Genomic DNA, 57671 nt, shown 5'->3' on the forward strand with positions numbered 1-57671 from the left:
CAACACTCCTTCATTCAGAACGCCCTGACTTAATTAAGAATATTCGTGGTGGTTGTGAAGAGACAACGACTGGAGTGATTAGAGATAAAGCATTAGAAAAATCAGGTGATCTTCCTTTCCCAATGATCGCCGTTAATGATGGATATTGTAAACATCTCTTCGATAACCGTTATGGAACTGGACAATCTGTTTGGGATAGCATTAACCGTACAACAAATTTAGTTGTAGCAGGAAAAACAGTCGTTGTCGTTGGTTATGGCTGGTGCGGACGTGGCGTTGCTATGCGTGCTAAAGGGCTAGGTGCCAAGGTAATCGTTACTGAAGTAGATAGCATTAAAGCGATTGAAGCTTATATGGATGGCTTTGAAGTTATGCCGTTAGTAGAAGCTGCAAAAGTTGGCGATTATTTTATTGCCGTTACAGGAAACCAATATGTTATACGTCGCGAGCATTTAGAAGTGATGAAAGATGGGGCAATTCTTGCTAATGCGGGGCATTTTGATGTAGAGGTTAACAAGCATGACCTTGCTGCATTATCCACTTCAAAGCGCGAGGTTCGTAAAAACATTGAAGAGTATGTAATGAAAGACGGACGTAAACTCTATTTACTTGCAGAGGGGCGTTTAGTCAACCTAGGTGCAGGAGATGGTCACCCTGCTGAGATTATGGATATGACCTTTGCTTTACAGGCGGTATCTTTAGCTTATGTTAATGAAAAGTACAAAGAGATTGGTAATCACATTATTACTGTTCCTTATGAACTAGACAAACAAGTCGCTAAATTAAAACTAGAAGCGTTAGGTATTGGCATTGACTCATTAACGGATGAACAAAAAGTATATCTCGAGAGTTGGAAAATAGATTAACTAACTTGAAGCCCCCTTCGTACAAGTGTTGACGAAGGGGGCTTTCAATTCTCTTTAAAATTGTTCGACCAAACGGTTCACTTCAAAAATAACCTTCTCTTCATCTATTGTTATGCATTCACCATTTTTCACAACTTGCTTCCCTTGAACAAACACATCTTTCACATCTCGTCCACTTCCTGAATATACAAGATGAGAAATCGGATTATGAGCAGGTTGGTAAAATGCTTGTTTTGTATTCATCACAATCAAGTCTGCTTCTTTCCCTACCTCAAGACTTCCTATTTGATCCTCTAGCCAAATGGCTTCCGCTCCATGTAGAGTAGCCATTTGTAATGCCTTTTCAGCTGGAATGAGCGTTGCATCATTATGAACACCTTTAAATAATAATGCTACCTGTTTTAATTCTTCAAATAAATCTAGATTGTTATTAGAAGCTGAGCTGTCTGTCCCAAGAGAAACCGTAATACCTTTGTTCAACATTTCTGGAACTGGTGCAATCCCGCTTGCTAATTTTAAATTACTAATAATGTTATTTGAAACTTTCACATCATACTTCGCTAAGATGTCCATTTCCCAATCTTCAACATGGACAGCATGAGCGACAAGACTTCTTTGTGAAAACACACCAAGCTTTTCTAAATGCTTAACTGGGCGTTCCCCATACTCTTTTTCATTTTGCTCCACTTCCGCCTTTGTTTCAGACATATGAATATGAATCGGAGCATCTAGCTCATGGGCTTTGGAGACAATTTGTTCGATAAATTGAGGGGTACACGTGTACGGTGAGTGCGGTGACATCATTGTTGTAATTCGACCATTCGCTTGATTGTTCCAATTTCTCACAAAGCTCGAGGCTTCTTTTAATTTACTCTGGCGCAACTCTTCTGTACCAAAGCCAATCATCCCTCTACATAGTCTAGCTCTTGCTCCTGAAGCCTCTACCGCCAATGCAACCTCATCCATATTGTCATACATATCAACAAACGTTGTAGTACCTGTACGCAGCATTTCGATCAACGATAGATACGTTCCCCATTTCGCGTGTTCCTTCGTATACTGAGCTTCAATAGGCCACATCTTCTCCTCTAGCCATTGTTGCAATGGCAGATCATCAGCGTATCCGCGAAGGAGTGACATGGACGCATGACCATGTGTATTCACTAAGCCAGGCAACACATAATCACCTTGAACATCAATGACTTCATCATACTCTGCCAGGTTATGCGGAACTTCTCCTACATATGTAATTTTTCCATTCTCAAAAGCAATAGCTCCCTTTATATATATCTGATTCGTTGCATTAACTGTAATAATCGTCCCGTTTATTAAAATTGTTTTTGACATAAAAAAATCCTTTCCTATTTTGTATATTGTAGGAGAGGCTGCCAAAACGACAGCCTCTTACCTCAAGTTAGTTTAGTTTGTTTTTCTCAACTGGCATCCAACCATGTCCATCAATCCATTCAATATAAACTTCATATTTTTCATGCGGATTTCCTTCAGGGGCGACTACGCTGCGTGCTCTAGTTGGGGCCCCTCCATTTTCTAAGCGCCAAAGAGTCATTTTATCATTAAACCCTGTAGCTTGTTGAACCGCCTTCACCATCTCATTCCAATTTGTACTACCTTCATCAAAATTAGGTGTAAACTCGCCAGTTTGTGATGTACCAACTGGTTGCCATTCACCTTCTGGAATTGGCTCAAGTTCCTGTTCTTCTTCATCCCATTCATTCTCTTCTTCCAGACCACTTTCCTCACGAATTTCTGGTTCTGACTCTTCCTCGCTTGTTTCAACAGGATCAGGGATTGATTCTGTTTCACTTTCCTCTATCTCATCTAACAAATCATTATCACTATTTACTTCTTCACTTTTGGTTGAACTGAAGAAGATTTGGACTGCAAATACAATAATAAGAATGGTTACTATTGCTATCGCCACATTCAAAATACGATTGACTCGCTTCTTTTTTCGTTGCTCATAACGATGTCCTTGCATATCTCCACTCCCTTAAAACTTTTTCTTTCTGAAGTTATTATACAAGATCTTCTTAAAAAGAGCGAGAACAGGTTCATACAAGGTTTCACACAATTAAAAGGGGTTATTCCAAGAAAGATCTTTTTTGACCTTATGGAATAACCCCTGCTATATTTTGTAAAATCCTCCAAAATCAGGATCCTCTTTTCAAGGCAACAAACGAACCCTACTTCCTTCTAGTTCCTGCCCCAATGAGACAGCCCCTATAAACGTTTATTAGCTAATATCAACAATCTTAATTTCCATTTCTCCACCAGGTGTATTTACGGAAACGGTATCATTAATGCTTCGTCCCAATAAACTTTGTGCCATTGGAGAATCATTAGAGATTTTGCCTGCAGCTGGGTCTGACTCCGCACTACCAACAATCGTGTACTCTTCCTCATCTCCGTCTGGAAGCTCGATGAATTTAACCGTTTTTCCGAGAGAAACAACATTTGCTGTCCCTTCTTCCTCCTCGATCATAACGGCATTACGGATCATTTTTTCAAGTTGAGCAATACGGCCCTCAACAAATGCTTGTTCTTCCTTCGCTGAATCATACTCTGAGTTCTCCGAAAGGTCACCAAAGCTACGAGCAATTTTTATACGTTCAACGACTTCTTTACGTCGCTCCGTCTTAAGATATTCTAACTCGTCTTCTAATTTTTTCTTTCCATCCATTGTCATATAATGCTTTTTCTCTTCTGCCATGTCTTTCACTCCTCATCTACTACGATCAATAAATAAATGCATGCAATATAGATAGTTCAAATACCTATGTAGACTAAAAACTCGGATGACCGAGTTTTTATAATCGTCTCATAAAATATAGACCTGCTCTTATGCTATTACAAAATCGCTTTCTCTTCAATAATTGTGCGAATTTTAGTTACCATTAGATCAATTGCGACACGATTCTGCCCACCTTCTGGCACAATCACATCAGCATAACGCTTCGTTGGTTCAATAAACTGCAGGTGCATTGGTCTAACAACTGATGTATATTGATCAATTACTGACTCAATTGATCGACCACGATCCTCAATATCTCTTACTAGTCGTCTAATGATTCGAATATCTGCATCAGCATCGACAAACAGTTTAATATCCATCATATCACGCAAACGTTCATCCTCGAGAATTAAAATTCCTTCCACAATAATAACATCCTTTGGTTCAATGACGATAACATCATTAGACCTAGTATGTGCTTTATAATCATAGACAGGTTTTTTTATTCCTTTACCTGCTGAAAGTAATTGTAAGTGCTCTAATAGTAGATCATTATCAAATGCTAATGGATGATCATAATTTGTTTCCAAACGTTCCTCAAAGCTTAGATGACTCTGATCTTTATAATAAGCATCTTGTTCAATTAATACAATTGATTGTTCATTGAATTGATAAAAGATTTCTTTCGCTACCGTTGTTTTACCAGACCCTGTACCCCCGGCAACGCCGATAACAATAGGTTTTTTTGACATTATCTTACCTCTTTACGCATCATGTTTTGTGGATACACACGCTTATCCACTTTAAAACGAACAATTTGTAATGGATGTCTTGCAGCATCAATTTCATTACCGTATTCATCCCAAATTGTTCCGACTTTTTGAATAAAATTCGAGATTTCCGGTCCAAAAAATTCAACCTCATTACCTGTCTTAAAGTGATTTCGCTGCTGCAATGTAACCATCGATGTTTGATCGTCATAATCAAGAACTAGCCCTGCAAAATCATACTTTGTTCGTTTTGGGTGCTTCCCATACATTTGTTCTTCAAATGTTGGTTCTCCTTCAAAGAATTGTGGAGCAAAGTCACGATTCGCACACTTTTCAAGCTCATCTAGCCATGCCTTATCAATTTGGAAGTTATCTGGATCTGCACAATATGCATCAATTACTTTACGGTATACACTTGTAACCGTCGCTACATAGTGAATTGATTTCATTCGTCCTTCAACCTTTAGACTGTCAATCCCTGCTTCAATCAACTTCGGAATCGCTTGAACGAGATTTAAATCTTTTGGACTCATTGTGTATTGAGGATCGCCTTCTTCAAATAAAGCTTTCTCTCCATTTTCATTCGTCTCATATAAATCGTATTCCCAGCGACATGATTGACAGCAACCGCCACGATTTGAGTCACGAGCTGTCATATGATTACTCAAAACACAGCGTCCTGAATAAGAGATACACATTGCCCCATGAATAAACGCTTCAATTTCAATGTCTACTTTTTTCTTCATCTCAAGCATCTCTTCTAGACCTACCTCACGCGCTAGAACGACACGATGAAGTCCCTCTTCTTTCCAGTACTTTACTGCAAGCCAGTTACTTAAAGATTGTTGTGTACTTAGATGAACCTCTACCTTAGGTGCCACTCGTTTACAAGTTTCAATAATAAGTGGATCAGCAACAATAATCCCAGTAACTCCTACCTCTTGAAGAGATTGTAAATATTCTTCAAGTCCGTCCATGTTTTCATTATGCGCAAAGATATTTGTTGTCACATAAATTTTTGCACCATATTTATTAGCAAACTCGACCCCTTCTTTCATTTCCTCAATAGAGAAGTTGTCAGCATTTGATCTTAGACCAAATTCACGTCCGCCAATAAATACAGCATCTGCACCATAATGGACCGCAACTTTGAGCTTTTCTAAGCTGCCAGCTGGAGCTAAAAGTTCCGGTTTCTTTGTAATAACGCGTTTTCCTTCTTTTGTCCGTTCTGCAATAGTTTCCATCTTAATTAGCCTCCCTTCTTAATATACCGTTTCTTTAAAGAAGAACCCTGTATCAAGTTTGCGGTTTTCAGGTTGAATTTCTTCTAATTTGTTTAAATATTCCTCTTTGCGCTCTTCGTATTCGTCACGATCTGTTGCGCATAAATCAATGGCCTCACGATAGAGAGCTGTTGTTGTTTCCATATAATCCGTAGACTTTAGCAGTCCATCTATTTTAAAGCTATCGACCTCTGCATCAATCATCTCTTCTAATTCGTCAATGATACAAATATCATTCGGACTCATAATATGAGTTCCATTTTCATCTTCAAAGATTGGATAACGCGCATTTCGTTCGGGATCAAATAAGTGTAAATTCCGCTCTTTATCACGTTTTTCGACAGATAAATTTTTCCCTTGGAACTGCATATAGTTTCCAATTAACGTTCTCTTTGATTGAAACATACTTGTCATTCCATGAACTTGAACCTCTATTTCAACTTCAGCATTTTCTTTTATTTCAACAATCGCATCCATATTGATCTCTCGAGCTAAAACAGTACGTTTTGCTCCTTTACGACCCCAATAATTAGCGGTAAACCAGTTGGTTGCTGTCTGTTCAGTATTCCAGTGTAATTTCATATCAGGTGCAACTTCCCTAACTGTCATTAAAACAGCCGGATCTCCAAAAGTAATTCCATCTACACCTATTTCATGTAAAAATCGAACATAATCAGCCAACTCGTCTACTTTTTCATTATGAAAAAGAGCATTCATCGCTACATAAACTTTTTTCCCTTGATTATGAGCAATAGTTGTTGCTTCTTTAACAGCATTTCTTGAAAATCCCCCTGCTAGACGAAGACCGTATCGTTCCTCTCCAATAACAATCGCATCTGCACCAGCTGCAAACAATCGGTTTACAGCTTCCATGTCCTTTGGTGTGACGAGTAGTTCAGGTTTCTTCTCCATCATTTCACCAGCTCCTTTTAGTTCTTAATGCTTACAGCCAATCCATCTCCCACAGGCAAAATTCTTGTCTCATAATGTGGGTGATTCATCAACCATTCATTATAGCTTTTTATCTTTGTCGCTATCTTTTGCAAACGTTTATTTTCTATGTCTTCTTCTGCAACTAACCCGCGGAAGAGCACATTATCTGAATAAATTACACCACCAGTTTTCACATATTTCCCATAAAGATCGAAAAAACGCTGGTATTGTCCTTTGGCGGCATCAATAAATAATACATCAAAAGGTGGTTCTGATTCAAGTGTATGAACTAAATCAAGAGCATCACCAAACTTAAGATGAATCCGGTTTGCAAGACCAAGAGACGCAATATTTTTTTCTGCTTCATTAAAGCGTTCTTCATCTCGTTCAATCGTAATGATTTCAGCAGCAGGTAATGCTTGAGCCATTCGAATGGCCGAGTAACCAATCGCTGTTCCAATCTCAAGAATCCTCTTAGGTTCATGCAGTTTCATTTGCTGCAACAGACTTTCCATCCCGACTAAATCCATTATAGGAACATGATTAATCCTTGCGTATTCTTCTATTTCTTCAACTTGCTCACCACGTGTGGGAATGATTGATTTCAAATAATTCTCTACTCGTTTATTAATCATTTTCGCACTCCATTCTTGTCATTAAACCATAAAAAAAGGGAGTGTTCTTGAATACTTGAACACATCCCCCCCCCTGAAAAAATCCATGATCATTCTATTCTTCTTCAGCCTCTTTGGACTGGCCTTCAACCCATTCATTACGGTATCTTTGATGAGTACGGTTATGGTCTTCATACGTCTCGTTATAAATGACTTCTCCATTAAAACGAGCATAGAAGAACAAGTAATCTGTCTCTTCAGGATTCAAAGCAGCTCTAATTGAATCCTTACCTGGGTTAGCAATAGGGCCTATAGGGATTCCTGTATAACGATACGTGTTATAAGGTGAATCAACCTCTAACGCAGCATAGCTCGTCATATATAGGTGCTCACCGAGTGCATAAGAAACAGTCGGGTCTACTTGAAGCATCATGTCTCTATCTAAACGATTGTACAACACTCCAGAAATCAGATAGCGATCCTCTGATTTCTGGGCTTCCCGTTCAATAATCGATGCAAGCGTTAAAATTTCATGAACACTGTATTCACTTTCTTCAAGCTCAGCAGAAAATTCTTCTAGCACACTCTGTGTCCCGCTAAGCATAGCTTCTACTATTGATTGAATAGAAGGGCTCTCATCCATAAAGTCATAACGTGCAGGGAACAAATAGCCTTCTAGTGCATAACGAATGTCCTCTTCTAAAATGTCTTCTGTTAACATTGAGTATTGATCAATTAGCGCTTCTATATACTCTTGATCGGTTAAAACTTCCATAACTTCTTCTTCGTTATGATCCGTTTCACGGGCGATGACCTCAGCTACATCTTCAAGCCATCTCCCTTCAGGTACTGTGAAAACCAACTCAGGTTCTTGTAGTACTCTTCCTTCCTTCAATTCCGCAATAATATCATCCATTGTCATTGAAGTTGAAAGGGCATAGTCTCCAGCTTGGAACCCTGATTCATTTTTATACCGAACATAATAGCGAAACATTGTTCCGTTTCTAACAAGTCCCTCTTCCTCTAATATGGTACCAATCTGATTAGCAGTTGATCCAATTGGAATAGTCACTTGAATTTCCTCTGGGTTATCTGAATCAACAGGCCCTAGCATATTTGTTACAAAGAAATAAGCAATAATTAATGTAATGATACCTATCAAAAATAAACCAATTAAACTAAAAAAGACGATTTTCCTCACAACTCGTGCCTGAGAAACTCGCTCTTCATACAATTCATTTCGTGGTTTTTCGTGTGAATCAGACATCATTCTCCTCCTTCCACCGTTATATTATACTACATTTCGACGAAAGTTAAAGAGAAAAAGCAGTACCCTGGTTTTGGGTACTGCTTTTTCTCGAAAAAATATCGAGTTTTATTCCTCATCTTCTGGCTGGAATGTATTTAACATCTCTTCAACCATTTCCCACTCTTCATCTGTTTCTACAGGGAATAAGGCAATGTCATCTTCTTCACCTTCACGATCTTCATAGCGGAAAGCAAAAACTTCCACTTCTTCTTCATCGTCTTCATCCGCTCCAACAGGCGTCACTAAAATGTATGACTTCTCCGTTGCATCAACATGAAATCTGAATAACTCATCAAAAAGATGCTCGTCCCCATTCTCATCAGGGATTACAATTCGTTCTTTTTCTTGTTCTGTCATTTTGTTTGCACCTCTTGTAATTAGTTAGCTCTAACCTTTATGGTCTAGATACCCTTGTAAGATCATGACTGCAGCCATTTTATCAATAACTTGCTTTCTTTTTTTACGACTCACATCTGCAGAGATGAGCATTTTTTCTGCAGCAACAGTCGTTAAACGCTCATCCCACATCTTTATCGTGCACGAAACATGATTACTTAATGTATCAGCAAACAATTGACTTCGTTCACCACTAGGGCCAATCGACCCGTTCATATTTTTGGGCAATCCTATTACTATCGTGTCGACGCCATGTTCTTTAACAAGGTTGGCAATGGCTTGAAAATCCTTGTCTTCTTCATTCTCTTCACGTCTAAGAGTCGTTAACCCTTGTGCAGTCCACCCAAGTTCATCACTTAAAGCGACTCCTATTGTTTTAGTTCCAACATCTAATCCGAGTGCTCTCATCCATTCTCCTTACGGTGCTGTGATAGATAGGATTTCACTAACTCTTCAATTAGTTCATCACGTTCTAGCTTACGAATGAGTGTCCGCGCATCCTTGTGACGCGGAATATACGCAGGATCTCCTGAAAGTAAATAGCCAACAATTTGGTTAATGGGGTTATAGCCTTTCTCCTCTAGTGACTCATATACAGAAAGGAGCACCTCTTGGACATCAACATCAACCGTGTCATCATGAAAATTAAATTGCATCGTTTTGTCCATAGAGCTCATCACAAACACCTCTTTCATTCATTGCTACCTCAAAAATCTTCGTAGATTTTTAAGGTAGCTTGTCTTTTTCCATTGTACACCATTAAAGTACAATTAGGAAATTGTATTTACATATTCTTCTACAAATGCTAAAGCCGCCTCTAGCTGTGCCGGGTTTTTCCCACCTGCTTGCGCCATATCAGGACGACCGCCGCCGCCGCCGCCGCAGCGGGTCGCCACTTCTTTTACTAATTTCCCAGCGTGGAATCCTTTATCTAGCAGATCCTTCGTTACGCCAGCTACAATGTTAACTTTTTCGCCAGATACTGCACCTAAGACAATGATACCAGAAGACAAATCTTGTTTTAACGTATCAACAATCCCACGTAACCCATCCATATCTGCTGCATCGACTTTCTTTGTTAAAACTGTAACTCCGTTAATTTCAACCGCTTCATTAACGAGATTCCCAGCTTCCATATTACCCAATTTTGCTGTTAATGATTCATTTTCTCGTTGTAAATCACGAATTTGTTGCTGTGTTGCTTCTACCCTAGCAGGTACATCTTGAACTCGTTTCACTTTCAAGTTCGCTGCAACATCCTTCAACAACTGAATCTGTCCATTCATATGCTCATAGGCACCCTTGCCGGTAACTGCCTCAATACGGCGTACCCCTGCACCAATCCCTGATTCTGAAACTAACTTAAACAACCCAATTTCAGCTGTGTTGCGAACATGACAACCACCACAAAGCTCTAAGCTATAATCTCCTACTTTTACAACACGGACCGTTTCTCCGTATTTTTCACCGAATAAAGCCATGGCTCCCATTTCTTTGGCTTCATCTAATTTCTTTAGAGAAATGTCCACAGAGAGCGCATTCCATATTTGCTCATTTACGATTTCCTCTACTTTTGTCATTTCTTCAGGTGTTACTTGACCAAAGTGAGAGAAATCAAAGCGCAAGCGGTCTTCAGAAACTAACGATCCAGCCTGATTGACATGTGCACCAAGAACATCTTTTAAAGCTTGGTGTAATAAGTGAGTAGCCGTATGGTTTTTCACAATGGAAATTCTCTCTGTTTCTTCAACAATACAAGTAACATTTGTTCCTTTTTCAAGCACCCCCTCCTTTACTTGAACCGTATGAAGGTGTTGGCCATTTGGTGCTTTTGTTACAGCCGTGACCTCTGCAAGAAGGTTTTCACCACAGATTGTTCCTGTATCTGCTACTTGTCCTCCACTTTCTGCATAAAATGGGGTTTTATTTAAAATGACTTGTGCTGTATTACCTGCTGAGACATTGTCCGTTAGTTCTTTTTCAAAAACAATCACTTCCACTTTCGACTCAGATTTCAACTGATCGTATCCAACAAATGTGCTTTCGGTCGTAATTTGTCCAAGCACTTCATCTTGAACTTGCATAGAACCAGATTCTTGACGTGCTGAACGAGCACGCTCACGTTGACCTTCCATTTCACGTTCAAAACCTTCACGATCAATTTCTAATCCTTTTTCTTGAACGTATTCTTCTGTTAAATCAACCGGGAAACCGTATGTATCATATAAACGGAACACATCTGCCCCATCAATGACTTTCTTCCCTGACTGAGCAGCATCATTAAGAACCTTTTCAAGGATTGACAACCCTTCATTTAACGTTTCATGAAAACGTTCCTCTTCATTTTTAATTACTTTTTGAACAAACTCTGTTTTCTCTTTTACTTCTGGGTAGAAATCTACCATAATTTCACCAACAACCGGTACAAGTTCATACATAAATGGTCTGTGGATCGAAATTAGCTTTGCATAACGAACCGCACGGCGTAATAACCTTCTAAGAACATAGCCACGACCTTCATTTGAAGGGAGTGCCCCATCCGTCACAGCAAATGTTACCGTACGTACATGATCAGCTATCACTTTAAATGCGACATCCGTTTCTTTATCTTTCCCGTATTTCAGCCCAGAAATTTCTTCTGTCGCTTGAATAATCGGGAGAAATAAATCTGTCTCAAAGTTTGTAGGTGTATCTTGAATAACAGAAACCATTCGCTCAAGACCCATACCAGTATCAATATTTTTCTTTGGAAGTGGTGTATAGCTTCCATCTGGATTGTGGTTAAATTGAGAGAAAACAAGGTTCCATACTTCTAAATAACGTTCATTTTCTCCTCCAGGGTAAAGTTCAGGATCTGTATCATCATTTCCATAACTTGGTCCACGATCGTAGAATATTTCCGTATTCGGGCCACTTGGTCCTTCGCCAATATCCCAGAAGTTTCCCTCTAGTCGAATGATACGTTCTTCTGGAATACCAATTTTTTCTTTCCAATAATCATAAGCTTCATTATCTTCAGGATGAACCGTTACAGATAATTTCTCTGGATCGAAGCCAACCCATTTTTCACTCGTTAAAAACTCCCACGCCCACTCAATTGCTTCTTCCTTAAAATAATCACCAATCGAAAAGTTACCAAGCATTTCAAAAAATGTGTGATGACGCGCTGTCTTCCCCACATTTTCAATGTCATTTGTACGGATTGATTTTTGCGCATTCGTAATTCGTGGATTTTCAGGAATGACTCGTCCATCAAAATATTTCTTTAATGTTGCTACACCACTATTAATCCAAAGCAAGGAAGGATCTTCATGCGGTACTAAAGATGCACTAGGTTCAATGTCATGCCCTTTTTCTTTGAAAAAGTCTAAATACATTTGTCTAACTTGAGCAGATGTTAGTTTTTTCATTTTGGTCTCTCCTTATTATGTAAATGGTTTTAAAACAAATAAAAAAACCCCAATCCCAAAAAGGGACGAGAGTTTATCACGCGGTACCACCCTAATTATAGACATTTATCATTGTCTATCACTTAAACACCTTAACGCGGCTTAACGTCAGAGATTATCTGCACTCAGGAGTAGCCTTCTGAAACCCTTCACACAGTGTACTTTCAGCCAAGGTACACCTCTCTTTAGAGTGGTCTGCTTCATACTCGTTCCTTCAACGTTTTATTGCTGTATGGCTATAACATTAGAATGTTGCCATCGTCATTATAAGCACTTTATGATGCCCTTCTATTATAGAAATCCAACATTCAAATGTCAATCTTTCATAAAATGAAAACGAATATGCAGCATTGTAACTTTTCCAATCGCTAAAATAGGTACGGCTACTAACATCCCGAGAAAGCCACCTACTTCGACCCCAACTAAGAGAGCAAGGATGATTAAAGCAGGATGAAGATGAAGTGTCTTCCCAACAATGACTGGAGAAAGGATATTTCCTTCAATTTGCTGAATGACAAAGATTAAGATTATGGTCGCAACCCCCAATTGCCAAGATTGCAAAAATGCAATAATAACAGCTGGGACCGCCCCAATAAAAGGTCCAAAGTAAGGAATTAAATCCATCGCTCCCATGAACAAACCTAGTAAAATTGGATAAGGAACCCCGAGCAACCATAAACCAATTGTAGAAATAATAAATACAGATAATGACACTAACAACTGTCCACGGATGTAACTTCCAAACGTGTGGTCAACGTCTTTAATATATTTCTTTAGTGCATCTCGCCATTTTCTAGGTGTTATATACCAAGATATCCTTCGAATTAAGTCGTGATCCTTTAGGAAAAAGAAAACAAGAAAAGGGATAACGATAAAAGAAAACATTGATTTAATAAGAAAAAGTGCTGCGTTCTCAATCTGATCAAACGCACTTTCTCCCATTTGAACAAGCTGTACTCTCCACTCCTGTGTTTGAGCTTGTAACGGTGCAGGAAGAGTATTAATGTATCTTTGGAGTCTCTCTGTTTCTCTTTCTATCTCACGAATTTGTGCTGGTATTGTTTCAAATGCATGATGAATCTGTTTGATAAATGACGGAAGTCCTATCGTTAAAAAGAATCCTAATATAAAAACAATTAAAAAGAAAATAATTAGTACAGCAAATGGTCGTGATAATCCAGAATCATGCAGCCGTTCTACTAAAGGGTGAAGTAAATAAGTAAGAAGCGCAGCAATCCCAACAGGTAGCGCAAGTGCTCTAAACATCGCTCCAATAGGAGATAACAATGGCGCAAGCTGAACGAACATATAGATGATCAGTAGTGTAAGTAACGTGAAAATAAGTCGATACATCCACTTCTTCTCGTTTTCCATTATATACACCCCCCAACTTATATTTTGTGCAAGCATTTTATATCCATACAACTTGCACGCATAAAAAAAGAGAGCGAACATCACCTAAAGTTGATTAGGTTCGTACAACCCTCCTTTACTTCTATTTTCGACATGCTCGCTTTTGTATTATTTGTTTGACTACATACCAATTTGAAGGTCTTCGTCTTCAAACAAATCATCCAACGAGCTTAATGAACCATCTTCTTCCACTTGGTGCATCGACAATCTTCCTTTTAATAAACTCATCTCTACAAAACAGTTCCAGCAATAATATTGGTTCGTACCGATCTTTCCGATATCTTTGCTCTTACAATTTGGACAATGCATGGTAAAAAGACTCCCTTCTATTCTAGAGACTACTGAAAGAGGTCATTTTTTCTTTTTTTCAGTAGCCCCTTACTATAAGCGATCCTGACGTTATAGGTTAAACCTGCTATAAATGGTTATCATAGCAGGCCCCCCACATCACGCAAAGCCAATGCAAGTTTTTAACAGGTACTGAAAAAAGATTTGTTTGCCTTTTACAGTCGTTTCTATTCGTTTAGAATGGCTCGCCCTCCAGCAATGGTTAGCTTAGAATCACTTTTCACAACTCTTCGCCCTTCTACTAGATCGGCTACCAATCCTTCCGTTACTTCATACCCTACAATCGTGCCCACTTCTTCCAAGAAATATACGTCCTCAAGCAGTCCTAACTTTTCTCCTTCTGCTGTTAATAACGCTGTACCATGAAGACGGTGCTTTCCGTGTTTTAAATGAAAAGCTTGTTTTTCCTTTTTAGACAGAGGTTGCAAGGCATGGTAGTCTTTTACCATTACACCATCCGTTCCAATATTAGTTATGTTCTCTACTGGTAAGAATAAGTGTTTTGTAAACCATCCTTTTGGATCGACAAGAAATCCTGTTACTGCTCCATTTTCATAAAACAAATCCAATACATGTCCACATTCTTTTCCCGTTGAAAGCGAAAGGACTGGTAATCCTTCAACTGTTGAAAAAGTACGCAAAAAAATCGCCACCTTTCCGAACAATCTTAGTGTGTGGCGATTTTTTCTTCATTATGTTGGTTATCTTCTTCCACTTGTCTCGGGCAGTTGTTGTAACTTTTCTTGCAGCATTGAGTTTCGATTCATTTCATCTTTTTGCGTAACGGCCGTGTGTATGGCTTTTAAGTCTCCACATAAGAGAAGAAATTGTTTAGCTCTTGTAATGCCCGTATAGAGCAAATTCCGTCTTAACATTCTTGCATAATTTCTAACAACAGGCATCACAACGATCGGAAACTCACTTCCTTGAGCCTTATGGATTGAACAACAGTACGCATGAGTGATTTGATTTAAATCCTTTTTTAGATAAACAACTTCAGTTCCATCGTAAGAAATCACTAATTGATCCTGCCGCTCTTGATTCTCCTTTGCATAAAAAATACCTACAATTTCACCGCGGTCACCGTTATAGACGTTTTCATCAGGGTTGTTCACTAGTTGTAATACGATATCACCTGTTCGATAAACAACATCACCAAAAGCGATTTCTCGTCTTTGGTCTGTTTTTGGATTGAATAAGTTTTGCAGCATGACATTTAATTCTGTAATACCTGCACTTCCTTTATACATAGGTGCTAGTACCTGAATCTCTTTCGCTGTATACCCTTTTTTCATTGCATTTTCACAAATTTGCGAAACAACTTGCTGGACATGATCAACTTGGCAAGGAAAAAAACGACGATCGGATTGAGGCTCAGGTAAATTGGCAGGCATTGTCCCTTGTTTCATCGAATGAGCAAGCTCGATAATGGACGATCCTTCAGCTTGACGGTAAATGTCCACTAAAGGAACGGTCGGAATGATCGTTGATTCAAGGAAGTCACGTAACACTTGTCCTGGTCCGACAGATGGCAATTGATCTTGATCACCTACTAATACAACCTGCATACCTTTTGGTACTGCCTTTAACAACTGGTTCATTAGCCAAATATCAACCATTGAGCTCTCATCTACAATGAGCAGTTCCCCTTCAAGTTGTTCATGGTCGCCTTTTTCAAATCCACCACTTCCCCCTTTCCAACCGAGTAACCGATGGATAGTTGTCGCAGGAAGTTCTGTCGCTTCACTCATTCTTTTAGCGGCTCTTCCAGTTGGAGCAACAAGTAAAATTGGGAAGGGATTGCTCTTCGTGTATGCTTTTTCATCTAAAGAGAGACCGTGCAAACGCGCATAAAGTTCAACAATTCCTTTAATAACGGTTGTTTTCCCTGTTCCTGGTCCCCCAGTTAGTATCATTAAAGGGGACGATAATGCCGTTTGGATTGCTTCTTTTTGTGACGGAGCATATTCTAATTTTTGTTCTTCTTCTAACTGTCCCAACGCTTTTAAAAATTCAGCTTCAGGAAATTCCTCCTCAACTTCTTGGCTTAATAAGCGCTGAACACTTGTCACAATTCCTTTTTCGGCAAAAAAGAGCGACTTCACATAAACTCGATTGTCTTCTGAACAAATCTCATCCTCTTCTTGCATAAGGAGAAGCTGCTCTTCAACTTCTGTAACTTCAAGCTTACAATCATGTGAGGATAATAATGATATGACATGAGGAACGAGTACATCTTTGGAAAGAAAGACATGTCCTTCTTGAAGACAGAGTTCCTGAAGCAAATGCAAGCAACCAGCACGAATACGGTCTGGATGTTTTCCAGTGATACCAATTGCTGCTCCGAGTAAATCGGCTCTTCTAAAACCAATCCCTTCTACATCAGCTATTAATTGATACGGATTGGTTTGAATTATATCAAGAGCTTGAAGACCATATGCTTGATACACTTTCATCGAAAGTTCTACTCCAAATCCATGTTTAGATAATGTCATTAGGACTTGTTCGACCCCTTGTTGATCGACTAGTTGTTCATATAAAGAGTCTGCTTTCTCTTTTGATAACTTAGGAACAGCCGTTAAAACTGAGCGATCTTCCACGATTCGTGTAATCGCCCGCTCCCCAAGTACTTCAACAATCGTTTCAGCTGTTTTTATTCCTATTCCCGGAAAGCGCCCACTCGACAAGTATTGAACGATGCCATGCTTCGTCTGAGGTAAGTCTCTTCTAAATTGTTCAACTTGATATTGAATCCCAAACTTAGGATGATCAATCACCCGGCCAAAAAACAAAAATGTCTCATCTGACTCTAATTTCGGAAGAGTACCGACAACCGTGACTTTTTTATCCTTTAGCTCTTCATTTGTTTGTTGGACATGAATAAGAGCAACCGTATAGAAATTCTCATCATTTCGAAACACAATGTGGCTAACTGTCCCTTTAATAAAACCGCGTTCAATTGAATTCTCTTCTTCAGGCAAGATCGTCTCTTCTTTCACATGTCATCACCCTTACTTGATGGCTTGTTCAATGGTTTTCTTTCCATTTGCAGCTAATGCATGATCTGGTTGAATTTCGAGAGCTTTTTCAAATGCTTTCAATGCGTCGCTCGCACGTTCTTTATAGGCATATGCTACACCTAAATTAAAAAAAGCATCTGCATGACTTTCGTCTAATTTAATGACCTGCTCAAACTGCTCTATTGATTCATCAATATATTCTAATTGAGCTAAGCATAATCCATATTGAAATAAACCGTCAACGTCTCTTGGTTGAAGTTCTACCGCTCTTTTAAAAGAAGCTAGTGCATGTGGAAGTGCACCTAGTTGGTAATAACTCATTCCAAGCATAAAATGAACATCGGCTTCATCCAATTTTTCCATTAGTGCTTTCTTGAACATCTTCGTAGCCTCTTCAAATTGATCTTGCTTATAATAAATTGTTCCCGCCCCGTAATAAGCAGTTGCCGCATGTTCATCTAGTCCGATTGCTTTATCAAAAAAAGTGAGCGCGCGCTCGTAATCACCAAGCACCCCTAAAAGGTTTCCAAAATTCACAAAGCCAGTAGGGTCATTTGGATTTTCTTCAATCGCGTCATTAAACGCTTGTGCGGCTTCTTCGTATTTTTTTTCATTCATATAGGCAATGCCTTTTTCATTAAGCATAGTAGTCCTCCTTATTTTTTAAGCCTGTAAAAAAGTGAAAATCTACTTTTAATCGATTAAATTTGAAAAGGAAAATACCTAATTAGGCATTTTCCCACTTCTTAATAACATAATCAATTGTTCCTCCACCAAGACAAACGTCGCCATCATACAAGACAACAGCTTGTCCAGGAGTTACTGCACGCTGTGGTTCATGGAAATAAATACGAGCTGTCCCGTCCTCTTTCGGGTAAACTGTTACTCGTTGGTCTTCTTGACGGTAGCGAAGTTTCGCTGTACAAGTAAATTCCTTAAACAATGGTTCTTTCAAGATCCAATTCATTCCGATTGCGTCTAACCCTTCAGAATATAGACCTTCATGATGGAATCCTTGACCAACAATTAAAACGTTTCGATTTAAATCTTTGTCAATAACAAACCATGGCTCTCCAGCTCCACCGATACCAAGACCTTGACGTTGACCAAGTGTATAGTACATTAAGCCATCATGCTGTCCTTTTACTTCTCCATCTACTGTTTGCATTTCACCAGGTTGAGCTGGCAAAAATTCGCTAAGAAATTCTTTGAAATTTCGTTCACCAATAAAACATATCCCTGTACTATCTTTTTTCTTTGCTGTTGCAAGATTAGCGGCTAGAGCACGCTCACGTACTTCCTTTTTCGGCAAATGACCAATTGGGAACATCGTTTTTGATAATTGTTTTTGAGAAAGAGCATTTAGAAAATAAGTTTGATCCTTATTGTTATCCACACCACGTAACAGTACATATTGCCCTTCACGCTCTTCTACTCGTGCATAGTGACCAGTTGCCACATAATCAGCCCCGAGTGACATGGCATGATTTAAAAAGGCTTTAAATTTAATTTCCTTATTACACATCACATCAGGATTAGGGGTACGCCCTGCTTTGTACTCTTCTAAAAAGTATGTAAACACTTTATCCCAATATTGCTTTTCGAAATTAACTGCATAATACGGAATTCCAATTTGGTTACATACTTGAATTACATCTTCATAATCCTCTGTTGCCGTACAAAACCCATTTTCATCAGTGTCATCCCAGTTTTTCATAAAAATCCCTATAACATCATAGCCTTGCTCTTTAAGCAGCAACGCTGTAACAGATGAATCAACTCCACCAGACATTCCAACAACGACTCTTGTATCTTCTGGTCGTTTCTTCATACACTCACCACCTTTGGCTCCATTCTAGTTGATAAATTCCTCAAGCTGTCCTAGCCGCTTCACAATTTTTGCTGTTTCAACTGCAACTCGCTCAATTTGTTCTTGGGTATTACCAAGCCCAAAACTAAAACGAATCGCAGACTGTATCCGCTCGTTATCTTGGCCAAACATTGCTACAAGTACATGAGATGGCTCGATCGACCCTGCTGTACAAGCGGAACCGCTTGAGGCTGAGATCCCCACCAGATCAAGATTCATTAACAATGATTCGACATTCACTCCAGGGAAACTTATATTTAATACATGCGGCAAACGCTTATGTTGATGACCATTGACATAAAAAGTTACTTCTTCTTCTGCCCATCTATCAATTAATGTCTTAGCAAATTGTTGGTATTTCTTTTGCCGTTCCTCAATGGAATGAACAGACAATTCCATTGCTTTAGCAAATCCGACAGCTGCTGCAACATTTTCTGTTCCCGCTCGACGCTTTCGCTCTTGCTCTCCTCCAAAAAGAACAGGCCTAAGTTTCAAGCCTTCTTTCACATAAAGAAGACCCACGCCTTTAGGACCGTTAATTTTATGAGCAGAAATCGATAGCATGTCTACTTCCAGTTCGGCAAGATTTAATTCAACCACCCCACACGCTTGTACTGCATCCGTATGAAAAACAGCTTGATGTTCTCTTAACAAAACTCCAATTTCCTGAATTGGCTGTACTGTTCCAACTTCATTGTTGCCAAACATCAATGTAACGAGAATTGTATCATCACGCAAAGCTACTTGTACATCGTTTAGCTTTACTCTCCCTGTTTCATCTACAGGAAGATATGTAACTTCAAATCCGCGTTTTTCAAGCTCCTCACATGCATGTAATACGGCGTGATGCTCCACCTTTGAAGTAATAATATGCTTTCCTTTCGCTTCATGCTCTAATGCATAACCAAGAATCGCCAAATTATCTGCTTCTGTTCCACCACTCGTAAAGATAAGGGTTTGTTCACTGACATTTAGAGCATGTGCGATTTTTCTACGCGCTTGATCGATTGCTTGCCTCGCCTGTCTTCCGATTTGATGAATGCTTGAAGGATTTCCAAAATACGTCTGGAAATATGGGAGCATTGCATCGAGTACTTCTGGATGAAGGGGTGAGGTTGCTGCGTGGTCAACGTAAATCATCTCCACTTTTCGTCCACCTTCTTTTATATATACTACCTATCTAAAAGGAATAAATCCTCTTAAATGTAAAACATAAAATATTCTTGATCTCCTGAATCTTTATATGTCGCTAAGTCTTCAAGAGTTGTGTTATCAAGTACATCCTTGACAGCATCACGTATTTTTATCCATAGATTGCGCTTAGCTGGCTCTTCATTATCCATTACTTCTACTGGGCTAATTGGCCCCTCCAACACACGGATAATATCACCTGCTGTAATTTCTTTTGCATCTTTCGCTAGCATATAACCTCCGTATGCACCACGGACACTTTTAACAAGCATTGCATTCCTAAGAGGTGCAATTAATTGCTCAAGATAATGTTCTGATAAATCATATTCTTTAGCAATTGATTTAAGTGATATAGGTCCTTCCCCAGCTTGTTTAGCTAATGCCATCATGATAGTGAGTCCGTAGCGACCCTTCGTTGAAATCTTCATCCTTTTTCCCTCTTTTCAAAATAGAATCAAATATCCGCTTGCAATGTGGTAATGTTACTCCTACAACTGAACCAATTCCAAAACAAAAAATAAGTGTACCAATAAATACGGTACCTCCTAAAAGCCAACCGACTTTCAATACTACAACTTCCATTAAAATTCTAACATGTTGTACTTTCCAGCCAGTTTTTATTTGCAGTGCAAGCATTAAGCTATCTCGAGGACCTGCTCCACATCCTGGAGCAATGTATATCCCAATGCCATAACCAATTATGATGATCCCCGTTATCATCATGACATATTGCAAAAGTAAGTGAGTAGGGGCTGGTACGATCCATAAAAATAGGTCAATAAATATACCAAGGAACAGCATATTTAAAAAGGCTCCCATTTGTGGCCACGATTTCATTAAAAGTGCTGTTATAATTAATACAACTAATCCCATAAGAATAGACCAAGTACCAACGGTCAATCCAAAATGATTTGTCAGACCAATATGAAGTACATCCCAAGGTGCACCGCCTAGTTCTGCATGAACCATTAGTGCAATCCCAAGCCCCATAACCATTAGCCCAAACAAAAACGTAATCCAGCGAATAAAAAAAATACGCTTTGTATTACTTAGTTCTATTCTCCTCAAGAGAAATCCCTTCTCTCTAATTAATTCTTTGCCATTATAGCATGAAAATCTCAACAATGGGGGGGCTAGACACTCAAAACCAGTAAGGATAGTTGGATTTTCTGTTCACATCCATTACACTAACTATAGCAATGTAGAAAGAAGGCTAAACATGAAAAAACAACCACTCGCCTATCGAATGAGACCACAAAAAATAGAAGATATAATCGGTCAACAGCATTTAATTGGAGAAGGAAAGCTATTAAGACGGATGGTTGATACAGGTCAGTTATCCTCCATGATCCTCTACGGTCCACCAGGTATCGGAAAGACATCGATCGCTAGCAGCATCGCTGGTTCCACAGGCACGCCGTCAAAAATGCTTAATGCCGTCGTTCATAATAAAAAAGATATGGAAATTGCTGTTGAAGAAGCTAAGATGCACGGACAACTTATTTTAATTCTCGATGAAGTTCACCGTTTAGATAAAGGAAAGCAAGATTTCTTATTGCCTTATCTAGAAAATGGACTTTTAATTTTAATTGGAGCAACTACGGCTAATCCGTTTCATTCTATTAATCCAGCAATCCGTAGCCGCTGTCAAATATTTGAACTCGAACCACTAACTATTGAGGACATTAAACAAGCTTTACAGCGTGCACTTGTGGATGAAACAAATGGGTATGGAAAAGAAAAAGTGGAAATTAACAACGAAGCAATCACCCATCTAGCTCAAGCTTGTGGCGGCGATGTTCGCTCTGCTCTGAATGGGTTAGAATTAGCAATACTGTCAACCTTTCCAAATGAAATTGGGATCAAAACGATTTCGTTACATACTGCTGAAGCTTGTATTCAAAAGAAAAGCTTTCAGCATGATAAAGATGGAGATGCTCATTATGATGTCCTTTCCGCATTCCAGAAATCAATAAGAGGTAGTGATGTAGATGGTGCCCTTCATTACTTAGCAAGATTAATTGAAGCAGGCGATCTTATAAGTATAAATAGAAGGTTACTTGTTATTGCCTATGAGGATATCGGATTAGCAAATCCCCAAGCAGGTTCTAGGACCTTATCTGCTATTGAAGCTTCCGAACGTCTAGGCTTTCCAGAAGCGAGAATTCCTCTTGCAAATGCGGTTATCGAACTATGCTTATCACCAAAGTCAAATTCAGCCTACAAAGCACTCGATGCAGCAATGGCTGATATACGAAAAGGCAAGATTGGTGATGTTCCAAAACACCTTAAAGATTCCCATTATCAAGGAGCACAGCAATTAGGCCGCGGCGTTGATTATAAATACCCTCATGATTACGAACACGGCTGGGTAAAGCAGCAGTATTTACCTAATAAATTAAAGGGTGTATCGTATTATGAACCTAAAAGAACGGGTAAGTTTGAACAAGCATTAGCTGATGTTTACGAACGCCTAAGGAATAAATGATGTTATCTGAGCTTGAAGCTAGTGTAAATCTAGTATTTCAAGCTTTTTACTATTTACTTTAGCCGGACGTACCTCCAATAGCTTTGTAGATTAAATACATGAACAACTACCAAATTAGCTTAAGTCTTTAATCTATTTAACTAAATCCTTACAAATTGCACTACTAAAACAATCTTTTTCTTTTTTCTATCATCCTTGTATAAAGATCTTTTTATCTGGTTAGAATTGGTACCAATTAGATAAAACAATTCAAGGAGTTGATAAAATATGAAAATTAGACAAGATGCTTGGTCTCATGAAGATGATGTATTATTAGCTGAAACTGTACTGAAACATATTAAAGAAGGAAGTACACAGCTGCGTGCATTTGATGAAGTTGGTGACGAATTAAATCGAACTTCTGCTGCGTGTGGGTTTCGATGGAATGCAGTCGTACGTAACCGCTATATGAAGCAAATTGCAGAAGCAAAGAAAGAGCGAAAAGAACGGAAACGCGCTGCATCGTATTCTTATTATCCTCAAATGAGGCCAATGTGGGCACCTCAACCAACTATGGAACGCGTAAATCAATCACTAGATAGTGAGATGTCACTAGAATCGGTTATTGACTATTTACAAAGCATGATGCATACTTCATCTCAATCTTCTGCATTACAACGTGAAAATGAGAGATTAGTGAAAGAAAACCAAGAGCTCGAATCAAGAAACAATGAATTAGAGCGGGAATTGAAGAAAATTAAACAAGATAATAGTATCATTGAAGAGGATTATCAATCTCTTATTCAGATTATGAATCGTGCTAGACGTATGGCTATTTTAGAAGATGAGGAGTCTCTTTCAACTGCCTCTTTCAAAATGGATAAGAATGGGAATTTGGAGAAATTAGCAAAGTAAGAGCCTTAAAGCTTTAAAAGCCTGAATTATTTTACTGAGAGCACTGAAAATGGGAGGCAGTTTCCCCTTTTCAGTGCCTTCTTCTTTTTCACTCGTATTGGATTCCCAAAATTTTCAAGTCAATCGAACAATACGAGAGCCAATGATCAATAGCACATCATAATGAAAGGCTGTAATGATTGTTGCTGTGAAGAAACGTTTTTCTCGTAGTGAAATGGAGCCGAAGTCACTCGACTCCTGCGGGATGAAGAGGTAGGCCACTGAAAAAGGTACGGTTTTGACCTTTTTCAGTGGCCTCAAAGAGGTAGGGGCGAGACCCCACAGGCGCCGGAGGCTCGGCACCTCCTTGCGGGTGCGAGTGGCTGGAGCGCAAGGAAACGAACATGTGGAGAACACGGACCCCATAAAAACAACAAAGTATGCGAAAACAGTCTAATGAAAAGAAGAGAGGTCTCAAATGGAGCCTCTCTTAACGGTTAATTTCAATTCCTTTTAATAAGTTCGTAATGACATGCCCAGCCATAATTAACCCTGCTACTGAAGGTACAAAGGCATTTGATGAAGGCGGCATTTTTGCCTTTCGAATGCTTCCTTGTTCTGCTGCCTCTGAAACAACTTCTTGCCGAATTTCTTCTCTAATCTTTATTGGTTGCTCATCAGAATAGACAACTTCAATTCCTTTACGTATACCATCTTTTCGTAATCGAGTTCGAACAACTTTCGCAATTGGATCATGACTTGTTTTTGATATATCCGCAATTCGTAATCTTGTTGGGTCCATCTTATTCGCTGCTCCCATACTAGAAATAATTGGGATCTTACGTTCTAAACATTGTTTCATTAAATGAATTTTATAACTGATCGTGTCACTAGCATCAATGACATAGTCTAAACCATAGCTAAAAAACTGCTCGTATGTTTCTTCAGTATAAAACATCTTTAATGCTATGACTTCACACTCAGGATTAATATCTTGAATACGTTCTTTCATTAATTCAACTTTTTGTCTACCAACTGTCGACAATAAGGCATGGATCTGTCTGTTCACATTTGTAATATCGACATCATCTTTATCCACAAGCACCAATCTGCCTACCCCAGAGCGCGCTAATGCTTCAGCTGAGAAAGAACCTACTCCTCCAATACCCAGCACTGCAACTGTACTGTTCCTTAATTGATCTAATCCATCGTGACCTATGGCCAATTCATTTCGAGAAAATTGATGCAACATTCGCCTTGCTCCCTCCAAACAATCTATCGCAATGACTATACCATAGCCATTCTTAAAAGTCTAAACTAACTACTACGTTTACCTAAAACGATTACAAACATACATTAACTTGTATTATTAGTAAACACTAGGCTTTTTAGTAAAGTTGTTTCCTAAAGATTGTTACTGTGAAGAAACGTTTTTCTCGTAGTGAAATGGAGCGAAAAGTCACTCGACTCCTGCGGGATGAAGAGGTAGGCCACTGAAAAAGGTAAGGTTTTGACCTTTTTCAGTGGCCTTTAAGCAATGAGCGAAACTGTTGCTTTGTCTTAAAGCCTGCTATGAGTGGTTTTCTCATAGCAGGCGCACAACGTGTGGAGCCATTGCTGCTTCCTTGAATCCGCTAAAAAGGACTTTTTCAGTGCCCTCATAAAGAGGTAGGGTCGAGACCCCACAGGCGTAGGAGGCTCGACACCTCCCCGCGGAAAGCAAGTTGGCTGGAGCGCAATGGAACGGACATGAGGGGAACACGTACTACATAAAAAAACAACTTCTCTATTTGAGAAGTTGCTTGCCTACTATGTACAGCAAGAATCCCAATCATGCCGTATTTATTATGGTTATGAACCTGTTCTAAAACAAGGTGGGTGCCCTGTAAAAACCATTTTACTTCCTAAACAAAAAGGCCTGTAATCCGATTCTCAACTCAAGCTCCCAATGTTAATCTGTTGGCTCAAAACGTAAATTTCTACGTACATATTAGGAGTTCTTACTTATTTATATTTATAGTATCAAATCAGCAATTGTACGTCAACAAAATATTCAGATTATTTACTCACCTCTATTATTTGGTAAATGCTTCTCAGTATGATACAGTTATTTACTGTATACACACATTTTAGAGGTGACTTATATGAATCTGCTAGCTACTCAAACATGCATAGAAATTCGTCAAGAAATTGGCTGGACAGAAAAACGTACAATTGAAACGTCATTTGATATGAAGCTATTTGATAATCAACTCACTGTTAAAGATGATGTTTACCCACTCACAACTATTTTTGATATTTCTTATCGTAAGAAACCAGAAAAAGGTGCAATGGGTTTTCTATATTTGCATACAAGTCGAGGTGTTCGGACGTATTACATAAAGGAGGATGCATACGCTTTAGTGACTGCTTATAAAAAGCTAAAATCAGAACGCCCCGAATTGCGCTGAGTGAATTGTTTCTAAACGTCTACGTGTTGAAATATCCCCATAGATTGGATACGTTTCAAAAGGTGTACCGTCTGTACTTTTGATAATCCATCCTTCTCCTTCATGGTGAGAGAATGTGTCAATTACAGCTATCTGATTTTCCTTCACCCAATGAAGCGCAGTTTCTCTTTCAGCATGAGTTAGGAAAACAAATGCATGTGTAAATGGTTCTTTTCGTTGTTCTGCCTTCGTTCCTAAGCTTCTTTGAGAATGTCTAGTACGCTCATGGAAAAGGAAGTCTTCAACCATACTATTTGCCGTAGCCTCTTTCCCAGCACCAGGTCCAATAAAAAGAAGTTGATTAATAGAATCACCTTCAATTGATATTCCATTTGTCACTCCTCTAACACTTGCTAACGGTTCGTTTTGTGTTAAAAAGGCTGGAGTCACAGAACCATTTACTTTAGCTTCACCCTGCCAAGCCTCAGCAATTAACTTTATCTTAAACCCTAGACGCTCTCCTATTTCAACATGCCAATCCTTAATACTCGATACACCTTTACGTGAAAATTCATTAGAAGAAGACCAGCTTCCAAAACATAAGCGACTTAGAATTCTTATTTTGTACCAAGCATCAAAGCCTTCTAGATCGTCAGTTGGGTCTGCCTCAGCATAACCTAGCTCTTGTGCCTCTAATAAAACATCAGCAAATCCTCGATGGTTTTCGATCATTTCTGTTAACATATAATTTGTTGTTCCATTTAAGATTCCAGAAATTCTTGATATTGGTGTAGTTGTGAGTGTTCCCTTTAACGCATTAATAATCGGAATGCCACCTGCAACTGCTGCCTCATATCCATAATAGGTCGAGTGTTGATCTGCTAATCTCTCAAGTAATTGTCCCTTCTCTGCGACGAGCTTTTTGTTAGCAGTGATAACTGGAACACCTTTTTCTAACCATTCTGTTGTATATGAGAGTGCAGGTTCAATTCCTCCAATGGCTTCAAAAATGATATCAAAGTCAGCTGAATTACAAAACTCATCCCAACTAGTTGTAACAAACGACTCAATATCAGACGCGCGTTGTTTTTGACGACTTTTCACAAGAATTGCTGAAATGTGTATTTTCTTTCCTAACAGCTGTTCTAGCTGCTCCTTTGAATTAGTCAGGCGTTCATATACACCGCTGCCAACCGTTCCAAATCCTATTAAACCTACTCGTAGCATATCCATACCCTCCTCTTAAATAAAAAACCTCTCCAGATAAGGAAAGGTTTTTTTGCCTTCACTTATCTTTCAGAATGAGTCACATTCTGCTGAAAGTAGCACCTTTTTTTGCATGGCTTGCAAAACGGTTGCCGGGCTTCGTAGGGTCAGTCCCTCCACCACTCTGGATAAGTTTGAATTCTTCAAACGTTCATATTCAATTAACGTGATTATACGTTAGCTTTGCCTAACTGTCAAATATATGATTAAACATTCACCTTTTCAGATTTTCTCCCGATAATTGATAAATTTAAATCAATTAACTGCTCAACACTTACTTCACCAGGTGCATTCGTCAACAGATCACTAGCACTTGCTGTTTTCGGGAAGGCAATGGTGTCACGTAAATTCGTCCGACCTGCTAGTAGCATAACTAGACGATCTAGTCCTAATGCAATCCCACCGTGTGGCGGAGTACCAAATTCAAATGCTTCTAACAAGAAACCGAACTGTTCGCGAGCTTCCTCTTCAGAAAATCCAAGTGCTTTAAACATTTGTTCTTGAATATCACTTTGGTAAATACGTTGCGAACCACCACCAAGCTCATATCCGTTTAATACGAGATCATACGCATTAGCACGTACACTTGCAGGATCAGTTGCTAGTAAAGCAAGATCTTCTTCTACTGGACTTGTGAACGGATGATGTAAGGCAACATAACGTTTAGCTTCCTCATCGTATTCAACAAGTGGAAAATCAACAACCCAAAGGAAATTAAATTGACTTTTATCGATCAAGTCAAACTGTTTTCCAAATTTCAAACGGAGTGCACCAAGGCTATCAAATACAACCTGTTTCTTATCTGCACCAAAGAATAATAAGTCGCCAACTTCAGCGCCAAGAGCTTCTTGTAATGAAGTAGAAATCTCTCCCGTAAAGAACTTAGCTATAGGTCCTTTAAGTCCTTCTTCTTCTACCTTAAGCCATGCTAAGCCTTTCGCTCCATATTGTTTTACATAATCAGTAAGAGCATCGATTTCTTTACGAGAAAGCTTATTTGCTCCCCCTTTTAAGTTCAAGCCTTTTACTGTTCCCCCACTTGCAAGAGCACTTTGGAACACTTTGAATTCTGAGTCTTTCACAATCTCTGATAGTTCAATTAGTTCCATCCCAAAACGAAGGTCCGGTTTATCTGAACCAAAACGGTTCATGGCTTCATCATATGTCAAACGTGGAAACGGTAATGAAACGTCAACGCCTTTGATTTCTTTCAAGATCTTTACCATCATTTTTTCCATCATGGCAATTAAGTCTTCTTTGTCCATGAACGATGTTTCAATATCGACTTGAGTGAACTCCGGTTGACGATCAGCACGCAAGTCTTCATCGCGGAAACAACGTGCAATTTGATAATAACGTTCAAAACCCGAAACCATTAATAATTGTTTGAAAAGTTGCGGTGATTGTGGCAGAGCATAAAACTCGCCATGATGAACACGGCTTGGAACTAGATAATCACGAGCCCCTTCTGGTGTACTTTTTGTTAACATTGGAGTTTCAATCTCCATGAACGTTTCCGTGTCAAGGAAATCACGAATTAACTTTGTTGTACGATAACGTAGTTTAAACGTCTCTTGCATATCTGGACGACGAAGATCCAAATAACGATATTTTAGCCGAACATCTTCTGAAGCGTCTGTATCAGCTTCAATTTGAAACGGCAGTGGTTTTGATGCATTTAAAATGCTCATTTTTTCAACATGAACTTCAATTGAGCCTGTAGCAATTTTCTCATTAACCGTTTTAGGATCTCTTGCAACGACCTTTCCACAAACTTCAATGACATATTCATTTCTTACTCTTTCTGCTGTAGTTAAAGCTTCTTGATTCACCTCAGGATTAAATACAATTTGAATAATACCTGAACGATCGCGTACATCTAAAAAGATTACTTGTCCTAAATCACGGCGTCTTTGTACCCACCCTTTTAATTGTACTGTTTCACCTACGTGCTCTTCGCCTAGCTTTCCACACTCATGTGTTCTTCCTATCATCTTACTTACCTCCTACTGTTTTCCCTTTTATATAATCAATAAATGATGCCAAATCAATTTCACTTTGTTCGCCTGTTTCCATCTCTTTTACATTGATTTTCCCCTGCGAAAGTTCATCATCACCAAGTATTGCGGTGAATCGTGCTTGAAGACGGTCCGCAGCCTTGAACTGCGCTTTCATCTTCTTGTCTAAATAATCTTTGTCAGCACTAATTCCTGCACACCTTAACTGATAAAGCAGTTCAACTGTCTTTTCCTTTGCTGCATCACCTAATGAAACTAAATAACAATCTAATTGTGGAGCAGCTGGAATCGCTTGTTCTTGAGCTTTTAGTGCCATAATTACTCGCTCAATACTAAAAGCAAAACCAATTCCAGGAGTAGAAGGACCTCCGATATCTTCTACTAGACCTGTGTAACGTCCACCGCCACACAATGTCGTTATTGCTCCAAAGCCTTCTCCTTCAGACATAATTTCAAATGCCGTGTGATAATAATAATCGAGCCCTCTTACAAGTGTTGGATCCACTACGTAGGTAATTCCTAGTTGATCCAAATAGTTCTTCACTTGGCTAAAATATGTACGGGACTCTTCGTTTAAATAATCAAGAATCGATGGAGAATTTTTCATTAATGGGTGCTCTCGGTCTTTTTTGCAATCTAATATCCGCAATGGATTTTTTTCTAGACGACTTTGACAATCATCACAAAACTCATTGATATTCGGTTTAAAGTGATCAATCAACGCTTGCCTGTGAGCTTCTCTGCTCTCTTTATCACCCAAGCTATTAAGTACTAACTTTACATTTTTTAAACCAAGCTCTTCATATAGACTCATGACTAGAGCTAATACTTCCGCATCAATAGCAGGATCTTGACTTCCTAATGCTTCGACTCCAAACTGAACAAATTGACGCATACGCCCTGATTGTGGCCGCTCATAACGGAACATAGGACCAGTGTAAAATAATTTAGTCGGCTGAATGGGTTGCCCGTACATTTTCTTTTCCACATATGAACGAACAACAGCAGCGGTTCCCTCTGGTCTTAATGTTAAACTACGATTTCCTCGATCTGTAAATGTGTACATTTCTTTTTGAACGATGTCTGTCGTATCGCCAACTCCACGTTGGAATAAATCGGTATGTTCAAAAATTGGTGTACGTATCTCGTGATAATTATACCTGCGACAAACATCCTTCGCTTTTTCCTCAATGTATTGCCAAAGCTCTACTTCGCCTGGCAATATATCCTGCGTACCTCGCGGGATTTGAATGTTCATTCTCTCATCCTCCAAATATAAAAATAAAAAAACTCTCATCGCTGATGAAAAATAATCATCAGGGACGAGAGTTTATACCCGTGGTGCCACCCTAAATTGAAGCAATATCATTGCTTCCTCTTTAAACAGTTAACGCCTGTATACGTCTTTTCCTAGTAGTACAATACGTTCAGAAAAACTCCTCTGAGGTGTTCATTCATTAAGACAGATATGGAGGGCTCTCAGCCTTGACCTCTCCTCTCTTTTTTACCTGCTACCTTAACTACTATGCCTCTTCTTCGGAATAGTTGCAGTTCATTTAATTGATTATTATCATACGAATGTTCAAGCAATGTGTCAATAGTTTAATTACGATTCATTTTATCCTTTAGTAATTTGACATCCCGTAAGGATAACCCAAATTCACTAGCTAATTCAAGATTTGTATGTTGGTTTTCACGTTCTACAAAATTATGGTAGTCCATATTAAAAAGTGGCTGTAACCGATTATGATGCATTTGTTGACGCATACTCGAGCGCATTTGCTTCATTCCTTCCAAAGTCGTTTCTCCTATTTTGACCAAGTTAAGAGAAAAACTTACATGGATGAGGAAATTACACAAAAGGATCCTTGAATTTTGTCAGCGCGAACATGAACATGGTTGCGATGGCTTCTCTCGCCGTGCGCCTTTTGAGAAGTTCACTCAAAAGGCTTAAGACCTTTACGGCGGCTTCACTCATCGCGTCGAGCCGATAAAAAAGGGAAGTTCGCCCTTTTTTTGATTGTGATGGCTTCTCTCGCCGTGCGCCTTTTGAGAAGTTCGCTCAAAAGGCTTAAGACCTTTACGGCGGCTTCACTCATCACGTCGAGCCGCTAAAAAAGGGAAGTTCGCCCTTTTTTTGATTGTGATGGCTTCTCTCGCCGTGCGCCTTTTGAGAAGTTCGCTCAAAAGGCTTAAGACCTTTACCGCGGCTTCACTCATCACGTCGAGCCGCTAAAAAAGGGAAGTTCGCCCTTTTTTAGCGGCTCTCTACAATCAGTGTTACGGGGCCGTCATTAACTAGGGAAACTTCCATCATCGCGCCAAATTCGCCGGTTTGTACGTCAATTCCTTTTGATCTAAGTTCATCATTGAATTGGTCATACAGCTCTTTTGCTAAATCTGGTTTTGCTGCGTTCATAAAGTTTGGTCGTCTTCCTTTTTTACAGTCCCCGTAAAGAGTAAATTGTGAAATCGATAAGATTTTTCCTTTAACATCTAGTAATGAATGGTTCATTTTCCCATCAGCATCTTCGAATATTCGAAGGTTTATAATTTTATCGGCGATATACGTGACATCTTCACTTTTATCTTCATGTGTAATACCTACTAGAAGCGTTAAGCCAGATTCAATCTGACCGACGATTTCACCACCGACACTTACAGATGATTTCTTTGTTCGTTGTAACACTACTTTCATGGTCCACCTCTAATGCATCACTCTTCGTACCGAGTAAATATCGTTTAGTTGTTTTATCTTTTCAACAACCTTATGCAAGTGATCTATGTTATGGATCGAAATAGTTAAATGAATAGTCGCTACTTTTTGTCTGTGATCAGATCGTCCTGAGACAGCATTAATAACTGTTCGAGATTCGGTGATCGCATGCAGCACTTCATTCAACAATCCATTTCGGTCGTATCCACTGATTTCAATATCGACATTATAGGACTTGCTTTGCTGCATGTCGCCTTCCCATTCCACAGGAAGCAAACGACCTTGCGCCTCTTCATTTTTCACATTCGTACAGTCTGATCGGTGAATCGAAACACCGCGCCCTTTCGTGATGTATCCAATGATCTCATCACCCGGGACAGGTGTACAGCAACGAGATAACCTTATTAAAAGATTATCAACTCCTTTTACTCGAACACCAGAGTTCACCTTTTTCTTCGGGCGGTACGTCTGGACATCCGATAAAGCAGCTACTAATGATTTATCTTCTTGCTCTTGGTCTTGCTGCTTACGTAACTTCTCCGTCATCCGGTTGACGATTTGTTTCACACTAATCCCGCCATAGCCAGCTGCAGCAAACATATCTTCTTCACCCGAGAAACTAAACTTGTTAGCGACCTCTGCAATATTTTCAGCCGTTAATACTTCTTTTGGCTCAAAATCCATAGAACGAATTTCTTTTTCAACTAGCTCGCGACCTTTTTCAACATTTTCTTCTCTACGCTCTTTTTTAAACCATTGTCTAATTTTATTTTTTGCATGAGAAGATTTGGTGATCTTTAACCAATCTTGGCTTGGGCCATAAGAATGTTTTGATGTTAATACTTCAACAATATCACCTGTATTCAAGCGATGTTCAAGTGGAACCATCTTTCCGTTTACCTTTGCTCCAATACAACGGTTTCCAATTTCACTATGAATGCGATACGCAAAATCAAGTGGTACCGAACCAGCTGGTAATTCAATGACCTCACCTTTTGGTGTGAAAACAAATACCATATCTGAAAACAAGTCCATTTTTAAAGATTCCATAAACTCCTGAGCATCATTCGTTTCCGTTTGCGATTCAATGACATCTCGGAACCAGTTTAATTTATCTTCGAATGAATTTTTATTTTGAGTTAAGTCTTTTCCTTCTTTGTAAGCCCAATGAGCTGCGACCCCATACTCTGCAATTCGATGCATTTCTTCTGTCCGTATTTGCACCTCAAGAGGATCACCATAAGGTCCGACTACGGTTGTGTGAAGGGACTGATACATATTCGCCTTAGGCATGGCTATATAATCTTTAAAGCGACCAGGCATCGGTTTCCAGCATGTGTGAATAACACCTAATACAGCATAGCAATCTTTGATGCTATCAACCATAATCCTAACTGCCAGCAAGTCGTAAATTTCATTAAACTGTTTATTCTGAAGCACCATTTTACGGTAAATGCTATAAATATGTTTAGGTCTACCTGATAGTTCAGCCTTCACGTTCACATCTCTTAAATGTACACTAATTGTATCCATAACCCCAGAAAGGTACTTTTCCCGCTCTGCTCGTTTCTTTTTCATTAGATTCACAATTCTATAATATTGTTGCGGATCTAAATAGCGCAGGGCTGTATCCTCTAACTCCCACTTAATTGTGGAAATACCAAGTCTATGTGCCAATGGGGCAAAAATTTCTAACGTTTCATTTGACGTTACACGTTGCTTTTCCGGAGGCATAAATTTAAGCGTGCGCATATTGTGCAGACGGTCTGCTAATTTAATTAAAATAACACGAATGTCTTTTGCCATCGCTATTAGCATTTTTCGATGGTTTTCCGCCTGCTGTTCTTCTTTTGATTTATACTTAAATTTCTTTAATTTCGTTACGCCATCAACTAGCATCGCTACTTGTTCATTGAACGCTTTTTCTAAATCCTCAACCGTCACATCTGTATCTTCGACCACATCATGTAAAAATGCAGCAGCTACCGTATTCGGATCAAGCTCGAGTTCCACAATAATCCCAGCTACTTGGATCGGATGAAGAATATATGGTTCTCCAGATTTACGGTATTGCCCTTCATGAGCCTGCTCTGCATATTCATAAGCCTTGCGGAGAAAAGCAACATCACTCTCATTTAAATATTGACTTGCCTTATCTAAAACTTGATCTATCGTCATGGAATCACCTATTTACGATTCAATATTTCTTTTTATTATGGGTAAAGTTATGAACTATGTAAAGGGAAAAGACCAAACTTTACAAATGTAAGCTAAAGGTTATTCAAAAAGGGAAAATTAGCCACTTTGAATAACCTTTATAAAGAAAGAGGGCAACTCAGATAAACATATGATTCTAAAAAGCAAATTGGCATTCTACGTTTAACCACTTCTCTTTTTTAATCAAGTAAGTTTGAGCCACCCAAGAATTTGTTTAATTATACGTCATTAATGAAAACAACTCATAGTTCTCTAAACGATCTCTTCCTTCTAAATAACCAAGTTCAATCATAAAGGCAATTCCAACAACTACTCCACCTAGCTGTTCAACCATATTTATCGTTGCTTCAATCGTACCACCTGTCGCTAACAAGTCATCTGTAATAAGTACACGTTGTCCTTTTTTAATCGCATCTTTATGAATCGTTAAGCTGTCTTTTCCATATTCTAAACCGTAGTCAACAGAAATAACTTCACGAGGAAGCTTCCCTGCTTTCCTAACAGGGACAAAACCAACTTCTAATGCATAAGCAATCGGACAACCAACAACAAACCCTCTAGCTTCAGGCCCAACTACTACGTCGACATCCTTATCACGTGCAAAATCAGCCATTTCGTTTATTGCAGCTTTATACGCAGCCCCGTCCTGCATTAACGTCGTAATATCTTTAAAACGGATGCCTTTTTTCGGATAGTCCTCAACAATTTGAATATACTTTTTAAAATCCATTTTCTACACCGTCTCCTTGACTTTTGTTTCCTCTATTGTTTGTTCTAGCACTTGAGCGAACCACTGCTTTAAATCAACGTAGGAAGAATAGACAAAATCATTTTCAATTTTCGCATGCTCTAGTTTCTTTCGATACGTTGCAGATTCTTCTAACCCTTTCTTCTGAGGATTATTAGTAACACTTAGTATACCATCGTCTATTGAAACAAAACCAAGCTCACTAAATACCTGTGACATAAAGGTAATCGTTTGTCTTGACCACCCTTTATATTTGGCTAATTCTTCGCTGTGCTTTTTAATATTAAATGATTTTCTCTTTAAAAGAAATGCATAGTACCATTTAAATTGCTCCCGGTTCGGGTTAGTCGTAAAGAAAGAATCATCTTCATGATAAAAGATCGTATAAATACGACTAGGTTGTCCATGATGTTGAAACATTGTTTTCAATTGCTCACGTTCGTCTGGAATATCAAGTAACACAACAAAACGATTGGATAAATCACCAACGTCTTCTTGATCATGTAATGAGATGATCGTTTCATTCTCAAGACCTAGTATTCTCTGTGTTTCCTTTTTAAATGTAATAAGTACGCGATTTTCAACAGGAATTGTTAAAAGACGATCAGCCAATCTTGTTTTTTGGATACTTCTCCAATCAAATAACTGCCATTCTGATACTCCCATATCGTCAATCATTAATTGAGGCTTTACGTGCCCATTCCATTCATTAATCGATAAAGTACCAACCGCTGATACTTTCGCATGAGATGTGATTTCATCACATAAATAACCTAGGTGAAAACCAATCCCATCTAATGTTGCCCCATTCTCAGAGAATCCAACTTTTAAATGGTTTGAATCACTTCCAATTTTTCTCATTTGGCCTAATTGAACGTCTTGAAGCAGCACTTTCGGTGTTGGATTAGAAACACCGAAAGGAGCAAGTTGATCTAATTGCTTAATGACAGATACGGAGATTTCATCTACCGTAGCGACTAAATCAATCAATGTTACTGGTTTAAAATCTTCATCTGTTAATACTTCTTTTGCCTGTTCGTTAAGCCTAGTACGTAATAAATCTAAATCATCCACGTTCATTGTTAAACCTGCAGCCATTGGATGCCCACCAAAATGAGGTAAAATATCCCGGCTTTTAGAAAGCTCAGCAAACATATCAAAGCCTTCAATGCTTCTGGCAGACCCTTTTGCCAGTCCCTTTTCCCGATCGATACTTAATACAATCGTCGGTCTATAATAGCGCTCTACAAGACGGGAAGCAACAATTCCAATGACTCCTGCATTCCATCCTTCACCAGCAATGACCAATACATCATTTTTATTAGGAGGGTATTGCTCTTCAACAACAGTAACAGCTGCTTCTGTAATCTCTGTAACAACTGCTTGGCGCTCTTTATTTAAGTAATCAATTTCCGTTGCTAAATGTTCAGCTTCTTCCTGTGTTTCGGCTAATAACAACTGAACAGCCGGGTCAGCTGAATCAAGCCGCCCTGCTGCATTAATTCGAGGTCCAATTCCAAATCCAACATGGTCTGCTTGAACGACTTGTGAATCGATACCACATTTTTTCTTTAGCGCAATTAAACCTGGTTTGTTCGTTGACTGGAGAACATGAAGGCCCTCCATTACTAAAAGACGGTTCTCATCAATAAGAGGAACCAAATCGGCCACTGTACCTATCACTGCTATGTCCAGCCACTCACTCGGAACCCTTCCTAATAATGCATGAGCGACTTTTAAAGCAACTCCTACACCTGCCAAGCCTTTAAATGGGTATGGACAGCCGGGTTTCTTAGGATTAACAATCGCATATGCATCAGGTAAAACGGGTGGTGCTTCATGGTGATCGGTCACAATGAAATCAAGGTTAATCTCTTTTGCCACATTTGCAACATGTACTGCAGCAATCCCTGTATCAACAGTGACGATTAGTCCATACCCATCTTCTTTTGCTTGCCTTATCGCCGGTTCATTAGGTCCATATCCCTCGGTAAATCGATTCGGTATATAAAAGTCTACTTGCGCTCCTATAGATTGTAAGGCTTTGTACATTAAGGCCGTACTGCTTACACCATCGGCATCATAGTCACCAAAAATAAGAATTCGCTCATTTTGCTCAACTGCTGCGCGAATTCTTGTTACGGCACGATCCATATCGTCCAATAGAAATGGATCATGATAGGTCATCTCTTCTTTATATAAAAAACGTCTAGCAGCATCTACTGTTTCAAATCCTCGATTCAAGAGTAAACTTGCTACTAGTGGAGCTATGTTTAATTCATTGACTAATTGATCTACTTGACTGGATGCTTGTTCTTTTATTTTCCATCTAGCTTTCGGTTTTAACATATAAACACCCCTTGAATGTCTCATTATACAGGAGCACTCAAGGGGTTACAACGTTCAATCATTCTTTTCCTTAGACTGGTATATTTCCTTTTCGTGATTCTTTTTGCTGCCTTGATCAGAAGGGTTTCTTTTCCCTTTTGTAATTGATTCTGAATTTAGATTGCTACTTTCTTGACTATGTTTCAACCGTTTGATTTCAGCTTGTAATTTATACACCTTTACCATTCCAACTGCTCCAACAATGATAGCCCCCATTAAAACAGACCCTAAAACAACTAGGATTAATGGCCACTCAGCTGTTCCAAACATATAGTTAACACGAACGGAATCAACGTTGATAACGGCAAAGATAGCAATAATAACAGCTGCTATTATTCCGAGTATTAGACTCCACTGTCCCCTCATTCATTCAACTCCTCTCCCTCTTTTTTTCTTTCTCTGTAAGGATTAATATGGACAAGCACGTCATGAACGTTCTTCTCTTCTAAGAGGCGCTCTTTTACTCGCTTTCCAATCGTATGCCCTTCTTCGACCGAAATAGATGGGTTAACTGCCACCTTAATATCGATGATAACGTAATGTCCATGTTCCCGAGCTAAAAATTCATCAATATTTAGAACACCTTCCACACTTGCTGCAGCCTTTTTCATTTCAACAGTATCCTCTTCATGAAGAACATGATCAAGTGCATTATGAATCGACTGTTTGCCAAGTGTCCAAGCCATTTTCCCAATTAAAATAGCTACAAACGCACTCGCTATGGAATCTCCATACACAAGCCAAGGTATATTTAAATGCCCTCCAAGAATGGCGGCACCAATCCCGATTAATGCCGCAAACGAAGAAAACACATCTGAACGATGATGCCATGCATCGGTCATTAATGCCTCACTTTTATACTTCTTACCCAATTGGTACTTATAACGAAACATAAGTTCTTTCACAACAATGGAAAAAATAACAGCATATATCGCAATGACTCCCGGAACCTCAACGGGTTCAAAAAAAGATTGAAATGCACCAAGTGCTATTTCAAAACCCACAATAAATAGCAATACTGCTACAATGATGGCTGCAACCGACTCCGCTTTACCATGCCCATATGGATGATCACGATCTGGTGGCAGTTTTGCAGCACGAACGCCTATTAAAACAACTACTGAACCGACAACATCCGAAGCTGAGTGAACTGCGTCTGCGACTAATGCGCGACTATTTGCCATAATGCCAACGACTGCCTTAATAATCGCCAAGACAATATTGCCAACTATTCCAACCCACGCTGCAAACCTAACTTTTCGATAACGTATATCTGCTTCGGACACATCAACACCCACTTTATCTTGTTCATATTTCAAACAGTATGTTTGAAAATCCTGTACTTATTTTACCATCAATAGGTAGCATCATTCATCTTTAAGAGAATTGACAATCACATTGCGAAAATTAGTACCTATAAAAAAGGTGTCTTAAAGGCCAATACCCCTTTAAGTCACCAATAACGAAGGCACTGCAAAAGGGTGGTTTTCCTTTTTCAGTGCCCTTGAGAACGCAAGTAATTTCTAAGTGCATCCTATGATTTATACTGTTGGCTCTCCCTCAGGCTGTTGCTTGTGAGAGTTGAACTTTTTCTTTTTTAATTGCTTCGCCTTCCAAATCAGCCATAACTGCGAGGCAAGGAACATCGACGAATATGTCCCGGCTACAAGTCCTATTAGCAAAGCAAAAGCAAAGGAACGAATAGCCTCGCCACCAAAGATGAAAATTGCTGCAGCTGCAAATACAACAGTTAAAACCGTATTAATTGAACGTGCTAATGTCTGAACTAAGCTTTTGTTCACAATTGAAGCTAAATCCTCAAAGTCTTTGACTCGCTTAGCAAGCTTCATGTTTTCTCTAATTCGATCAAACGTTACAATCGTATCATTTATTGAATAACCAACGATGGTTAATACGGCTGCAATGAAAGGAACATTCACTTCAATTTGTAATAAACTAAACACAGCAATAATAAAGAATGCATCATGTAGCAAGGCCACAATTGCTGCAATTCCATATAACAATTCAAATCGAATCGTTACATAAATGATAATCCCAACTGAGGCAATTAGTACAGATATTAATGCATTACGTGCAAGTTCTGCACCAATGATTGGATCAACCGTGCTAACACTTGGCTCATGACCGTATGCATTAGCAAAATAGGCTTGAATTTCATTTATTTCTTCAGGAGACAAAACACCGATAAATCCAACACTTGCCATTTCATTTTGATCACCGCCAAGCTGAACATCATCTGGTGTAAATCCAATTTGTGCAAACTCCTCCATGACCTCTTCTTGCGTTATCGGCTCTGTCGATAACAAGTCTACTCTTGAGCCACTTTCAAAATCAATTCCTAAATTCAGCCCTAGTGTGAGCAGCAACACAATACCAAGTAACGTAAATAATCCTGAAAAGGCGAAAAACTTTTTTCGATGCTTAACGAAGTCTATCTCACTATTTTGGAAATTAAAGCTCACTAATTTCACCTTCCTTCACACCGAACAAACGAGGTTTCTTATTAAGCACTCGACTGTTTACCCATAAACCAAGAAGAAGTCTTGACCCATACACAGCTGTAATAAAACTCGTTAAAATACTGACAATCAACATAACAGCAAAACCTTGTACAGAGCTTGTCCCATATGAGAATAGTACAGCTGCTGCTAAAATTGTTGTAATGTTGGCATCTAGAATCGTTGAAAGCGATCTTCGACTTCCTGCTTTAAAGGCCGACATGATCGATTTACCAGACCTGATCTCTTCTTTAATTCGTTCATAAGTAATGATATTTGCATCTACTGCCATCCCTACCCCGAGAATTAATGCAGCAATCCCAGGTAATGTTAAAACTGCATTCATCCAATTAAACACAAGCAACACAAGGTAAATATAGGTGGTGAGTGTAACAACAGCGATGACCCCCATGAACCGGTAATAAAACAACATATAGGCAAAAATGAGCGCGACACCAATAAATCCAGCATACACTGTCTTTTGCATCGCTTGCTCTCCTAAAGATGCACCTACAGAGTTAGAATACATCTCTTCAAGCTGGACTGGAAGTGCCCCTGCATTTAAAACCTCTGCCAAAAATTGTGTTTCTTCAAGTGTAAAATTCCCACTGATAGTCGCTGTATTCGAATAGATAATTTCTCGAACTGTTGCCGCAGAAAGATACTTCGGGTCTTCTTTCAAAGCTTCTTCGGCGTAAGAATCTACACCCTCTTCAAAATCAAGCCACATAACGAGTAAATTTTCCGCTGGTGGCCTGGATAGCATCTCCCTAGAGATTTGCTCCATTTGACGAGCATCATCTAAAGTCAAAGTCACAATTGGATCATTAGTATCCGGATGAAATGAAGAGCTGGCGCCATTCTGGCGCAAATCGGCTCCATCTACTAATACTTCATCATGTACATCACGTATCGTTAAACTTGCTTCCGTTGCGAGTAATTCTCTTGCTGTAGCTTGATCGGCTACTCCTGCAAGTTGAACTCGAATACGATCGTCGCCTTCTATTCGAATATTCGGTTCAGAAACCCCTAGTACATTAACTCGTTGATTTAAAGCACTGACCGTTGCTTTTAATGCTTCATTATCAATGACATCACCTTCGTGAGCTGGTTTTACTTCATAAAGTATTTCAAACCCACCTTGGAGGTCAAGACCTAGCTTAATTTCCTTCGCAATATCTGTTACAGTCGTACTAATCAAACCTGCAAGAATCGCGACGATAAGGAAAAAAGCAAAAATCCTTCCTTTTTTCACCATACTGCTTTTCTGCCTCCTTCATGAAACAGACTACTTGTCCATTTCAACCTTTCATAGACACAATAGTCCCATTATAGCTTTTATAGAAAATCTCTGTCAATTTATGCTATGTATACTTCAAATAACTGGAAACACCATCTCTTTAAAATATGATCTCAAAAGCCATGAACAGAGGTGGCAATGGCTCCGCTCGTTACTCGCCTTGAGAGTAGAAACCCACTCCTTTCAAGGCTTTTAAAGATGTAGCGACTCCTCACATTGCTTCTTGGTTATGCCAAAAGGTCCAAAACAGACCTTGGGATAACCCCTTATCTATGACTCGCGCTTGAACCTTTATCAACTTGGGCACTCTACCCTTCTGAAGCTTCCATTTCTGTAAACCAATCAGTAGGATCTTTGTATGCATTGATCGTTAACCACGTCATATACGTTTGTGGCTTTAGTGTGAGTAATTCACTGACAAAACTATTAATATGAATAAATTCTTTCTTCTTTCTTAACTGATAGAGGACACATTCCCATACATCATCTTTCGTAGCTCGATCATAACCAAGAAAATGAAATTCATCGACCTTACTTACTAAAGCCGGCTCAACATCGCTTCGCCATACTTCAAATTGTTGTTTCTCCATTAATTCTCTCCCCCTTTAAAAGACTGAATACATAATACTTGCTATTCCAAATCCAGCGATAACCACTCCTGTAGCAATAGCAAAAAAGGCAAAACGGAATGGAATGAAACATAGGATGGCAGCAAGACTAGCTGAATAGGCACCAGTAGTAGGTAATGGTACAGCCGTAAACAAAATGAGACCAATAGCTCCAAACTTCTCTACTTTGTCGCTTTTTTTCATAGTTCTGCTATAAAGCCAATCATAAAACTTTTTATATACTTTAAATCTAAGAAACCACTTACTTACCGGCTGAAATAAAAGCAAGATTAGTATGATCGGTAACAAGTTTCCACCAATTCCATAAAATAAAGCCTCCCAATAAGATAAACCAAGCTGGTGCGCTACGGGTATTCCCCCTCGCAGCTCTAAAATAGGCAATGCAGAGATTAACACAACAATTAATTCAGGGGGTAAAAAACCAAAATGATCAAAAACAAACTGTTCAATTGCCTCTTTCACTATATCCGTCCTCTCTAAAGTTGTATTAATAAACTAACTACTTGTCATGCTTGCCCCACTACTAAGCATATAAATAATAACGTGAAATATCCATCATTTTTTTATGAAGGTAGGGGCTAGTCATGACGAAGCAAACATTTCTTAAAGGAGCTTTGATTTTAATCATCGCCGGTCTTATTACAAGATTCCTAGGCTTTGTGAATAAAATTGTCGTTGCAAGAATTATGGGGGCTGAAGGAGTAGGCCTTTATCAGATGGCGGTCCCTACATTGCTGTTAGTCATCACTTTAACTCAATTAGGACTACCCGTTGCCATTTCAAAACTAGTTGCAGAAGCCGAGGCTAAACAAGATAGACAAAGAATAAAAAAAATCTTGGTAGTCTCCTTGACCATTACATCCATACTTAGCATTATTTTCACAATTGCGATGATTGCTTTTGCCCCATTTGTAGCAAACACCTTACTAACTGATGCAAGAGCCTATTATCCTTTAATTGCCATTGCACCAATCGTCCCTATCGTAGCACTTTCTTCAGTCATGCGTGGCTACTTCCAAGGTCGTCAAAATATGAAGCCTACTGCCTATTCTCAAGTCATTGAACAAGTAGTTAGAATTACTCTAGTTGCCGTAATGACAAGCGCATTCTTACCAATGGGTGTGGAATATGCAGCAGCTGGTGCCATGGCTTCCGTTGTAATTGGGGAACTAGCTTCCTTAATTTATATGATTCTTATGTTCAAGAGGAACAAGCGATTTCATGTTCGACGGAACTTTTTCACTTATGCTAAAGAGGGGAAACAAACATTTCGAGATTTAATGGCTATTTCATTGCCAGCTACTGGAAGTCGCCTAATTGGTTCCATTTCGTTATTTTTTGAACCTATTATTGTCGCTCAAAGCTTGGCACTAGCTGGAGTTGCTACAGTAATGGCCACAAGGCAATACGGGGAACTAGCTGGATTTGTCATTCCTGTACTCATGCTGCCAACATTTATTACGTATTCCCTCTCTGTTTCATTAGTACCAGCCATAAGTGAAGCTGCAGCGAAAAAGCATTACAAAACAATTCATCACAGGTTAAACCAAGCATTACGCCTTGCACTGTTATCAGGAGGTATCTCTGCTGTTGTTTTGTACGTCTATGCAGAATCAATCATGAGCTTAATGTTTGATGCTCCAACAGTCGCAACCTATTTAAAACTAATGGCTCCATTTAGCATCTTTTTATATTTCCAAGGACCTCTTCAAGCTACTTTACAGGCATTAGACCTCGCTAAAGCTGCGATGATGAATAGTTTGTTTGGAGCCGTCATTAAAATGGCTGCTATCTTTGTTCTTGCATCAAAACCGGAATTAGGAATCATGGGGGCGGCCCTAGCTGTTGTCATCGGATTCGTTTTAGTCACTCTGTTACACTTTGCATCAGTAGCCAAAACGATAAGCTTTACAATTGAAACAAAAATGGTTGTTAAATCGATTATTCTTATTGTTGCTTCTGCTTGTATAGGATTTCTATTTTCTAAGTATGCATTTACTTCTTTATCTCAGCTTTGGCAGACATTGCTTGCAATAAGCCTTACTAGTGTATTCTACTGCATGTTCATGGTTCTTCTTGGGTTAATTAAAGAGGAGGAAGCTTTCCGAATTCCCATCATCGGTAAAAGCCTAGCCTCAATCATTCAAAGAACAAAATAAGAGGCTGTCTCAAGGTCAGTTCTTTGACCTTTAAGACAGCCTCGAAGTGACGAGTAGGTCATTGCAAAAATCCTTTCAAAAGGTATTCTTTGACCTTTTTGAAAAACGCAGGCTAAAAAAAATAACCAAGCTAAATCCTTTTCTTTAGGACCAATAGCTTGGTTATTTTTCATCTTTAACATCAACAAAAAATGTATCTCGATCTTTTAACGCGCAATAGGATATTTTCTTAATATCACGATACCCTAGCTTCCTCATTTGCTGCCGCAACCATAATTGCGTCTGATTAATTTGTTCTAAATGTTCATTTTGTATCTTTCCATCTAAAATAAGCGGCAACGGTAGTCTTGAAGCATATCCATCAGTTGGTTCTTCCTGCTTTTCAATTACAGAAAGCTTCCCGGATGGTTCTAAAATGGCAAATTCAACATCAGATAATTTACTAATTTTATTTTGCCTTAGTTGTACCAGAAGGTCATCAAAGTTATACCTTTGCTTTCTCATTTCCCCTTCATCTATCTTTCCTTCATTAATTAAAACAGACGGCTTACCATCAATCAATTTACGCAAATCATTATTTTTCAACGAAACAAGGGCCAAGATAATTTGAATCGTGGAAAGAATAACAATTGGGATAATGGAGTACATCATTGGCACTTCTATATTTTCTATCGCTACAACTGCTAGCTCTGCAATCATTATTGAAACAACAAAATCTAAAACAGATAACTGTCCAATCTCACGTTTCCCCATAAACCGAAGCACAAAGAGAATAATGAAGTAGATGAATATCGTACGTAGCATGATTGTCATATAATCCATCAGATATCCTCCCTTGTGTTCTCACATATCTAAAGATTAGTATGACCAAGGGAGGAAAGACACATGATTTGTAGCTTTTGGTATTTCTACATAAAGTTAACGAGGTATCTGAAGTAGAGATAAACGGTTGAAATAACAAACGAGATGATGGCAATAGGCAATCCTACTTTTAGGAATTCTAAATAACTAAACGGATGTTTCGCTTTTGCCGCCATACCAGCAACTATGACGTTGGCTGTGGCTCCGATAATCGTTGCGTTCCCGCCTAAACAAGCACCTAAAGCAAGGGCCCACCATAAAGGATCTAAATTGTTCATACCATATTCTTGAAACTCAAGAATGACAGGAATCATTGCAGCAACAAACGGGATATTATCAACAAATCCAGATAAAATCCCTGAGCCCCAAAGGATAAATAGAGCGGTCTTAGGCAGATCACCTTCCGTATAGTAAATAATTGATTTTGCAATCTCATCAATGATGCCTACTTCCTTTAACCCACCAACAAGCAAAAACAATCCAATAAAGAAAAAGAGCGTTACCCACTCCACTGAACGAAAGACTTCTTCCATATCTTGCTCATCATGCGTAATTAACATTAACAAAAGGGCTCCAACCATTGCAATGCTTGTTAACTCAACATGAATAAAGGGCTGAAAAATAAAGGCTATTGTGGTTAACGTCAATACGGTGACCGATTTCATAAGAAGTTTCCGATCCTTAATGTATGTAGTTGGGTTTATCGCGTATAATTTTGCTTGATCCTCTTTTGTAACAACTAATTGCTTACGGTAAAGCAGGACTAGCCCTCCCATAACGACTATAAAAATAATAAGGACAACAGGACTTAAATGAATGAGAAAGTCATTAAATGTTAAATGATCAACTGCCTGCCCAATCATCAGGTTTGGAGGATCTCCAATTAATGTCGCGGTCCCCCCAATGTTTGATGCCATAACCAATGACAATAAAAAGGGGACTACGGGAAGTTTTAATAATGAAGTTAATGTAAATATAATTGGAACAATTAATAAAACAGTTGTCACATTATTTAAAAAAGCCGACCCAAATGCAGTTAATGATGAGATTACAATAAGCAGCGGAACCGGCCGACCATCTACCCACTTAGCTAAAGACACTGCTACATACTCAAAAAAGCCACTCTGACTTGTTATGGATACTAAAATCATCATTGCCAACAGAAGCGTAATCGTATGCCAATCTATATGGTGTAAAAATGCAGCATTTATTTCATACACACCAAATACAAGCATGAGTACACCACCGAAGCAGGCAATGACAGCTCGATTTAGTTTTTCTGTGATAATGAAGAAGTAACTGCAAAGAAAAATAATTAAAGCTAAGGTTACCCCCATGGATTGTACTCCTCTCCCTCGCATTTCTACCATCCTATGACAAGCCCGAAAAAAACATGTCCTTTTTCTAAGACAAGCAATTTTTGTGTCTATTCTATACAAGCCTGAATAAGCTTTATTAAACAGTAGTTTATTTTAATCATCGAAAGGAGAGTTTCCATTGACGTATCGTGGTTTTTTTCCAGCAGTTTTGTTCGGACTGTCAACTATCTTGGTCATTGCTTTATCATTTAGTTTGGTTGTCTCAATTGTATTATCTTTTACATCTTTAACGGAGCATTCAGTTCAGTGGGTAATTACAGGGGTTGCATTTATTACTATGTTTTTAGGAGGGACAATTTCAGGGGCTAAAGCAAAAGAAAAAGGCTGGATTGCGGGCGCTTGTACAGCTCTTTTATTTTCCTTGTTAACTTTCTTAATACAATATTTAGGCTACAATAACAGCTTTACAAGTGAACAGTACATGTACCATGCTGGTTATATCTTAGCAGCAGCAATTGGAGGAATTATAGGTGTCAATTTAAGCAGTAACAAGTAAAATGATCTATTCTTTTAAAAGTCTCCTTCACTAGGATTGTTGCAATTGATAATCGATGAGAACGAAAGTGGAATGGAGCGGAAGGCACTTGACTCCTGCGGGAAATAGATGAATAGGCAAAACCCCGCAGACGGAACGTCGAGGAGGCTTGGCAACACCCCTCGGAAAGCAAGTGCCTGCAGCGCAATGTAATGGACAACATCAAAGGAAAAAAATGATTAAAAAACAACAAAGTATACGAAAACAGCCTTTAAAAAAAGAAAGCGCAGCGATCTAATCGCTGCGCTTTCTTATGTACTATATCAATCTGGATTAACGACTTCACGAATAGCTGCACGGTCGAACGTAAGCTTACGATTATCATTAACAAGAACAACAATCGTGTCTTCATCAACAGCATCAATTGTTCCATGAAGGCCTCCGATTGTGATAATCTTATCACCACGTTGAAGTGCACTATGCATTTCACGAATAGCCTTTTGCTTCTTTTGTTGCGGACGAATTAGTAAAAAGTAAAAAATCGCAAACATTAAAATTAGTGGAAGTAAAGTTCCAAATAGTTCCATCTGTTTTCCCCCCTTTCATTAATAAACACTTTGCTTGACCAGAATGAGTGAAGCAACCAAATAGCGGATCGCTATACTCTGCTTCGAGACGCACTGAAAGAAAAGATCATCCTATTGAATAGATACTTAGAAATTCTTTGCATTTGGCTTATTAAAACCATATTGTTCAAAGAATTCTTCTCTAAAATCAAGTAAACGATCTTCTCTAATTGCCTGTCTAACCTGCTCCATTAAGTTTAACAGGAAATATAGATTATGGTAAGAGGTCAATCTAAATCCAAATGTTTCTTCACACTTGATTAAATGTCTTATATATGCCCTTGTATAATTCTTACAGACATGACAGTCACAATTCTCATCTAAAGGTCTAAAATCACGGGCGTACTTAGCATTACGAACAACCAACCTACCTGTACTTGTCATAAGTGTTCCATTACGGGCAATTCTCGTTGGTAATACACAATCAAACATATCAATGCCGCGAATCGCTCCATCGATTAATGAATCAGCTGATCCAACCCCCATTAAATAACGCGGTTTGTTTTCAGGTAAGTGCGGAGTTGTGAACTCTAGTACACGATTCATCACATCTTTAGGCTCACCAACAGATAATCCTCCAATTGCATACCCAGGAAAGTCAAGAGAAATGAGATCTTCTGCACTTTGCTTGCGTAGATCTTCATATTCTCCTCCTTGTACAATCCCAAACAAGCCTTGATCATTTGGACGTGCATGTGCTTTCAAGCACCTTTCCGCCCAACGGCTTGTCCGCTCTACAGATTTTTTCATGTAATCAAATTCAGCTGGATATGGAGGACATTCATCAAATGCCATCATTATATCTGAGCCAAGGGCACTTTGTATTTCCATAGCTCCTTCAGGACTTAAAAACAACTTATCTCCATTTAAATGATTACGAAAATGGACACCTTCCTCTTCTATCTTACGCAGGTCACTTAAGCTAAAGACCTGAAACCCACCAGAATCAGTTAAAATTGGACGATCCCAATTCATAAATTTGTGAAGGCCACCTGCTTCTTTAATTATATCATGACCAGGTCTTAACCATAAGTGATAAGTATTGCTTAAGATAATTTGAGCATTCATATCGTATAAGTCTTCAGGACTCATCGTTTTTACTGTTGCCAATGTTCCAACCGGCATAAATATTGGTGTTTCAAATGTACCATGTGGTGTATGAACGCGACCTAGACGAGCCCCAGATTGCTTACACGTTTTAATATGTTCATACCTAATTGCAGCCATCCATTTTCCTCCTTTTAACTACCTAATCAGCATTGCATCCCCAAAGCTAAAAAAGCGATATTCTTCTTTCACTGCATGCCTATATGCATTTAGAACAAAGTCCTTGCTTGCAAACGCACTTACTAGCATTACCAAGGTCGATTTGGGCAAATGAAAATTGGTTAACAATCCATCAAAACCACGTACTTCATAGCCTGGATAAATAAAGATGGATGTCCACCCTGATGCTTCTTGAAACTGCCCATGATCTTTCATAATCGTCTCAAGTGTTCGAGCTGACGTTGTACCAACGGCAAAAATCCGTCCTCCATTTTCTCTGACTGTTTGAAGTAGACTAGCTGTACCAGCACTCACCTGATAAAATTCTGCATGCATTTCATGTTCTTCAATATTTTCAACACTTACAGGCCTAAATGTTCCTAGACCTACATGCAATGTGATATATGCAATGTGTACGCCCTTTTTCTCGATAGATGTTAATAATTCTTTTGTAAAATGCAGCCCTGCTGTTGGAGCTGCTGCTGACCCTCGATTTTTCGCAAAAACAGTTTGATACCGTTCTTGGTCCGGCAATGTTTCTTTAATATACGGAGGCAGGGGCATTTCACCTAATTCATCTAACACTTCATGAAAAATACCTTTGTAGTTCATTTTCATTATCCGTCCACCGTGATCAGCTTCACCTGTACAAATTGCAGTTAATTGGCCGTCACCAAATACAACTTCTGTTCCTTCTTTCACACGCTTAGCAGGCTTCACAAGCGTTTCCCACTGATCATCTTCTAACTGTTTTAATAACAGGATCTCAATACTTGCTCCTGTATCTTTTTTAAGACCATAAAGCCTTGCAGGCAAAACACGGGTATCATTTAGTACTAGACAATCGCCCTCATTTAATTCATCAATAATTGATAGAAAATTACGATCCTTTGTTTCGCCTGTCTTACGATCAAGGACAAGCAAACGAGACGCCGTCCTGTCGGGAAGCGGCGTCTGAGCAATTAATTCATTCGGCAATTCAAAATCAAATTCTTCTACATTCATATTAACATTCACCTTTTTTTTAAAATATCCGTTCATTTTTTATACATCTTTGTTATCATACCCAAACTGTTAAAGCGATGCAACTTTAACGAAAACGTCCAATAATAAAGAAAAGCAGCGATAGAACAACACTTATTACAATACTTGTCATAATAGGAAAGTAGAAGGTTGAGTTTTCACGTTTGATTAAAATATCTCCTGGAAGCTTACCTATCGGAATAAATCGACCGATTAACATCCATAACCCACCAATTACAATACATAAAATACCGATCGTAATTAATACTTTCGGAAATGTATTCATTGTTTTGGAACCTCCAAATTAAAGTGTTCATAACAAGCTGGACTTACAATCCTTCCACGAGGTGTCCGCTGGATAAAGCCAATTTGCAATAAATAAGGCTCATACACATCTTCAATTGTGTCGGGCTCTTCCCCTATGGTTGCCGATATCGTTTCGAGTCCAACTGGACCTCCGCGGAATTTTTCAATCATTCCATATAATAATTTATGGTCAATATGATCAAGTCCTAACCGGTCAACTTGTAATTGTTCAAGAGAATCTTGAGCAACTTCAAGAGTGATCGTTCCGTCTCCTTTTACTTGCGCAAAATCACGAACACGGCGGAGAAGTCGGTTGGCAATCCGAGGTGTACCTCTTGATCGGCGAGCAATTTCAATAGCTGCTTCTTCATCTATATCTGTGTCAAAAATCTCAGCTGTACGACGAACGATGATTGATAGTTCTTGCTCTGTATAATATTCAAGACGCGCAAGTACACCAAACCGATCACGTAGAGGAGCTGAGAGCATCCCTGCGCGTGTAGTTGCACCAACAAGAGTAAATGGGGGCAAGTCTAAACGCACAGAGCGTGCAGTTGGCCCTTTGCCAATAACAATATCTAAACAAAAGTCTTCCATTGCAGGATAGAGAACTTCTTCGACCATACGATTTAGTCTGTGTATTTCATCAATAAATAAAACATCTCCTGGCTCAAGAGCAGTTAAAATCGCTGCTAAATCTCCAGGTCTTTCAATAGCTGGCCCTGAAGTTGTTCTCATTTGAACACCCATCTCAGTTGCTATTATTCCAGATAACGTTGTTTTACCTAGTCCAGGTGGGCCGTATAGAAGAACATGATCCAGGCTTTCTTCCCGCATTTTGGCTGCTTCCATAAACACTTGAAGATTTTTTTTAACCTTTTCCTGTCCAATGTATTGTTGGAGTTTGTGTGGTCGGATTTGCTGATCAAGTGAATCTTCCATACCTTGTTCTTCTGCCGATACCATTCGTTCATCCATTCCCATCACCCCCGTTTATTACCCATTTAATAATAACTGAAGTGCTTTTTTAATATATGCATCGGTAGTCAAATCTTCTTTTTCCAAATGCGGGCGCACCTTTTTCAGTTCTCTCTCTACGTATCCAAGTGCTCGCAAGGCTTCTAGAGCTTCTTCTAATAACGGATTAGCCTTTGTTAAACTTTTAGGTGAAGCAGTCATTCCACTTTGTTTAAATAAATTCGGCGCAAAATCATCAAGCTTCCCTTTTAGATCTAGTATTATTTGTCTGGCCGTTTTCTTCCCAACACCAGGAAATTTAACGAGGAAAGATTCATCCTCTTCCTCAATCGCATGAACAACATGCTCTGGTTCTCCTGTTGCCAAAATAGCTAATGCACCTTTTGGACCAATTCCTGAAACATTTAGAAGTTTCTCGAACAACGCCCGTTCTTCCTTTGTCTCAAAACCGTATAAACGAATAACATCTTCCCTTACATATTGATATGTATACACTTGAACGGAATGCTCCATTTTACTTTGAAATCGATAAGGGTTCGGACAATATAATTGATACCCTAACCCATGATGATCCACAACAATATATTGAGTATCAATATCCACTAACTTTCCAACTACATATTCAATCAATTTATATCCCTCTCCATACGAACATTTATTTCTATTTTAGCATAGAGTTCAACCAAAAAGGTCGCTTTTTACCTTTTTGGTTGAACTCGAAGCGCTGTGCGGAGCCGATGCCTGGTCTTAAGCCTAAAGGAGCGCTCTTCTCCTTTAGGCGCGCATCGCGTGGAGCCAGCGCCACTATGTTCGCACCTGTTAAATAAGAAAGCAATCCCCTTCACCTTTTTAGGTTAACTCTATGCGCTGTGCGGAGCCGCCGTTATGTTTTAAGCCTTTTGAGGGCTCTTCGCAGGAAGGCGCACGGCGTGTGGAGCCAGCGCAAACTTGTTCGCCACCTCCAAAAATTTGTACCTTTTTTCTTGTTATAACCATGTCAAAAACAAAAGGTGATTTCAATAACGAAACCACCCAATTAACTTACATCTGTGCTGATTTATATTGTCCAAAAACTTGTAGCACTTCCTCATAATGTTTAAGGTCCTGAACAGGTATACCCTTTCTCAGTTCGGAATGTTGTCGACTCTTTAGTTTGGCTGTATCCAATTGGAAGAAGGATTGAATAACTCTTTCTTCATTTGGCTGCCCTTCATAAATGGAAAGAATGCCATCTTCTGTTATTCCAAAATATCCATTTACCTTCAGGAGCGGAGAAATATCATTAACTTCCTTCCTAAAAATCATCTCATTTTCACTTTGGTCAACCAAGTTCCAGTCTTCATAATAAGCCCAAAAATCTTCCATCGACCAAATTGTTTCTTGAATTCGTTCTTCACTCTTTTCACCATCAAGGTAAACACGTTCTAATATCACGTTGATTGTTTGAGGTCCCATTACTTCGTAAGCTTCCGATTCTGCTTGTTTCTGGCTATTTGATTTCTTTTGGCTGCCTTCTATTACTGTCGTATTCCACAACGTAAAACCCATAACAATTAATGTCAAACTTAAAAGCAAAGAAAAGATATGTTTTCGCTGAGTTCGTTGTAATTTCATCAGCTCTCACCACCATAATAAAAATAAAAACTTCCATCCTAGGCTAATGTTGCCCATAAATGGAAGTCATCATTCGTAATTTAAAATCATTTCACTACATTTCCACTTTTAAATTGATAATTATTATGTAAAGAAATAAGACAGTGGAGAAGAAGCTCCACTGTCTGTAACAAATTAGCGAGAACGTTCAAATGGTCGTTGTACTGCTCTTCCTAAATCTCCAAGCATATCTGTAAATGTAGCTGTAACTTCATCAAACGCGGTCCCTGTACGTAATCTGTCATCCATATTACGTATGCGACCTACTGCATCAGAATCAGTTACTACTCGTACATCTTTATTTTTCGCTAAACCATTAACCGTTTTTTCAACTTCTCTTTTCACATCATCCATATCTCCATTTGTTGTAATCCCTACAACAACATCATTATCATGAACGATCACACGTGCATCTTTTACACCATCAACACGCTCAACTCGCTCAGTAAGACGTTGAACAGTTTTTCCATCATAGTCTTTATGATAGTTCATCGCACGAGTGCCTTGTTTATCTTGTGCACGTTGTTGACCATGGTGGACTCCCGTACGGTCACCACGACCAGTTGCATCAAAACGATTCGGTGTACGTGTACCTTGATTTACATTCCCGCGATCACGCGCTTCTAAATTCATAGCTCCTTGGCCTTGACGGCGATGTCCAGGAGTTGCATCTAAAGCACCAGTTCCTCGGCGTGCTCTTCCACGAAGAATTCCATCTTCATCAACCATACCAGGACGATTTCCTCCTGTTAATCCAGCACGTCCCATTCCTGCATTACGCTCCGTTGCACGAATACCATCACGAGCGGTTCCACGATTTAAACCAGCAGGTCCCATTCCTCGTGCATCTGTTCCTTGACGTCCTGTGATACCTTGTGCGCCATGAGTTCCGAATAACCCAGTATTAGTACCAAAGTTATCTCGGCCAGTATTTGTATAACCTACACCACGGTCATTGCCAGTTCCACGAGTTTGGAAATTATTTAAATGTGTACGACCTTGGCCAGTCATACCAGTACCTTGGCCTCCAAATAATCCACCACGTGCATCTGTTTGGCCTACGCCTTGACCTCCAAATAGCCCGCCACGCGTTCCTGTTTGACCAGCTCCTTGACCTCCAAATAATCCACCACGTGCACCTGTTTGTCCTGCGCCTTGGCCTCCAAATAACCCGCCACGGTGCCCTACATCTGCTCCTCTAGTCGTACCTTGTCCAATGGTACCACCACGATGGCGGTCTGGTGTCATCATATCAGTTATTGGACCTTCGCCTCTATTACGACCATCTATTGCTCCTCCACCACGCATATCTTGTGCATGTATTCCTGTTTGTTGATTTGCACCCATGTCTGTTGCTTGGTTATCTACACCACATCCAGCAAGTCCACCTAAAAGCATTGTTGCTGTTGCTACTGACATTGCGATTTTTTTCATTTTTTAATTCCCCCTTTCACCAATTATGTTGGCTAATAGGGGGTTTCTTTACACTGTTACATCTTGGTTAGTGTTCCATAACAAGAAATTAAAAATAAAATTAGCTTATACCTATGTAAGCCTGCTATAAGTAGATAGCTCATAGCAGGCAAAAAAGAATTACTTTATATATATTGCTTGATCTTAATCATCATAATCATCTGACTCATGGTAACCTTGCATAAATGGCTGTTGTGGATAATCTTGCATCGGCATCAGTTGCCCATTTGGACCATAAGTAATTGGTTGTGTTGGTCCACAACACCCTTTTTGTGGACTTTGGTAAGGTTGGTGCATTGGTTGGTGATGCATTGGCTGTTGCTGGTGCATCGGCGGCTGCTGGTGCATCGGCGGCTGCTGGTGCATCGGCGGCTGCTGGTGCATCGGCTGTTGTTGGTGCATTGGCGGCTGCTGGTGCATTGGCTGTTGTTGGTGCATCGGCGGCTGTTGGTGCATTGGCTGTTGTTGGTGCATCGGCGGCTGCTGGTGCATTGGCTGTTGCTGTGGATAGAATGGTATAGATTCCTGTTGTGGCATATAAGGTTGTTCTGGATAATATGGCATTGGTTCTTGTGCTGGTGGCATTGACATTTGATGTTGGTGGTATGGTTGCATCATTGGCTGCGACGGACCGCATCCTGGCATTAACGGACTAACCGGGATAGGCTGTTGAATGTATGGGGCTGTTTTAGGTTTTGACGGACCACACCCCGGCATCAGTGGACTAATTGGAACCAATGGTGGGCAAGGTGCCTTTTGCTTCGGTTGATACATTTGCGGCTGAATAGGTTTGTGAGCTGGCATTTGAATTGGTTTATGATCCTGCTTTTGAATTGGTTTATAATCTGGCTTTTGAACCGCTGGCGTTGGTGCATAATGTTTTGGAACAATCGGAGCTTCTTTTTTTATAGGTTTAACTTCTTCTTTCGGTTTTACCATTTCTTTTTTCGGTTCAACTTGCTTCTTCACAGGCGGCTTTTTGACATCTGGCATAACCTTTTTAGGTTTTACTTGTGGTTGATAAAAATTGATATTTGTTTCAAATGAATGATAATCAACCTTTGTTTTTTGTTTTGGTTGCACCATTTGCGGCATTGTTGGCATCTGTGGCATAGGCATTGGTGCCGGCTTTGGTGCCTCTTTCTTTTGGATTGGTTTTGGCATTTCCTTTTTAGGCTGCTCTTTTACATGTGCTTGTGGAGCGACCTGGGTTTCTTTTTTTACTGGTACACTTCCTGTAGGCACTTTGATTTTCATACCAGGCATAATCATATCTGGATTGGACAATTGTGTATTCGCTGCCTTTAGTTGTTCAAAATCAACCCCGTATTTTTGAGATAACTTCCAAAGTGTGTCACCTTTTTGGACAATATGAATTTTCACGTTTCATTCCCTCCTCTTACCGTTCCTTACATCGTATGTCGCAATAGGCGAATTGATACGAAACCTTACTTTTTGAACAGAAAAAAAGATTGAAAAAATCCTAATATTACAGGGGTCTCAGCACAGCTTATGTCGGAAAAAATAGGTTTATGCCTACATAAAAAAGAAAAACAAAGAGAGGATAGTAAAAAAGGGCGTTTTTCCCTTTTTTACTATCCTCTTCATTCGTTAAGACGGACGATCAAGCATGCGTTGCAATGCTAGGTTTCCCTCTAAAGTTGTTTGTTCATCTACAGTAATTGGAAAATGCAGTCTTCCTTCAATAATCTCTTCCAAAGACCAAAGCAAATGATCTAAATCAATCCTGTTCATTGTTAAACACGGACACATCGTTGAATTTAAAGAAAATACATTTTTATCAGGGTGCTGTTGTGCTAAACGATTCACTAAATTCATCTCTGTTCCGACTGCCCATGATGAACCAGGCTCAGCATTTTTAATTGTTTCAATTATATAATGCGTCGAACCATTTAAGTCAGCTGCTTGCACGACATCAAAAGTACATTCTGGATGAACAATAATTTTTGTATTTGGTGAATTTTTGCGTAACTCTTCAATCTGACCAACAGTAAATTTTTCATGTACGGAACAGTGTCCCTTCCAAAGAATAACTTTCACCTGTTCAATAGGACCTTCACAGACAAGTTCTCTTGCAATTGGATCCCAGACTGCCATCTCGTCCAGTTTTATACCTAAATCATAGGCTGTATTTCTCCCCAAATGCTGATCAGGTAAGAAGAGTAGCCTTTGTTTTTGAGTAAATGCCCACTGAACCATTGCCTTTGCATTGGAAGATGTTACAGTTGCTCCACCATTCCTTCCACAGAAAGCTTTAATTGCAGCTGTACTGTTAACATAAGTTAAAGGTAAAATGGTATCTCCAAATTGTTTCTGTAACTCAACCCATGCGTGCTCTGTTTGAGCAATGTCCGCCATGTCTGCCATTGAACAACCGGCTTTCAAATCTGGCAAAATGACATGCTGATTGTCTGTAGTAAGCATATCAGCCGTTTCTGCCATAAAGTGGACTCCACAAAAAACAATATATTCTGCATCGCGATTAGTCTTTGATAATTGAGCAAGTTGGAGTGAATCACCTGTTGCATCGGCAAATTCAATAACTTCGTCGCGCTGATAATGATGCCCAGGAATAAACAGTCGATTGCCCAGTTGTTGTTTAATTTCCTTAATCCGCTCTTTTTTATCCTCTATCGACATCTCTTTGTACCGTGCTGGTATGCGATCTAACGTTGCTACTTTTTCAAGAAAATTCATCCTATATGCCCCCCTCTAATAAAAAGCTTAAATCTGTCGCTTTCACTGAATGTGTTAAACAACCGAGCGATATATAATCCACACCTGTCTCGCGAAATGTTGCAAGATTATCGATCGTAATTCCACCAGATGCTTCCGTAATAATATTCTCAGGTACAAGCTTGCGATAATTTTTGATCTCTATAGGAGTTGCATTATCGAACATAATAACATCTACGTTTGACTCTACCGCTTCTCTTACCTCATCTTCATTTGTCGTTTCAACTTCAATTTTCACCATATGCCCAACATGGTTTCTAACTGTTTCCACAGCTTGCTTTATCCCCCCACAAGCGAGTATATGGTTTTCTTTCAACATGACAGCATCACTTAAGCCTCTTCGATGATTAAATCCCCCTCCACATCTCACTGCATATTTTTCAAATACCCTAAGGCCCGGTGTTGTTTTTCTTGTATCACAAATTCGGATCTTTTCATCCTCAAGTGTCTTAATAGCGGTATGGGTCATCGTCGCAATCCCTGACATACGTTGCAACAAATTTAATAGAACCCTTTCTCCGGCTAATAAAGGAATCACCCTTCCCTCTAAAATAGCGATCATATCCCCTTTTTGAAACTCTTCGCCGTCTGAAACCAACACTTGTACTGAGATCGTAGAATCTAACATGCCATATCCCCATGTCAGCAAATCGCAACCAGCCATTACCCCATTCGCCTTAGCTACAATTTTGGCTTTCCCAATTGCACTATTTGAAATGGCTGATTCACTCGTAACATCACTTTCGCCAAGATCTTCTAAAAAAAAATGCTCTAGTTGTTTTTTAACTAATAACTTGTTCATTCTCTCTCCCCCTAGATATTTTCAAGTACAAGATGTCGTTTTTCTTTTTGTGTAATGTGCGCACCTTTTTCTTTCGATAATGAAATGTACGTACTTGACCAAAGTTGA

56 protein-coding genes, 1 other RNA gene, 1 riboswitch and 2 other annotated features (2 of these 60 cut by a window edge) are annotated in these 57671 nt (G+C 39.2%); of the genes, 6 read left to right on the plus strand and 51 right to left on the minus strand.

Annotated features, from left to right (window positions below):
- A protein-coding gene (locus AC1FXP_RS13410) for an adenosylhomocysteinase (protein ID WP_480062175.1) crosses the window boundary here: on the plus strand, positions 1–866 show its 3' portion. 385 nt of this gene lie to the left of the window's left edge; the window shows 866 of its 1251 coding nt (coding positions 386–1251); its start codon lies beyond the left edge, outside the window; the stop codon is at positions 864–866.
- Between the two features lie 54 nt (positions 867–920).
- Here the strand turns inward: AC1FXP_RS13410 and AC1FXP_RS13415 are convergent, their stop codons facing one another.
- From AC1FXP_RS13415 to AC1FXP_RS13515, 21 genes are all read right to left on the minus strand, one after another.
- Positions 921–2213 carry an amidohydrolase family protein gene (locus AC1FXP_RS13415; protein ID WP_480062177.1) on the minus strand — a complete coding sequence of 431 codons (1293 nt, stop codon included), beginning with the start codon at positions 2211–2213 and terminating at the stop codon, positions 921–923.
- A 67-nt stretch (positions 2214–2280) separates the two neighbouring features.
- The gene (locus AC1FXP_RS13420) at positions 2281–2865 is read right to left on the minus strand and encodes a YrrS family protein (protein WP_480062178.1); all 585 of its coding nucleotides are present in this window, start codon (positions 2863–2865) and stop codon (positions 2281–2283) included.
- A gap of 255 nt (positions 2866–3120) precedes the next feature.
- A complete protein-coding gene (gene greA / locus AC1FXP_RS13425) occupies positions 3121–3597 on the minus strand; it encodes a transcription elongation factor GreA (protein WP_480062180.1) in 477 nt (158 codons plus the stop codon).
- Positions 3598–3734: 137 nt separating this feature from the next.
- The gene (gene udk / locus AC1FXP_RS13430) at positions 3735–4370 is read right to left on the minus strand and encodes a uridine kinase (protein WP_250095826.1); all 636 of its coding nucleotides are present in this window, start codon (positions 4368–4370) and stop codon (positions 3735–3737) included.
- Positions 4370–5632, minus strand: a complete 1263-nt coding sequence (locus AC1FXP_RS13435) for a peptidase U32 family protein (protein ID WP_480062182.1) — start codon at positions 5630–5632, stop codon at positions 4370–4372. The genes udk and AC1FXP_RS13435 overlap by 1 nt, the downstream gene beginning before the upstream one ends.
- Before the next feature lie 18 nt (positions 5633–5650).
- Positions 5651–6583 (minus strand): peptidase U32 family protein, encoded by a 933-nt coding sequence (locus tag AC1FXP_RS13440; protein ID WP_480062456.1) that lies wholly within the window; start codon positions 6581–6583, stop codon positions 5651–5653.
- A 17-nt stretch (positions 6584–6600) separates the two neighbouring features.
- Positions 6601–7239: an O-methyltransferase gene (locus AC1FXP_RS13445; protein WP_480062184.1), complete on the minus strand. Its 639-nt coding sequence runs from the start codon at positions 7237–7239 to the stop codon at positions 6601–6603.
- A 94-nt stretch (positions 7240–7333) separates the two neighbouring features.
- A complete protein-coding gene (gene mltG, locus AC1FXP_RS13450) occupies positions 7334–8485 on the minus strand; it encodes an endolytic transglycosylase MltG (RefSeq protein WP_480062186.1) in 1152 nt (383 codons plus the stop codon).
- Positions 8486–8593: 108 nt separating this feature from the next.
- Positions 8594–8884 carry a DUF1292 domain-containing protein gene (locus tag AC1FXP_RS13455; RefSeq protein WP_250095831.1) on the minus strand — a complete coding sequence of 97 codons (291 nt, stop codon included), beginning with the start codon at positions 8882–8884 and terminating at the stop codon, positions 8594–8596.
- Positions 8885–8914: 30 nt separating this feature from the next.
- Positions 8915–9331: a Holliday junction resolvase RuvX gene (ruvX, locus tag AC1FXP_RS13460; protein WP_480062188.1), complete on the minus strand. Its 417-nt coding sequence runs from the start codon at positions 9329–9331 to the stop codon at positions 8915–8917.
- Positions 9328–9600: an IreB family regulatory phosphoprotein gene (locus AC1FXP_RS13465; protein ID WP_034625184.1), complete on the minus strand. Its 273-nt coding sequence runs from the start codon at positions 9598–9600 to the stop codon at positions 9328–9330. The genes ruvX and AC1FXP_RS13465 overlap by 4 nt, the downstream gene beginning before the upstream one ends.
- Positions 9601–9693: 93 nt before the next feature.
- Complete coding sequence (gene alaS, locus AC1FXP_RS13470) at positions 9694–12333, minus strand: alanine--tRNA ligase (RefSeq protein ID WP_480062190.1); 2640 nt, start codon at positions 12331–12333, stop codon at positions 9694–9696.
- A gap of 58 nt (positions 12334–12391) precedes the next feature.
- Positions 12392–12599, minus strand: a binding site (T-box leader).
- An 88-nt stretch (positions 12600–12687) separates the two neighbouring features.
- Positions 12688–13746 carry an AI-2E family transporter gene (locus AC1FXP_RS13475; RefSeq protein WP_480062192.1) on the minus strand — a complete coding sequence of 353 codons (1059 nt, stop codon included), beginning with the start codon at positions 13744–13746 and terminating at the stop codon, positions 12688–12690.
- Between the two features lie 159 nt (positions 13747–13905).
- A complete protein-coding gene (locus AC1FXP_RS13480; RefSeq protein WP_034625190.1) occupies positions 13906–14094 on the minus strand; it encodes a hypothetical protein in 189 nt (62 codons plus the stop codon).
- Between the two features lie 206 nt (positions 14095–14300).
- Complete coding sequence (locus AC1FXP_RS13485) at positions 14301–14774, minus strand: PRC-barrel domain-containing protein (RefSeq protein ID WP_480062194.1); 474 nt, start codon at positions 14772–14774, stop codon at positions 14301–14303.
- A 60-nt stretch (positions 14775–14834) separates the two neighbouring features.
- Entirely contained in the window at positions 14835–17132 is a 2298-nt protein-coding gene (gene recD2, locus AC1FXP_RS13490; RefSeq protein WP_480062196.1) for an SF1B family DNA helicase RecD2, read from the minus strand.
- Between the two features lie 12 nt (positions 17133–17144).
- Positions 17145–17798, minus strand: coding sequence for a tetratricopeptide repeat protein (locus AC1FXP_RS13495; RefSeq protein WP_480062198.1), 654 nt, complete (start codon positions 17796–17798; stop codon positions 17145–17147).
- An 82-nt stretch (positions 17799–17880) separates the two neighbouring features.
- On the minus strand, positions 17881–18984 hold the full coding sequence (gene mnmA, locus AC1FXP_RS13500) for a tRNA 2-thiouridine(34) synthase MnmA (RefSeq protein WP_480062200.1): 1104 nt from the start codon (positions 18982–18984) through the stop codon (positions 17881–17883).
- A gap of 24 nt (positions 18985–19008) precedes the next feature.
- The gene (locus AC1FXP_RS13505; RefSeq protein WP_480062202.1) at positions 19009–20169 is read right to left on the minus strand and encodes a cysteine desulfurase family protein; all 1161 of its coding nucleotides are present in this window, start codon (positions 20167–20169) and stop codon (positions 19009–19011) included.
- A 53-nt stretch (positions 20170–20222) separates the two neighbouring features.
- Positions 20223–20642: a cysteine metabolism transcriptional regulator CymR gene (gene cymR, locus AC1FXP_RS13510; RefSeq protein ID WP_480062204.1), complete on the minus strand. Its 420-nt coding sequence runs from the start codon at positions 20640–20642 to the stop codon at positions 20223–20225.
- Positions 20587–21282: a YczE/YyaS/YitT family protein gene (locus tag AC1FXP_RS13515; protein WP_480062206.1), complete on the minus strand. Its 696-nt coding sequence runs from the start codon at positions 21280–21282 to the stop codon at positions 20587–20589. The genes cymR and AC1FXP_RS13515 overlap by 56 nt, the downstream gene beginning before the upstream one ends.
- 151 nt (positions 21283–21433) lie before the next feature.
- Here AC1FXP_RS13515 and AC1FXP_RS13520 point away from each other — a divergent pair, with 151 nt between their 5' ends.
- A complete protein-coding gene (locus tag AC1FXP_RS13520; protein ID WP_480062208.1) occupies positions 21434–22702 on the plus strand; it encodes a replication-associated recombination protein A in 1269 nt (422 codons plus the stop codon).
- Positions 22703–22969: 267 nt separating this feature from the next.
- On the plus strand, positions 22970–23596 hold the full coding sequence (locus AC1FXP_RS13525) for an RsfA family transcriptional regulator (RefSeq protein WP_332633476.1): 627 nt from the start codon (positions 22970–22972) through the stop codon (positions 23594–23596).
- A 469-nt stretch (positions 23597–24065) separates the two neighbouring features.
- Here the strand turns inward: AC1FXP_RS13525 and AC1FXP_RS13530 are convergent, their stop codons facing one another.
- Entirely contained in the window at positions 24066–24827 is a 762-nt protein-coding gene (locus AC1FXP_RS13530; RefSeq protein WP_480062210.1) for a tRNA threonylcarbamoyladenosine dehydratase, read from the minus strand.
- Between the two features lie 568 nt (positions 24828–25395).
- A non-coding RNA gene (gene ssrS, locus AC1FXP_RS13535) (6S RNA) lies at positions 25396–25575 on the minus strand.
- A gap of 144 nt (positions 25576–25719) precedes the next feature.
- On the opposite strand from ssrS, the gene AC1FXP_RS13540 reads away from it, so the two are divergent.
- Positions 25720–26025: a hypothetical protein gene (locus AC1FXP_RS13540; RefSeq protein WP_480062212.1), complete on the plus strand. Its 306-nt coding sequence runs from the start codon at positions 25720–25722 to the stop codon at positions 26023–26025.
- On the opposite strand, the gene AC1FXP_RS13545 is transcribed toward AC1FXP_RS13540, so the two are convergent.
- The 14 genes from AC1FXP_RS13545 to AC1FXP_RS13610 form a co-directional block, all read right to left on the minus strand.
- Positions 26002–27231 carry a homoserine dehydrogenase gene (locus AC1FXP_RS13545; RefSeq protein WP_480062214.1) on the minus strand — a complete coding sequence of 410 codons (1230 nt, stop codon included), beginning with the start codon at positions 27229–27231 and terminating at the stop codon, positions 26002–26004. The genes AC1FXP_RS13540 and AC1FXP_RS13545 overlap by 24 nt on opposite strands.
- A gap of 59 nt (positions 27232–27290) precedes the next feature.
- Positions 27291–27405: riboswitch (SAM riboswitch) on the minus strand.
- 71 nt (positions 27406–27476) lie between these two features.
- Entirely contained in the window at positions 27477–29264 is a 1788-nt protein-coding gene (aspS, locus tag AC1FXP_RS13550) for an aspartate--tRNA ligase (RefSeq protein ID WP_480062216.1), read from the minus strand.
- Position 29265: 1 nt separating this feature from the next.
- Entirely contained in the window at positions 29266–30546 is a 1281-nt protein-coding gene (hisS, locus tag AC1FXP_RS13555) for a histidine--tRNA ligase (protein WP_480062218.1), read from the minus strand.
- Between the two features lie 57 nt (positions 30547–30603).
- Positions 30604–30834, minus strand: a binding site (T-box leader).
- A 56-nt stretch (positions 30835–30890) separates the two neighbouring features.
- Positions 30891–31076, minus strand: coding sequence for a hypothetical protein (locus AC1FXP_RS13560; RefSeq protein WP_480062458.1), 186 nt, complete (start codon positions 31074–31076; stop codon positions 30891–30893).
- A 469-nt stretch (positions 31077–31545) separates the two neighbouring features.
- On the minus strand, positions 31546–31986 hold the full coding sequence (gene dtd / locus AC1FXP_RS13565; RefSeq protein WP_480062220.1) for a D-aminoacyl-tRNA deacylase: 441 nt from the start codon (positions 31984–31986) through the stop codon (positions 31546–31548).
- Positions 31987–31995: 9 nt separating this feature from the next.
- Positions 31996–34182, minus strand: coding sequence for a RelA/SpoT family protein (locus tag AC1FXP_RS13570; protein WP_480062222.1), 2187 nt, complete (start codon positions 34180–34182; stop codon positions 31996–31998).
- A 253-nt stretch (positions 34183–34435) separates the two neighbouring features.
- Positions 34436–34951 (minus strand): adenine phosphoribosyltransferase, encoded by a 516-nt coding sequence (locus tag AC1FXP_RS13575; RefSeq protein ID WP_480062224.1) that lies wholly within the window; start codon positions 34949–34951, stop codon positions 34436–34438.
- Between the two features lie 3 nt (positions 34952–34954).
- Positions 34955–37318 carry a single-stranded-DNA-specific exonuclease RecJ gene (recJ, locus tag AC1FXP_RS13580; RefSeq protein ID WP_480062226.1) on the minus strand — a complete coding sequence of 788 codons (2364 nt, stop codon included), beginning with the start codon at positions 37316–37318 and terminating at the stop codon, positions 34955–34957.
- A 54-nt stretch (positions 37319–37372) separates the two neighbouring features.
- Entirely contained in the window at positions 37373–37723 is a 351-nt protein-coding gene (locus tag AC1FXP_RS13585) for a LapA family protein (RefSeq protein ID WP_480062228.1), read from the minus strand.
- Entirely contained in the window at positions 37720–38676 is a 957-nt protein-coding gene (locus AC1FXP_RS13590) for a cation diffusion facilitator family transporter (RefSeq protein WP_480062230.1), read from the minus strand. The genes AC1FXP_RS13585 and AC1FXP_RS13590 overlap by 4 nt, the downstream gene beginning before the upstream one ends.
- A 222-nt stretch (positions 38677–38898) precedes the next feature.
- A complete protein-coding gene (secF, locus tag AC1FXP_RS13595; protein ID WP_480062232.1) occupies positions 38899–39840 on the minus strand; it encodes a protein translocase subunit SecF in 942 nt (313 codons plus the stop codon).
- The gene (gene secD / locus AC1FXP_RS13600) at positions 39830–41134 is read right to left on the minus strand and encodes a protein translocase subunit SecD (protein WP_480062234.1); all 1305 of its coding nucleotides are present in this window, start codon (positions 41132–41134) and stop codon (positions 39830–39832) included. The genes secF and secD overlap by 11 nt, the downstream gene beginning before the upstream one ends.
- 350 nt (positions 41135–41484) lie before the next feature.
- Positions 41485–41766, minus strand: coding sequence for a post-transcriptional regulator (locus AC1FXP_RS13605; RefSeq protein WP_480062236.1), 282 nt, complete (start codon positions 41764–41766; stop codon positions 41485–41487).
- A gap of 15 nt (positions 41767–41781) precedes the next feature.
- Positions 41782–42267: a COG2426 family protein gene (locus tag AC1FXP_RS13610; RefSeq protein ID WP_480062238.1), complete on the minus strand. Its 486-nt coding sequence runs from the start codon at positions 42265–42267 to the stop codon at positions 41782–41784.
- 122 nt (positions 42268–42389) lie between these two features.
- Between AC1FXP_RS13610 and spoVB the strand changes: the two genes are divergently transcribed.
- Positions 42390–43964: a stage V sporulation protein B gene (spoVB, locus tag AC1FXP_RS13615; RefSeq protein WP_480062240.1), complete on the plus strand. Its 1575-nt coding sequence runs from the start codon at positions 42390–42392 to the stop codon at positions 43962–43964.
- Positions 43965–44126: 162 nt separating this feature from the next.
- On the opposite strand, the gene AC1FXP_RS13620 is transcribed toward spoVB, so the two are convergent.
- Positions 44127–44786, minus strand: coding sequence for a DUF421 domain-containing protein (locus tag AC1FXP_RS13620; RefSeq protein WP_480062242.1), 660 nt, complete (start codon positions 44784–44786; stop codon positions 44127–44129).
- Between the two features lie 86 nt (positions 44787–44872).
- Positions 44873–46162: an ArsB/NhaD family transporter gene (locus AC1FXP_RS13625; protein WP_480062244.1), complete on the minus strand. Its 1290-nt coding sequence runs from the start codon at positions 46160–46162 to the stop codon at positions 44873–44875.
- Between the two features lie 160 nt (positions 46163–46322).
- On the opposite strand from AC1FXP_RS13625, the gene AC1FXP_RS13630 reads away from it, so the two are divergent.
- Positions 46323–46700 (plus strand): TIGR04086 family membrane protein, encoded by a 378-nt coding sequence (locus tag AC1FXP_RS13630; RefSeq protein WP_480062246.1) that lies wholly within the window; start codon positions 46323–46325, stop codon positions 46698–46700.
- A gap of 302 nt (positions 46701–47002) precedes the next feature.
- Here AC1FXP_RS13630 and yajC read toward each other — a convergent pair whose 3' ends face one another.
- The 12 genes from yajC to nadB form a co-directional block, all read right to left on the minus strand.
- Complete coding sequence (yajC, locus tag AC1FXP_RS13635) at positions 47003–47266, minus strand: preprotein translocase subunit YajC (protein WP_480062248.1); 264 nt, start codon at positions 47264–47266, stop codon at positions 47003–47005.
- A gap of 126 nt (positions 47267–47392) precedes the next feature.
- Positions 47393–48532: a tRNA guanosine(34) transglycosylase Tgt gene (gene tgt, locus AC1FXP_RS13640; RefSeq protein WP_480062250.1), complete on the minus strand. Its 1140-nt coding sequence runs from the start codon at positions 48530–48532 to the stop codon at positions 47393–47395.
- Positions 48533–48550: 18 nt separating this feature from the next.
- On the minus strand, positions 48551–49576 hold the full coding sequence (gene queA, locus AC1FXP_RS13645; RefSeq protein ID WP_480062252.1) for a tRNA preQ1(34) S-adenosylmethionine ribosyltransferase-isomerase QueA: 1026 nt from the start codon (positions 49574–49576) through the stop codon (positions 48551–48553).
- A gap of 85 nt (positions 49577–49661) precedes the next feature.
- Positions 49662–49880, minus strand: coding sequence for a DUF2905 domain-containing protein (locus AC1FXP_RS13650; RefSeq protein WP_480062254.1), 219 nt, complete (start codon positions 49878–49880; stop codon positions 49662–49664).
- The gene (gene ruvB / locus AC1FXP_RS13655) at positions 49877–50878 is read right to left on the minus strand and encodes a Holliday junction branch migration DNA helicase RuvB (protein WP_480062256.1); all 1002 of its coding nucleotides are present in this window, start codon (positions 50876–50878) and stop codon (positions 49877–49879) included. Before ruvB ends, AC1FXP_RS13650 begins: the two co-directional genes overlap by 4 nt.
- An 18-nt stretch (positions 50879–50896) precedes the next feature.
- On the minus strand, positions 50897–51508 hold the full coding sequence (gene ruvA / locus AC1FXP_RS13660) for a Holliday junction branch migration protein RuvA (protein WP_480062258.1): 612 nt from the start codon (positions 51506–51508) through the stop codon (positions 50897–50899).
- Positions 51509–51919: 411 nt separating this feature from the next.
- Positions 51920–52492: a BofC C-terminal domain-containing protein gene (locus AC1FXP_RS13665; RefSeq protein WP_480062260.1), complete on the minus strand. Its 573-nt coding sequence runs from the start codon at positions 52490–52492 to the stop codon at positions 51920–51922.
- Between the two features lie 174 nt (positions 52493–52666).
- Positions 52667–53965, minus strand: a complete 1299-nt coding sequence (locus AC1FXP_RS13670) for a YhcN/YlaJ family sporulation lipoprotein (RefSeq protein WP_480062262.1) — start codon at positions 53963–53965, stop codon at positions 52667–52669.
- 183 nt (positions 53966–54148) lie between these two features.
- Positions 54149–55387, minus strand: coding sequence for a SafA/ExsA family spore coat assembly protein (gene safA / locus AC1FXP_RS13675; RefSeq protein WP_480062264.1), 1239 nt, complete (start codon positions 55385–55387; stop codon positions 54149–54151).
- A 228-nt stretch (positions 55388–55615) separates the two neighbouring features.
- Positions 55616–56722, minus strand: a complete 1107-nt coding sequence (gene nadA, locus AC1FXP_RS13680) for a quinolinate synthase NadA (protein WP_480062266.1) — start codon at positions 56720–56722, stop codon at positions 55616–55618.
- 1 nt (position 56723) lies between these two features.
- Positions 56724–57563: a carboxylating nicotinate-nucleotide diphosphorylase gene (gene nadC, locus AC1FXP_RS13685; RefSeq protein WP_480062268.1), complete on the minus strand. Its 840-nt coding sequence runs from the start codon at positions 57561–57563 to the stop codon at positions 56724–56726.
- Between the two features lie 11 nt (positions 57564–57574).
- Positions 57575–57671: the 3' portion of an L-aspartate oxidase gene (gene nadB / locus AC1FXP_RS13690; RefSeq protein WP_480062270.1), read on the minus strand. 1469 nt of this gene lie beyond the right edge of the window; only the last 97 of its 1566 coding nucleotides appear in the window; its start codon lies beyond the right edge, outside the window — the gene reads right to left on this strand; its stop codon occupies positions 57575–57577.

Source organism: Halalkalibacter sp. HAAS-P013 (assembly GCF_056619925.1).

Coding starts and splice junctions, on each gene's coding strand:
- AC1FXP_RS13415 (WP_480062177.1), bottom strand. CDS start 2,213: ATGTCAAAAACAATTTTAATAAACGGGACGATTATTACAGTTAATGCA.
- AC1FXP_RS13420 (WP_480062178.1), bottom strand. CDS start 2,865: ATGCAAGGACATCGTTATGAGCAACGAAAAAAGAAGCGAGTCAATCGT.
- greA (WP_480062180.1), bottom strand. CDS start 3,597: ATGGCAGAAGAGAAAAAGCATTATATGACAATGGATGGAAAGAAAAAA.
- udk (WP_250095826.1), bottom strand. CDS start 4,370: ATGTCAAAAAAACCTATTGTTATCGGCGTTGCCGGGGGTACAGGGTCT.
- AC1FXP_RS13435 (WP_480062182.1), bottom strand. CDS start 5,632: ATGGAAACTATTGCAGAACGGACAAAAGAAGGAAAACGCGTTATTACA.
- AC1FXP_RS13440 (WP_480062456.1), bottom strand. CDS start 6,583: ATGGAGAAGAAACCTGAACTACTCGTCACACCAAAGGACATGGAAGCT.
- AC1FXP_RS13445 (WP_480062184.1), bottom strand. CDS start 7,239: ATGATTAATAAACGAGTAGAGAATTATTTGAAATCAATCATTCCCACA.
- mltG (WP_480062186.1), bottom strand. CDS start 8,485: ATGTCTGATTCACACGAAAAACCACGAAATGAATTGTATGAAGAGCGA.
- AC1FXP_RS13455 (WP_250095831.1), bottom strand. CDS start 8,884: ATGACAGAACAAGAAAAAGAACGAATTGTAATCCCTGATGAGAATGGG.
- ruvX (WP_480062188.1), bottom strand. CDS start 9,331: ATGAGAGCACTCGGATTAGATGTTGGAACTAAAACAATAGGAGTCGCT.
- AC1FXP_RS13465 (WP_034625184.1), bottom strand. CDS start 9,600: ATGAGCTCTATGGACAAAACGATGCAATTTAATTTTCATGATGACACG.
- alaS (WP_480062190.1), bottom strand. CDS start 12,333: ATGAAAAAACTAACATCTGCTCAAGTTAGACAAATGTATTTAGACTTT.
- AC1FXP_RS13475 (WP_480062192.1), bottom strand. CDS start 13,746: ATGGAAAACGAGAAGAAGTGGATGTATCGACTTATTTTCACGTTACTT.
- AC1FXP_RS13480 (WP_034625190.1), bottom strand. CDS start 14,094: ATGCATTGTCCAAATTGTAAGAGCAAAGATATCGGAAAGATCGGTACG.
- AC1FXP_RS13495 (WP_480062198.1), bottom strand. CDS start 17,798: ATGCTTAATGAAAAAGGCATTGCCTATATGAATGAAAAAAAATACGAA.
- mnmA (WP_480062200.1), bottom strand. CDS start 18,984: ATGAAGAAACGACCAGAAGATACAAGAGTCGTTGTTGGAATGTCTGGT.
- cymR (WP_480062204.1), bottom strand. CDS start 20,642: ATGAAGATTTCAACGAAGGGTCGCTACGGACTCACTATCATGATGGCA.
- AC1FXP_RS13520 (WP_480062208.1), top strand. CDS start 21,434: ATGAAAAAACAACCACTCGCCTATCGAATGAGACCACAAAAAATAGAA.
- AC1FXP_RS13525 (WP_332633476.1), top strand. CDS start 22,970: ATGAAAATTAGACAAGATGCTTGGTCTCATGAAGATGATGTATTATTA.
- AC1FXP_RS13530 (WP_480062210.1), bottom strand. CDS start 24,827: ATGTTGCATCAATTTTCTCGAAATGAATTGGCCATAGGTCACGATGGA.
- AC1FXP_RS13540 (WP_480062212.1), top strand. CDS start 25,720: ATGAATCTGCTAGCTACTCAAACATGCATAGAAATTCGTCAAGAAATT.
- AC1FXP_RS13545 (WP_480062214.1), bottom strand. CDS start 27,231: ATGCTACGAGTAGGTTTAATAGGATTTGGAACGGTTGGCAGCGGTGTA.
- aspS (WP_480062216.1), bottom strand. CDS start 29,264: ATGATAGGAAGAACACATGAGTGTGGAAAGCTAGGCGAAGAGCACGTA.
- hisS (WP_480062218.1), bottom strand. CDS start 30,546: ATGAACATTCAAATCCCGCGAGGTACGCAGGATATATTGCCAGGCGAA.
- AC1FXP_RS13560 (WP_480062458.1), bottom strand. CDS start 31,076: ATGAAGCAAATGCGCTCGAGTATGCGTCAACAAATGCATCATAATCGG.
- dtd (WP_480062220.1), bottom strand. CDS start 31,986: ATGAAAGTAGTGTTACAACGAACAAAGAAATCATCTGTAAGTGTCGGT.
- AC1FXP_RS13570 (WP_480062222.1), bottom strand. CDS start 34,182: ATGACGATAGATCAAGTTTTAGATAAGGCAAGTCAATATTTAAATGAG.
- AC1FXP_RS13575 (WP_480062224.1), bottom strand. CDS start 34,951: ATGGATTTTAAAAAGTATATTCAAATTGTTGAGGACTATCCGAAAAAA.
- recJ (WP_480062226.1), bottom strand. CDS start 37,318: ATGTTAAAACCGAAAGCTAGATGGAAAATAAAAGAACAAGCATCCAGT.
- AC1FXP_RS13585 (WP_480062228.1), bottom strand. CDS start 37,723: ATGAGGGGACAGTGGAGTCTAATACTCGGAATAATAGCAGCTGTTATT.
- secD (WP_480062234.1), bottom strand. CDS start 41,134: ATGGTGAAAAAAGGAAGGATTTTTGCTTTTTTCCTTATCGTCGCGATT.
- AC1FXP_RS13605 (WP_480062236.1), bottom strand. CDS start 41,766: ATGGAGAAACAACAATTTGAAGTATGGCGAAGCGATGTTGAGCCGGCT.
- spoVB (WP_480062240.1), top strand. CDS start 42,390: ATGACGAAGCAAACATTTCTTAAAGGAGCTTTGATTTTAATCATCGCC.
- AC1FXP_RS13620 (WP_480062242.1), bottom strand. CDS start 44,786: ATGGATTATATGACAATCATGCTACGTACGATATTCATCTACTTCATT.
- AC1FXP_RS13625 (WP_480062244.1), bottom strand. CDS start 46,162: ATGGGGGTAACCTTAGCTTTAATTATTTTTCTTTGCAGTTACTTCTTC.
- yajC (WP_480062248.1), bottom strand. CDS start 47,266: ATGGAACTATTTGGAACTTTACTTCCACTAATTTTAATGTTTGCGATT.
- tgt (WP_480062250.1), bottom strand. CDS start 48,532: ATGGCTGCAATTAGGTATGAACATATTAAAACGTGTAAGCAATCTGGG.
- queA (WP_480062252.1), bottom strand. CDS start 49,576: ATGAATGTAGAAGAATTTGATTTTGAATTGCCGAATGAATTAATTGCT.
- AC1FXP_RS13650 (WP_480062254.1), bottom strand. CDS start 49,880: ATGAATACATTTCCGAAAGTATTAATTACGATCGGTATTTTATGTATT.
- ruvB (WP_480062256.1), bottom strand. CDS start 50,878: ATGGATGAACGAATGGTATCGGCAGAAGAACAAGGTATGGAAGATTCA.
- AC1FXP_RS13665 (WP_480062260.1), bottom strand. CDS start 52,492: ATGAAATTACAACGAACTCAGCGAAAACATATCTTTTCTTTGCTTTTA.
- AC1FXP_RS13670 (WP_480062262.1), bottom strand. CDS start 53,965: ATGAAAAAAATCGCAATGTCAGTAGCAACAGCAACAATGCTTTTAGGT.
- nadA (WP_480062266.1), bottom strand. CDS start 56,722: ATGAATTTTCTTGAAAAAGTAGCAACGTTAGATCGCATACCAGCACGG.
- nadC (WP_480062268.1), bottom strand. CDS start 57,563: ATGAACAAGTTATTAGTTAAAAAACAACTAGAGCATTTTTTTTTAGAA.